Source organism: Burkholderia sp. MR1-5-21 (assembly GCF_053427715.1).
Genome location: NZ_JBSAXD010000020.1, coordinates 56,950 through 114,620, shown reverse-complemented (window position 1 = coordinate 114,620; position 57,671 = coordinate 56,950). Strand labels below are relative to the sequence as shown.

At 66.2% G+C, this 57,671-nt stretch carries 50 protein-coding genes (2 of these 50 only partly in view); 13 read left to right on the top strand and 37 right to left on the bottom strand.

All coding sequences use genetic code 11. From position 1 onward, the window contains the following. From ACV229_RS25395 to ACV229_RS25360, 8 genes are all read right to left on the bottom strand, one after another. Positions 1-263 carry the 5' portion of an amidohydrolase family protein gene (locus ACV229_RS25395; protein WP_448085861.1) on the bottom strand. 610 nt of this gene lie to the left of the window's left edge, so only the first 263 of its 873 coding nucleotides appear in the window; its start codon is at positions 261-263; its stop codon lies off the left edge, out of view. Between the two features lie 148 nt (positions 264-411). Next, a complete protein-coding gene (locus tag ACV229_RS25390) occupies positions 412-1,353 on the bottom strand; it encodes a substrate-binding domain-containing protein (RefSeq protein ID WP_448085860.1) in 942 nt (313 codons plus the stop codon). Positions 1,354-1,433: 80 nt separating this feature from the next. Continuing rightward, on the bottom strand, positions 1,434-2,471 hold the full coding sequence (locus ACV229_RS25385) for an ABC transporter permease (protein ID WP_448085859.1): 1,038 nt from the start codon (positions 2,469-2,471) through the stop codon (positions 1,434-1,436). Between the two features lie 19 nt (positions 2,472-2,490). Then, on the bottom strand, positions 2,491-4,065 hold the full coding sequence (locus ACV229_RS25380; protein ID WP_448085858.1) for a sugar ABC transporter ATP-binding protein: 1,575 nt from the start codon (positions 4,063-4,065) through the stop codon (positions 2,491-2,493). Between the two features lie 33 nt (positions 4,066-4,098). Beyond that, a complete protein-coding gene (locus tag ACV229_RS25375; protein ID WP_448085857.1) occupies positions 4,099-4,875 on the bottom strand; it encodes an SDR family oxidoreductase in 777 nt (258 codons plus the stop codon). 132 nt (positions 4,876-5,007) lie between these two features. Next, positions 5,008-6,285, bottom strand: coding sequence for an L-fuconate dehydratase (locus tag ACV229_RS25370; protein WP_448085856.1), 1,278 nt, complete (start codon positions 6,283-6,285; stop codon positions 5,008-5,010). A 23-nt stretch (positions 6,286-6,308) separates the two neighbouring features. Then, the gene (locus ACV229_RS25365; RefSeq protein WP_448085855.1) at positions 6,309-7,151 is read right to left on the bottom strand and encodes an ureidoglycolate lyase; all 843 of its coding nucleotides are present in this window, start codon (positions 7,149-7,151) and stop codon (positions 6,309-6,311) included. A gap of 52 nt (positions 7,152-7,203) precedes the next feature. Then, positions 7,204-7,968, bottom strand: coding sequence for an SDR family oxidoreductase (locus ACV229_RS25360; protein WP_448085854.1), 765 nt, complete (start codon positions 7,966-7,968; stop codon positions 7,204-7,206). Between the two features lie 618 nt (positions 7,969-8,586). On the opposite strand from ACV229_RS25360, the gene ACV229_RS25355 reads away from it, so the two are divergent. Further along, positions 8,587-8,877, top strand: a complete 291-nt coding sequence (locus ACV229_RS25355) for a DUF3331 domain-containing protein (protein ID WP_448085853.1) — start codon at positions 8,587-8,589, stop codon at positions 8,875-8,877. A gap of 499 nt (positions 8,878-9,376) precedes the next feature. Beyond that, positions 9,377-9,679: a DUF4148 domain-containing protein gene (locus tag ACV229_RS25350; protein ID WP_448085852.1), complete on the top strand. Its 303-nt coding sequence runs from the start codon at positions 9,377-9,379 to the stop codon at positions 9,677-9,679. Between the two features lie 220 nt (positions 9,680-9,899). On the opposite strand, the gene ACV229_RS25345 is transcribed toward ACV229_RS25350, so the two are convergent. The 6 genes from ACV229_RS25345 to ACV229_RS25320 form a co-directional block, all read right to left on the bottom strand. Beyond that, positions 9,900-10,829, bottom strand: a complete 930-nt coding sequence (locus ACV229_RS25345) for an alpha/beta hydrolase (RefSeq protein WP_448085851.1) — start codon at positions 10,827-10,829, stop codon at positions 9,900-9,902. 15 nt (positions 10,830-10,844) lie between these two features. Continuing rightward, positions 10,845-11,336, bottom strand: a complete 492-nt coding sequence (locus ACV229_RS25340; protein ID WP_448085850.1) for a thioesterase family protein — start codon at positions 11,334-11,336, stop codon at positions 10,845-10,847. A gap of 3 nt (positions 11,337-11,339) precedes the next feature. Beyond that, a complete protein-coding gene (locus ACV229_RS25335) occupies positions 11,340-12,305 on the bottom strand; it encodes an L-carnitine dehydrogenase (protein ID WP_448085849.1) in 966 nt (321 codons plus the stop codon). 75 nt (positions 12,306-12,380) lie between these two features. Beyond that, positions 12,381-13,310, bottom strand: coding sequence for a 3-keto-5-aminohexanoate cleavage protein (locus tag ACV229_RS25330; RefSeq protein WP_448085848.1), 930 nt, complete (start codon positions 13,308-13,310; stop codon positions 12,381-12,383). A gap of 76 nt (positions 13,311-13,386) precedes the next feature. Continuing rightward, the gene (locus tag ACV229_RS25325) at positions 13,387-14,340 is read right to left on the bottom strand and encodes a choline ABC transporter substrate-binding protein (RefSeq protein ID WP_448085847.1); all 954 of its coding nucleotides are present in this window, start codon (positions 14,338-14,340) and stop codon (positions 13,387-13,389) included. A 333-nt stretch (positions 14,341-14,673) separates the two neighbouring features. After that, on the bottom strand, positions 14,674-15,315 hold the full coding sequence (locus ACV229_RS25320; RefSeq protein ID WP_448085846.1) for an HD domain-containing protein: 642 nt from the start codon (positions 15,313-15,315) through the stop codon (positions 14,674-14,676). A gap of 210 nt (positions 15,316-15,525) precedes the next feature. Here ACV229_RS25320 and ACV229_RS25315 point away from each other — a divergent pair, with 210 nt between their 5' ends. The 7 genes from ACV229_RS25315 (at position 15,526) to ACV229_RS25285 (ending at position 24,228) form a co-directional block, all read left to right on the top strand. Next, the gene (locus ACV229_RS25315; RefSeq protein ID WP_448085845.1) at positions 15,526-16,497 is read left to right on the top strand and encodes a GlxA family transcriptional regulator; all 972 of its coding nucleotides are present in this window, start codon (positions 15,526-15,528) and stop codon (positions 16,495-16,497) included. Positions 16,498-16,579: 82 nt separating this feature from the next. After that, entirely contained in the window at positions 16,580-17,524 is a 945-nt protein-coding gene (locus ACV229_RS25310) for a GlxA family transcriptional regulator (RefSeq protein ID WP_448085844.1), read from the top strand. Positions 17,525-18,018: 494 nt separating this feature from the next. Further along, a complete protein-coding gene (locus ACV229_RS25305; RefSeq protein ID WP_448085843.1) occupies positions 18,019-19,731 on the top strand; it encodes a M36 family metallopeptidase in 1,713 nt (570 codons plus the stop codon). A gap of 79 nt (positions 19,732-19,810) precedes the next feature. Next, on the top strand, positions 19,811-21,064 hold the full coding sequence (locus ACV229_RS25300) for a M28 family metallopeptidase (RefSeq protein ID WP_448085842.1): 1,254 nt from the start codon (positions 19,811-19,813) through the stop codon (positions 21,062-21,064). Positions 21,065-21,249: 185 nt separating this feature from the next. After that, on the top strand, positions 21,250-21,609 hold the full coding sequence (locus ACV229_RS25295) for a YbjQ family protein (protein ID WP_448085841.1): 360 nt from the start codon (positions 21,250-21,252) through the stop codon (positions 21,607-21,609). Positions 21,610-22,577: 968 nt separating this feature from the next. Beyond that, positions 22,578-23,204 carry a DUF47 domain-containing protein gene (locus tag ACV229_RS25290; protein ID WP_448085840.1) on the top strand — a complete coding sequence of 209 codons (627 nt, stop codon included), beginning with the start codon at positions 22,578-22,580 and terminating at the stop codon, positions 23,202-23,204. Between the two features lie 13 nt (positions 23,205-23,217). Then, positions 23,218-24,228, top strand: a complete 1,011-nt coding sequence (locus ACV229_RS25285; protein ID WP_448085839.1) for an anion permease — start codon at positions 23,218-23,220, stop codon at positions 24,226-24,228. A 54-nt stretch (positions 24,229-24,282) separates the two neighbouring features. On the opposite strand, the gene ACV229_RS25280 is transcribed toward ACV229_RS25285, so the two are convergent. The 7 genes from ACV229_RS25280 to ACV229_RS25250 all read right to left on the bottom strand — a co-directional run bounded on the left by ACV229_RS25280 (position 24,283) and on the right by ACV229_RS25250 (position 32,215). Next, positions 24,283-24,483 carry a hypothetical protein gene (locus tag ACV229_RS25280; protein WP_448085838.1) on the bottom strand — a complete coding sequence of 67 codons (201 nt, stop codon included), beginning with the start codon at positions 24,481-24,483 and terminating at the stop codon, positions 24,283-24,285. 7 nt (positions 24,484-24,490) lie between these two features. After that, the gene (locus tag ACV229_RS25275; protein WP_448085837.1) at positions 24,491-26,020 is read right to left on the bottom strand and encodes an amidase; all 1,530 of its coding nucleotides are present in this window, start codon (positions 26,018-26,020) and stop codon (positions 24,491-24,493) included. Between the two features lie 99 nt (positions 26,021-26,119). Then, entirely contained in the window at positions 26,120-27,127 is a 1,008-nt protein-coding gene (locus ACV229_RS25270) for a LysR family transcriptional regulator (RefSeq protein WP_448085836.1), read from the bottom strand. After that, positions 27,096-28,331 carry an MFS transporter gene (locus tag ACV229_RS25265; protein ID WP_448085835.1) on the bottom strand — a complete coding sequence of 412 codons (1,236 nt, stop codon included), beginning with the start codon at positions 28,329-28,331 and terminating at the stop codon, positions 27,096-27,098. Before ACV229_RS25265 ends, ACV229_RS25270 begins: the two co-directional genes overlap by 32 nt. Before the next feature lie 242 nt (positions 28,332-28,573). Next, positions 28,574-29,401: an alpha/beta hydrolase gene (locus ACV229_RS25260; protein ID WP_448085834.1), complete on the bottom strand. Its 828-nt coding sequence runs from the start codon at positions 29,399-29,401 to the stop codon at positions 28,574-28,576. A gap of 127 nt (positions 29,402-29,528) precedes the next feature. Continuing rightward, positions 29,529-30,659 carry an NAD(P)-dependent alcohol dehydrogenase gene (locus tag ACV229_RS25255; RefSeq protein WP_448085833.1) on the bottom strand — a complete coding sequence of 377 codons (1,131 nt, stop codon included), beginning with the start codon at positions 30,657-30,659 and terminating at the stop codon, positions 29,529-29,531. An 86-nt stretch (positions 30,660-30,745) separates the two neighbouring features. Beyond that, positions 30,746-32,215 (bottom strand): aldehyde dehydrogenase family protein, encoded by a 1,470-nt coding sequence (locus ACV229_RS25250; protein WP_448085832.1) that lies wholly within the window; start codon positions 32,213-32,215, stop codon positions 30,746-30,748. Positions 32,216-32,362: 147 nt separating this feature from the next. On the opposite strand from ACV229_RS25250, the gene ACV229_RS25245 reads away from it, so the two are divergent. Next, a complete protein-coding gene (locus ACV229_RS25245) occupies positions 32,363-33,376 on the top strand; it encodes an AraC family transcriptional regulator (protein ID WP_448085831.1) in 1,014 nt (337 codons plus the stop codon). 94 nt (positions 33,377-33,470) lie between these two features. Here the strand turns inward: ACV229_RS25245 and ACV229_RS25240 are convergent, their stop codons facing one another. From ACV229_RS25240 to betC, 3 genes are all read right to left on the bottom strand, one after another. Then, positions 33,471-34,610 (bottom strand): porin, encoded by a 1,140-nt coding sequence (locus ACV229_RS25240; protein ID WP_448085830.1) that lies wholly within the window; start codon positions 34,608-34,610, stop codon positions 33,471-33,473. 254 nt (positions 34,611-34,864) lie between these two features. Further along, positions 34,865-35,824: a choline ABC transporter substrate-binding protein gene (gene choX / locus ACV229_RS25235; protein ID WP_448085829.1), complete on the bottom strand. Its 960-nt coding sequence runs from the start codon at positions 35,822-35,824 to the stop codon at positions 34,865-34,867. A 61-nt stretch (positions 35,825-35,885) separates the two neighbouring features. Continuing rightward, positions 35,886-37,421, bottom strand: coding sequence for a choline-sulfatase (betC, locus tag ACV229_RS25230; protein ID WP_448085828.1), 1,536 nt, complete (start codon positions 37,419-37,421; stop codon positions 35,886-35,888). 257 nt (positions 37,422-37,678) lie between these two features. Here betC and ACV229_RS25225 point away from each other — a divergent pair, with 257 nt between their 5' ends. Continuing rightward, positions 37,679-38,584: a choline sulfate utilization transcriptional regulator gene (locus ACV229_RS25225; RefSeq protein WP_448085827.1), complete on the top strand. Its 906-nt coding sequence runs from the start codon at positions 37,679-37,681 to the stop codon at positions 38,582-38,584. A gap of 378 nt (positions 38,585-38,962) precedes the next feature. Further along, on the top strand, positions 38,963-39,832 hold the full coding sequence (gene purU / locus ACV229_RS25220) for a formyltetrahydrofolate deformylase (RefSeq protein ID WP_448085826.1): 870 nt from the start codon (positions 38,963-38,965) through the stop codon (positions 39,830-39,832). Positions 39,833-39,981: 149 nt separating this feature from the next. On the opposite strand, the gene ACV229_RS25215 is transcribed toward purU, so the two are convergent. The 11 genes from ACV229_RS25215 to ACV229_RS25165 form a co-directional block, all read right to left on the bottom strand. Then, positions 39,982-41,637, bottom strand: coding sequence for an APC family permease (locus ACV229_RS25215; protein WP_448085825.1), 1,656 nt, complete (start codon positions 41,635-41,637; stop codon positions 39,982-39,984). A 168-nt stretch (positions 41,638-41,805) separates the two neighbouring features. Further along, complete coding sequence (locus tag ACV229_RS25210; RefSeq protein WP_448085824.1) at positions 41,806-42,669, bottom strand: glycine betaine ABC transporter substrate-binding protein; 864 nt, start codon at positions 42,667-42,669, stop codon at positions 41,806-41,808. A gap of 117 nt (positions 42,670-42,786) precedes the next feature. Next, positions 42,787-43,938, bottom strand: a complete 1,152-nt coding sequence (locus tag ACV229_RS25205) for an FAD-binding oxidoreductase (RefSeq protein WP_448085823.1) — start codon at positions 43,936-43,938, stop codon at positions 42,787-42,789. A gap of 189 nt (positions 43,939-44,127) precedes the next feature. Next, a complete protein-coding gene (locus tag ACV229_RS25200; protein ID WP_448085822.1) occupies positions 44,128-45,369 on the bottom strand; it encodes an aromatic ring-hydroxylating oxygenase subunit alpha in 1,242 nt (413 codons plus the stop codon). 52 nt (positions 45,370-45,421) lie between these two features. Then, positions 45,422-46,207, bottom strand: coding sequence for an electron transfer flavoprotein subunit beta/FixA family protein (locus ACV229_RS25195; RefSeq protein WP_448085821.1), 786 nt, complete (start codon positions 46,205-46,207; stop codon positions 45,422-45,424). Next, on the bottom strand, positions 46,204-47,373 hold the full coding sequence (locus tag ACV229_RS25190; protein ID WP_448085820.1) for an electron transfer flavoprotein subunit alpha/FixB family protein: 1,170 nt from the start codon (positions 47,371-47,373) through the stop codon (positions 46,204-46,206). The genes ACV229_RS25195 and ACV229_RS25190 overlap by 4 nt, the downstream gene beginning before the upstream one ends. Before the next feature lie 8 nt (positions 47,374-47,381). After that, entirely contained in the window at positions 47,382-49,307 is a 1,926-nt protein-coding gene (locus ACV229_RS25185; protein WP_448085819.1) for a (Fe-S)-binding protein, read from the bottom strand. A 4-nt stretch (positions 49,308-49,311) separates the two neighbouring features. Continuing rightward, positions 49,312-51,375 (bottom strand): oxidoreductase, encoded by a 2,064-nt coding sequence (locus ACV229_RS25180; protein ID WP_448085818.1) that lies wholly within the window; start codon positions 51,373-51,375, stop codon positions 49,312-49,314. 60 nt (positions 51,376-51,435) lie between these two features. Beyond that, positions 51,436-51,969 carry a DUF5943 domain-containing protein gene (locus ACV229_RS25175; RefSeq protein ID WP_448085817.1) on the bottom strand — a complete coding sequence of 178 codons (534 nt, stop codon included), beginning with the start codon at positions 51,967-51,969 and terminating at the stop codon, positions 51,436-51,438. Between the two features lie 136 nt (positions 51,970-52,105). After that, positions 52,106-53,077: a dipeptidase gene (locus ACV229_RS25170; RefSeq protein WP_448085816.1), complete on the bottom strand. Its 972-nt coding sequence runs from the start codon at positions 53,075-53,077 to the stop codon at positions 52,106-52,108. Positions 53,078-53,110: 33 nt separating this feature from the next. Beyond that, a complete protein-coding gene (locus tag ACV229_RS25165; protein ID WP_448085815.1) occupies positions 53,111-54,385 on the bottom strand; it encodes a serine hydroxymethyltransferase in 1,275 nt (424 codons plus the stop codon). A 449-nt stretch (positions 54,386-54,834) separates the two neighbouring features. On the opposite strand from ACV229_RS25165, the gene ACV229_RS25160 reads away from it, so the two are divergent. Next, positions 54,835-55,857: a GlxA family transcriptional regulator gene (locus ACV229_RS25160; RefSeq protein ID WP_448085814.1), complete on the top strand. Its 1,023-nt coding sequence runs from the start codon at positions 54,835-54,837 to the stop codon at positions 55,855-55,857. A gap of 251 nt (positions 55,858-56,108) precedes the next feature. Here ACV229_RS25160 and fdhA read toward each other — a convergent pair whose 3' ends face one another. Beyond that, the gene (gene fdhA, locus ACV229_RS25155) at positions 56,109-57,305 is read right to left on the bottom strand and encodes a formaldehyde dehydrogenase, glutathione-independent (RefSeq protein ID WP_448085813.1); all 1,197 of its coding nucleotides are present in this window, start codon (positions 57,303-57,305) and stop codon (positions 56,109-56,111) included. Positions 57,306-57,526: 221 nt separating this feature from the next. Next, positions 57,527-57,671, bottom strand: the end of a protein-coding gene (locus ACV229_RS25150) for an HlyD family secretion protein (RefSeq protein ID WP_448085812.1). Its footprint extends 1,064 nt past the window's final position; the window shows 145 of its 1,209 coding nt (coding positions 1,065-1,209); its start codon lies beyond the right edge, outside the window; its stop codon occupies positions 57,527-57,529.

Genomic DNA, 57,671 nt, shown 5'->3' with positions numbered 1-57,671 from the left:
GGCGAACCGAGATCCTCCCAGCCGACCACGCCGGCGATGCGCGCATCGTCGCGCGCGAGATCGAGCAGAAACCGCGTCTCCTCGCGTCCCGCGCGCGCCTGCACCGCAATCGACGCATGCAGCGCCTGCGCGCGCATCAGCGGCCACGATTCGTCCGGCAGGCGATCGCGCGCGAGCATGTCCATGCCCGCGCCGATCCACGGGTAATCGTCCGCGCGATAGCGCCAGAAGTGCTGGTGGGAATCGATGCGCGGTGCGCTCATGGTGTCCTCGTGTTCAGCGTCGCACGCCGGTCTCGTGTTCCGGCGTCAAGCGCGTCGCCTTGCCGTAGCGAACCGATCGTCGCAACCTGGGGCCGCGGCCACGGTCGCGACGCACCGACGCCGCATGCGGCACACATACACGCGACGCTCAATCGTACAGCGCCGCCGCAACCTTCGGATCGTCGATGTTGGTCTTGTCATACCAGTAAAAGCCCGTATCGATGATCTTCGGCAGTTTCTCACCCTTGATCGACTTCACGGCCGCCTCGACGGTCTTGTAACCGATTCCGACAGGATTCTGCGTAATCGCGCCGAGCATCAGCCCGCTGCGGATCGCATCCTTCTGCAGCTTGCCGGAGTCGTAGCCGACGATCACGACCTTGCGCTTCATCTCGCGCACGCCGTTGACGACGCCGATCGCCGACCCCTCGTTCGTGCCGAAGATGCCCTTCAGGTTCGGATAGGCCTGCAGGATCGACTTCGTCACCTCGGTCGACTTCAGCTGATCGCCTTCGCCGTACTGCACGGTCACCACCCTGACCTTCGGATGGGCGCTCTTCATCCGCTCGAGAAAGCCGTCGCGTCGATCGATCCCGGTGCGGCTCGTCTGGTCGTGCGCGACCACCGCGACCTCGCCGTCGCCGCCGATCGCGGCGGCCAGCTTGTCGGCGGCGAGCGCGGCGGCGGCCTTGTTGTCGGTCGCCGCGGTCGTCACCGGAATGTCGCTGTCGACGCCGGAGTCGAACGCGATCACCGGGATCTTCTCCGCCTGCGCCTTCTTCAGCAGCGGCAGCGCGGCCTTGCTGTCGAGCGCCGCGAAGCCGAGCGCGGCCGGCTTCTTCGCGATCGCGGCCGACAGCATGTCGATCTGCTTGTCGACCATCGCCTCGGTTTCCGGGCCTTCGAACGTGACCTTCACGTGGTAATCCTTCGCGGCCTGCATCGCGCCCGACTTCACGGCCTGCCAGAACTGGTGCTGGAAGCCCTTCGAAATCAGCGGGATGTAGGATTCCTGCGCGTACGCGGCGGCGGATGCGCCGAGCGCGAGCGACAGGCCGAGCGCGATGCCGAGCAACCTGTTCCTGATCACTTCGTGTCTCCTTGTTCTATCGACTGGGGTGAGTCGCGGCGCGCGGCCGCGAACGGACGGCATCCGTGCCGCGCGCCGCCTCAGCGGCGGCGCCGGCGCAGGATGTCCATGTAGACGGCCAGGATGATGATCACGCCCGTCACGACCGTCTGCCATTCCTGCGCGACCGACATGATGCGCAGGCCGTTGGTCAGCACGCTCATGATGAACGCGCCGATGATGGTGCCGAGGATGCTGCCCGCGCCGCCCGACAGCGACGTGCCGCCGATCACGACCGCGGCGATCGCATCCAGTTCGTAGCCCTGACCCAGCGCCGGTTGCGCGGAGTTCAGGCGCGACGCGATCAGCAGGCCGGCGATCCCGCACACGGCGCCGCTGAACGTGTACACCGCGATCTTCCACGCGTCGACGTTCACGCCCGACAGCCGCAGCGCTTCCTCATTGCTGCCGAGCGCGAACGTGTAGCGGCCGAAGATCGTCCGGTTCAGCACGATCGACGCGCCGATCGCGACGAGGAACAGGATCAGCACCGCATTCGGAATCGGCAGCGCCGGAATCACGTTGCCGATCAGCGAATCCTGCGCGATCGACGTGAAGCCCGGCGTATCGTTGAAATAGATCGGCCGCGTGCCGGAGATCACGAGCGACAGGCCCTTCAACAGCATCATCATGCCGAGCGTCGCGATGAACGGCGGCACCTTCATCTTCGCGATCACGATGCCCGACACGCAGCCGGACAGTGCGCCGAAGCCGAGCGCCGCGGCGATGCCGAGCGGCAGCGGCATCCCCCAGTTGGTCAGCACGACCCCGGCCATCACCGCGCAGAACGTCATCAGCGTGCCGACCGATAGGTCGATGCCCGACGTGATGATCACGTATGTGCACGCGACCGCCAGCACGCCGTTGACCGCGGTCGCCTGCAGGATCGTGACGAGGTTGTCGACCTCGAGGAAGTTCGGCGATGCGAAGCTGAAGAACACGATCAGCAGCAGCAGGCTCGCGAACGCGAGCAGCTTCTGCCGCGCGGCCGGATTGAAGAATCGCGCCCTGAAGCCGGTGGCGCCGGCCGGTGTGTCGCTGGAAGCCATGGGTGGAACGGGATGCGTATCGTTGGACATGATCGTGTCGGCGTCGGAATCAGCTTGCGGAGGACGAATCGCGCAGCGTGGCAAGGTGCATGATCTTTTCCTGCGTGGCGTCGGCCGCGCTCAGCTCGCCGGTGACGCGGCCTTCGCACATCACGAGGATCCGGTGGCTCATGCGCAGCACTTCCGGCAGCTCGGACGAGATCATCACGATCGCCTTGCCGTCGGCTGCGAGCGCGTCGAGCAGCTTGTAGATCTCGCTCTTCGCGCCGACGTCGATGCCGCGCGTCGGCTCGTCGAAGAACAGGATGTCGCAGTCGCGCAGCAGCCACTTCGCGATCACGATCTTCTGCTGGTTGCCGCCCGACAGCAGCCGCACGGGCTGCGCGAGCGACGGCGTGCGGATCGCGAGCTGCCGCACGTACCCGTGCGCGGTGTCGCGCATCGCGCGCGCATCGAGGAACGCGCCGCGGCGCACGAAACGGCGCATGCTCGACAGCGCGATGTTGTTCTGCACGTCCATGCCGACCGCGAGCCCGAAATGCTTGCGGTCTTCGGACAGGTAGCCGATGCCGTGCGCGACCGCGTCGGCCGGCGTGCGGATCGCGACCTTCGCGCCGTGCACGCGGATCTCGCCCGCATCGACCGGGTCGGCGCCGAAGATCGCCCGCGCGACCTCGGTGCGGCCGGCGCCCATCAGCCCCGCGAAACCGAGGATCTCGCCGCGCCGCAGCGTGAAGCCGACATCGCGGATCGTGCGGCCGCGCGTCAGGCCGCGCACCTCGAGCGCGATGTCGTTCGCCGACGTGTCGGGCGGCGCGCGATGCTGCGTGTCGAGCTGGCGGCCGACCATCATCGCGATGATCGACTCCATCGACGTGCCGGCCATCGGCACGGTCGCGACATACTTGCCGTCGCGCATCACCGTCACGCGGTCGGCGATCTGGCGCAGCTCGTCCATCTTGTGCGAGATGTAGACGATGCCGACGCCATGCGTGCGCAGGTCGCGGATGATGCGGAACAGCTCGGCGATCTCCGCGTCGTTCAGCGCGGCGGTCGGCTCGTCCATGATCAGCACGCGCGAATCGAACGACAGCGCCTTCGCGATCTCGACCATCTGCTGGCGCGCGACCGTCAGCCGGCCGACCGGCGTGCGCGGATCGAGCGCGAGCCGCATGCGCGCGAAGATCGTGGCCGCGTCGCGGTTCAGGCGCTCCTCGTCGATGAACACGCCGAGCCGGCCGCGCGGCTCGCGGCCGATGAAGATGTTCTGCGCGACGCTCAGGTGATTCATCAGGTTCAGCTCCTGATGGATGATGCCGATGCCGAGCGCCTGCGCGGCGCGCGGATCGGCGATGTCGACCGCGCGGCCGTCCAGCAGGATCTCGCCGCTGTCCTTCTGATAGACGCCCGCAACGATCTTCATCAGCGTCGACTTGCCGGCGCCGTTCTCGCCCATCAACGCATGCACTTCGCCCGGCAGCAGGTCGAAGCGGCAATCGTCGAGCGCCTGCACGCCCGGGAAGCGCTTGCTGACGCCGTGCAGCGCGAGCAGCGGCGCACGCCCGGCCGCCGCGCGGTGCGGGTCGGCCGGCGGAGACGGCTGCGGAATCGGGTCGGGTGGCATGAGCGGTCCTCGATCGGAGTGCGGTCGCGCGGGTCAGCCCAGCGCGCGGTCGAGATGCGTATACCCGCCGTCGACGAACACCCATTGCCCCGTCGTATGCGACGCGCGTTCGGACAGCAGGAACACCGCCGTGTCGGCAATCTCGTCGGCGGTCGTGAAGCGCCGGCCGAGCGGCACCTTGCCGGCGATCTCGGCCAGCTTCGCGTCGGGGTCGTCGAAACCCGCGATCCATTTGCGATAGAGCGGCGTCATCACTTCCGCGGGAATCACCGCGTTCACGCGCACGCCGTCGTCGCGCAGCGCCGCCGCCCATTCGCGCGTCAACGAGAGCTGCGCGCCCTTCGACGCGCAATAGCCGCTCGTGTTGCCCTGCCCGGTGACGGCCGTCTTCGACGACACGTTGACGATCGCGCCACGCGCCGCCTTCAGGTGCGGCACGCAGTAATGTGCCATCACGTAGTAATGGACCAGGTTGCGCTCGAGCGACGCGACGAATGCGTCCCGGCCCGCATCGAGGCCGACGCCGTCGTTGATCCCCGCGTTGTTGACGAGGCCGTCGAGCCGGCCGAACTGCGCGACGGTCTGCGCGACCGCGTCGCGGCACCGCGTGTCGTCCTGCAGTTCGACTTCGAAGAATGCCGCGTGCGGCTGCCGCTGCTGCAGGTCGCGCCAGAACGCGTCGTCCGGTGCATGGCGCGCGAACACCACCGGAATCGCGCCTTCGTCAGCCAGCCGCAGCGAGATCGCCGCGCCGATGCCGGACGCGCCGCCCGTCACGATCACGACCTTGTGTTGCAGGTGCAAATCCAAGTTGCGTCTCCGTCGTTCCTGATATGGCCGCATTCTGCGTCGCGGTGCTTACGGTTTCATTCGCTGCGTCCCGCTCGTTGCGCTCGGCCCTTCCGGCGCGCAGCGCAAGCCCGTTATTGGCGTGAACCTGCCCTAGCCGCGGAAGCGATACCGTTCGAGCGACTCCCGCTTCATCTCGATCGAGAAGCCGGGCGCCGTCGGCGGCATGTACGCCGCGCCGCGCACGACGCACGGCGTGACGAAATGCTCATGCAGGTGATCGACGTACTCGGTCACGCGCCCCTCCTTCGTGCCGGAGATGCACACGTAGTCGATCATCGACAGGTGCTGCACGTATTCGCACAGCCCGACGCCGCCGGCATGCGGGCAGACCGGCAGCCCGTATTTCGCGGCCATCAGCATCACGCCGAGAATCTCGTTGACGCCGCCGATCCGGCACGCATCGACCTGCACGACGTCGATCGCGCCGCGCGCGATGAACTGCTTGAACATCACGCGGTTCTGGCACATCTCGCCCGTCGCGACCTGCACCGGCGCGATCGCCTCGCGGATCTTGCGATGCCCTTCGATATCGTCGGGGCTCGTCGGCTCCTCGATGAACCACGGCCGCGCAAACGCCAGCTCGTGCACCCAGTCGATCGCCTCGTCCACTTCCCACACCTGGTTCGCGTCGATCATCAGCTTGCGCTCGGGGCCGATCACGTCGCGCGCGATCGTTACGCGGCGGATGTCGTCCTCGAGGTTCGCGCCGACCTTCAGCTTCACGTGATCGAACCCCGCGTCGACCGCTTCCTGGCACAGGCGCCGCAGCTTGTCGTCCGCATAGCCGAGCCAGCCCGCCGACGTCGTATAGCAAGGGTAGCCGTCGCGCTCCAGCGTCGCGATGCGTTCGGCCTTGCCGGGCGCCTGCCGCCGCAGGATCTCGAGCGCTTCGTCCTCGGTCAGGCAGTCGCGCAGGTAGCGGAAATCGATCGCGCGCACGAACGCCTCCGGCGACAGGTCCGCGACGAGCCGCCACAGCGGCTTGCGTTCGGCTTTCGCCGACAGGTCCCACACCGCGTTGACGACGGCGCCGGTCGCGAGATGGATCGCGCCCTTGTCCGGGCCGATCCAGCGCAACTGGCTGTCCGACGTCACGTGCCGCCAGAACCGGCCCATGTCCTCGCGGATCCAGTCGAGATCGAGGCCGACGACGAGATGGCGCAACGCATCGATCGCCGCGCAGCAGATCTCGTTGCCGCGTCCGATCGTGAACGTGAGCCCGTGGCCTTCGAGCCCGTCGCGGTCCGTTTCGAGAATCACGTAGGCCGCCGAATAATCGGGGTCCGGATTCATCGCGTCGGAGCCGTCGAGCTGGCGCGAGGTCGGAAAGCGCACGTCGAGGACGCGCATCGATCGAATGATAGGCATGACGAACCGTCCGATAAAGGAAATCAGCCCTGCACGGTACGCTGGCGCTGCTCGCCGAGCCCCGTGATGCCGAGCGACATCGCCTGGCCCGCGCGCAGATAGACAGGCGGCTTCTGCCCGAGGCCGACGCCGGGCGGCGTGCCGGTCGAGATCACGTCGCCCGGCTGCAGGCTCATGAAGCGGCTCAGGTAGCTGACGAGGAACGGCACGCGGAAGATCATCGTCGCGGTCGTGCCGTCCTGGTAGCGCCGGCCGTCGACGTCGAGCCACAGCCGCAGCGCATGCGGATCGGGCACCTCGTCGGCCGTCACGAGCCACGGCCCGAGCGGGCCGAACGTGTCGCAGCCCTTGCCCTTGTCCCACGTGCCGCCGCGCTCGAGCTGGTACTCGCGCTCCGACACGTCGTTGACGACGCAATAGCCGGCGACGTGCGACAGCGCATCGGCTTCGGCGATGTAGCGGCCGCCGGCGCCGATCACGACGCCGAGCTCGACTTCCCAGTCGGTCTTTTCGGCGCCGCGCGGAATCTCGACGTCGTCGTTCGGCCCGCAGATCGCGCTCGTCCATTTGCCGAACACGACCGGCTCCTTGGGCACTTCCATGCCGGATTCGGCCGCGTGATCGGAATAGTTGAGCCCGATGCAGATGAACTTGCCGACCCGGCCGACGCACGCGCCGAGCCGCGGCGTGCCGTCGACGAGCGGCAGGTCGGACGGCGCAATGCCCGACAGGCGCGCGAGCGACGCCGGGGTCAGCACGTCGCCGGCGATGTCGTCGACCACGCCGGACAGATCGCGGATGCCCCCGTGCGCATCGAGCAGGCCGGGCTTTTCGTGGTGCTTCGGGCCGTATCTCAGCAGTTTCATGTCGTTGGTCAAGAAGAAGACAACAGGTGGAGGACGTGGCGCGCGGTCGGTGTCAGTTCGACCAGCCGCCGTCGATCAGATGAATGGCGCCGGTCGTGAACGACGATTCGTCGGACGCCAGGTACAGCGCGAGTGCGGCCACTTCGTCCGCGGTGCCGATCCGCCCCATCGGCTGGCGGGCGACGAAGCCCTGCCGCACGATGTCGGTCGATACGCCGCGCACGCGCGCCTGCTCGGCGATCCGCGCCTCCAGCGACGGTGACTCGATCGTGCCCGGACAGATCGCGTTGCAGCGGATCCGGTGCTCGACGAAATCCGCGGCGACCGATTTCGTCAGGCCGATCACCGCGGCCTTGGTCGTGCCGTACACGAAGCGGTTCGGCACGCCCTTCACGCTCGACGCGGCGGACGCCATGTTGACGATCGACGCGCCGCCCGCGGCGATCATCGCGGGCAGCAGCGCGCGGATCAGCCGGACCATCGACGTCACGTTCAGGTCCCACGAGAACGTCCACGCGTCGTCGTCGCAGTCGAGGATCGTGCCGTGATGCACGTAGCCGGCGCAGTTGAACAACACGTCGAACGCGGCTTCGGTGGCGGCCAGTTCCGTCACGTCGTGCGCGCGGGTCACGTCGAGGTGCCGCGTCATCAGCCGGCCGCCCGCGTCCCCGGCATCGGCCGCGAGCTTCGCGAGCGTCGCGTCGTTGATATCCGTCGCGAGCACGTCGGCGCCTTCGCGCGCGAAACGCAATGCGGTGGCGCGGCCGATGCCCTGTCCGGCCGCCGTGACGAGCGCGCGCTTGCCCTGCAGTCTCATGGGTTCCACTCCTGTCCGATTGGCACAAAGGACCAAAGGTCCAACCAATCATAGGAAGTGATTTTCGACTTGTCACGGAAATGGGATTCAGTGTTTTCCCGAGCATGGAAATCGGGAATCGGAGGGCGTCAGGGGGGAATCGCAGGGCGTCGGAGGACGGCGCCGGGCCCGCCCAGCATGCCTTTGGACGAATCTGACAAGACATTGGGCGAATCTGACAGGAAAGTCATCTTCGCGTCAGCGTCCCAACGGTCCGCGCCCGCCATCATGACCTGCATGGCCCGCCGATGGTGACACCACACCCGCCCGCCTCCGATCCCGGCGGGCACTCCGTCCTGTGCGGCGTCCCCGTGCCCTGGCGAGAGGGCATGACGGCGCGGCCTGTTTTGCCGCCCCGGACGCGTCCCGTCCGGGGCGTTTTTGTCTACGGTTTTCGACGAAAGTAAGCCTGGATTGTTTCTGAATCGGCAAAAGGTAATTTGAGCCAGACAGGATGTTTTTTCCGGTCACAGACGCTTACATTTAGCGGACCACTCATGGAAACCGCTACGGAATCGCGATCGGGCAGTGAGATCCACTGCCCGGGCCGGTTCCGCACGAGCTTTAGGAAACGGCAAAATGAAGGCCTCCAAATCCCTGCCTGCGCTCGATGCCGCCGACGTCCACGTCGAAATCCTCGAACGTTCCGATACGCTGCTCGTCATCCGCTGGGTCGAACCCGGCCGCTGTCACTACGGCGAGCAGCGCTGGCGCCGCCGCTTCGCGCAGCGCACCGGCACCTGCGCGCTGTCGCGCCAGGTCATCCAGCGCGGCGACGAAGTGTTTCGCCCCGCCGAACGCCCGGCGCCGGCGAACGCGGCCGCGATGATCTCCGCAGCCGAAGTGCTCGGCCTGTCGGGCGGCAAGTAATACCGATCTATCGTCAGAGCCTGTTCCCGGCATGACAGGTGCTGGAAGCGCCCGTCTATAGCCGTCGCTTGTCTGCCTCTCGCGCAGCACGGCTACGCGGCGACCAGCCTGCAATTCGCCGGTCCGGGGATGGATCGCGCGACTGCACGCGCCGCACGCGACGCCGGTCGCGCGGCGTTGCTGCGGGAGGCTTCGGAAGCCGCGACGGGCGTGCGTTATCTCAGTTCGGGCGTTGCAGCGGATCGCGTGGCGGCCGGACCGTATGGCGGCGGTGCCGCCGCGCCGGACACCCGTTGATCGCTCGCTCCTTCTTCACGCTTATTGCGCAGCGCGAAACGAAAGCACATTGAAAGATTGATTCAGCGCCGCATTTTTACCGCTCAGGAAACAATCTTTAATCAAAGTTGGCGTTTACCCTGAAGACCCCGGTGACTAAGATTTCATCAATCGCTTAAGACATGGTGTCGAGAGCGAACTCAATAAAACACCGGAGGTCATCATGAAATCGCTCGTTTATGCAGTCGTTGCCGCTACCGCCCTGTCCGCTTCGTTCGGCGCATTCGCGCAAAGCACCGTGACCCGCGCGCAAGTGCGCAACGAGCTGGTCCAGCTCGAGAAGGCCGGCTACAAGCCGGGCGTGTCGAGCCCGTACTACCCGGAAGACATCCAGGCTGCGCAAGCGCGCGTGCATGGTGACGACAACAGCGGCTACGGCGCGCAAGCCGCGCCGGTCGTCCGTGCAGGCAGCCCGGCTGCCGAGACGAAGTCGAACCCGCGCGACTCGATCTTCTTCGGTCAGTAAGCGTCACGCGCCCGTTGCGGGCGTCGCGCATCGCGCATCCAGTATCCGGACGAGCCCCGCTGTCGGGCTCGTCTTTTTTTGTGAACAGGAAACCTCCGCCGCACCGAAAGGGACGGCTTCGCCCGGGCGCCTCGCGTCCGGGCGCTTTTTCGCTGGGTGCAGCGAATTCACCGACGTCACCGGTTCGTGTGTGCGACCGCCCGCCGTTACGCGCGGCGGATCACGCGCGCGGCGCGACGAGGAACGCCGCGATCTCGCGATGCATCCGCGCCGCCTGCGGACTCGTGTCGAGCGCACGCCAACAGCCGTGCACGAGCCCTTCCCCAAGCCAGAAACGCGCGATGCCGCCCGCCTCGCGAATCCGCTCGACGTAGACCCGTGCATCGTCCCGCAGCGGATCGTGCTGCGCGCCGATCGCGAGCACCGGGGGCAAGCCGTCGAAACGCGCGGCGTCGAGCGGCATCGTTCCACTCGGCGGCGGTCGATCCCCCCAATACAAAGCGCGATAGCGATGGACATCGTCGAGGGTCAGCATCGGCGCGTGCGCTTCGGTGTCACGCGCCGGCCGCTGCGGCTCGCTGCCGAGCATCGGATAGACGAGCGCGATGCCGTCGATCCCGTTCTCGCCCGTGTCGCGCAGCGTCGTCGCGACGGCCGCCGCGAGCATGCCGCCCGCGCTGTCTCCCGCGAGCGTCAACGGTCGCGTGCACGGCCCGAACGGCAAATGCGCCACCAGCGCCGCGCAAGTGACGGTCAGGCAATCGTCGAGCGCAGCCGGCGCCGGATGCTCAGGCGCAAGCCGGTAATCGACCGCGATCACCTCCAGCCCGGCATCGGCCGCGAGGCGCGCCGCGATCAGCGCATGACTGTCGAGCGACCCGACGACGAATCCGCCGCCATGAAAAAACAGCACGGTGCCGCGCGGCGCACCGTGCGCGGGCCGGTAGCGGCGCAGCGGAATGACGCGGCCGTCCGGCGCGCAATACGCGCGGTCTTCCTGCACGATTCCCGGCGGCAGCGACGCCGGCGTCCACGCGGCCGCAAAACGCTCGTACACGCGGCGCTGCTCGTCCGGCGAACGCGTCGCCGCATCCGCCGGATACCATGCGTCGACTGCCGCGACGAACGCCGCGATTTCCGCTTCGAGCATCGTTCGCGTCCGGCGTCAGCGGCGTGACGGCGGCAGGCCGATCACGCGCCCCGCATAGGCGGGTGGCGGGCTCTCGCGCTGCAACGCGTGCAGCGCCGCGACCTGCTCCGCGACATCGGCATCGAACGGCGCCGATTTCGCGCCGTCGCGCGTGTCGACATGCAGCATCATCTGCTCGCTCGCGGACACCGGCTCGTCGAGCCCGTCCGCGAACAGCTCCAGATACAGGTGCAGCCGCTTCGCGTCGTGCGCGAGCACGCGCGCGTCGACCCGCACGCGCCGCCCCTCCTTGATCTCGTGCAGGTAGTTGATATGCGTCTCGAGCGTGTAGACCGAGCGTCCCCGCGACTTGCGCGCCGCGTCGTCGAGACCGATGCGGTCCAGCAGCGCATCGGTCGCGAAGCTGAAGATCAGCAGGTAGAACGCATCGCGCAGGTGCCCGTTGTAGTCGACCCATTCGGGCCGCACGACGTCGCGGTATATCGTCAGCGGGGTATCGCCCGTCATCGTTCAGTCCTCGAATCGCATGCCATGCCGCGCCTTCACCGCGGCGATCGCGCGCAGCACCTCGGTAATGCACTCGTCGCGATAACGCTCGAGTTCCTTGATGCTGCGCGTGCCCTGCTGCTCGGTCGTGCCGTCGACGACGCGGTCGATCAATGCGTCGGTCAGTTGCGGCGCGACGAGCTTCGTCCACGGCAGCTCGAGCGCCGGGCCGAATTGCTGCATGAAGTGTCGCATGCCCGCATCGCCGCCGGCGAGCGTGTAGGTCAGGAACGTGCCCATGAACGACCAGCGGATGCCCGCGCCGAAGCGGATCGCGTCGTCGATCTCGCCCGTCGTCGCGACGCCTTCGTTGACGAGGTGCAGCGCCTCGCGCCACAGCGCCTCGAGCAGCCGGTCCGCGATGAAGCCCGGCACTTCCTTGCGCACGTGCAGCGGCCGCATGCCGAGACGGCGATAGATCTGCATCGCCGCTTCCACAGCTTCGGGCGCGGTGCGCGCGCCGCCGAGCACCTCGACGAGCGGCAGCAGGTACACGGGATTGAACGGATGGCCGACCACGCAGCGCTCCGGATGCGTCGCGCGCGCATAGAAATCGGTCGGCAGCAGCCCCGACGTCGACGACGCGATGATCGCGTCCGGCTTCGCCGCGCGGCTGATCTGCTCGTGCAGTTCCAGCTTCAGCGCCTCGCGCTCGGGCGCGCTTTCCTGGATGAAGTCCGCGCCGGCGACGCATTCGTCGATCGTCGCGACGAAGCGCAGGCGCGCGGGATCGGCGCCCGGCGCGAGGCCGACGCGCTCCAGCGCGGGCCACGCATTCGCGACATTCGCGCGCAGTTGCTTCTCCGCGCCGGGCGCGGGATCCCATACCACCACGTCGAGACCGTGCGCGAGCGCGCGGGCAACCCAACCGCTGCCGATCACGCCGGTGCCGATTGCGGCGAACGTCTTGATGTCGGTAATCACAGCCATGACAAACGCATCCTTCAAATCGAGTGAAATCGGGCGACGGCCGCATCCGTGCAGCCGCCGTGCTGCATTCGGACCTCAGGCAAATTCGGCGATCGCGCGGCGTTCGAGCGGACGCTCGCCGCGCGCCGGCAGGCCGAGCTTGCGACGCCCTTCGGCCGGCGTCAGCACGCGGCCGCCGAGACGCTCGACGAGTTCGCGCGCACGCTCGACGAGCGAGCCGTTCGACGCGGGCACGCCGCGATCGAGCCACAGGTTGTCCTCGAGACCGACGCGCACGTGACCGCCGAGCAGCATCGCCTGCGCGACCATCGGCATCTGCATCCGGCCGATGCCGAAACCGGCCCAGTGCGCGCCCGGCGGCAGGTTGTCGACCATCGCCTTCATCGTGCCGGTGTCGGCCGGCGCGCCCCACGGAATGCCGAGGCAAAGCTGGAACAGCGGCGGATCGTCGAGCAGGCCTTCCTTCAGCAGCTGCTTCGCGAACCACAGATGCCCGGTGTCGAAAATCTCCAGCTCCGGCTTCACGCCGAGTTCCTGGATGCGCTTCGCGCCGGCGCGCAGTTGCGCGGGCGTCGACACGTAGATGTAGTCGCCGTCGCCGAAATTCAGCGTGCCGCAGTCGAGCGTGCAGATTTCCGGCAGCAGCTCCTCGACGTGCACGAGGCGCGTCAGGCCGCCGACGAGGTCGGTGCCCTTGCCGAAGCGCATCGGGTCCTCGCCGGGGCCGATCTCGAGATCGCCGCCCATGCCGGCCGTCAGGTTGATGATCACGTCGACGTCGGCCGAGCGGATCCGGTCGACCACTTCGCGGTACAGGTTCGGATCGCGGCTGCCGCGCCCCGTCTGCGGATCGCGCACATGGCAGTGCGCGACCGTCGCGCCTGCCTTGGCCGCCTCGATCGCGGCGGCCGCGATCTCCTTCGGCGTGACCGGAATCGCCGGGTGCTTGCCGACCGTATCGCCCGCGCCGGTCACGGCGCACGTCACGATGACTTCGTGGTTCATGCTGATTGCCTCGTTGGGTTCTGGTTGCTTCGTGGATCGTCAGGACACCGGAGCATGGTGTCCGTCTCTGTCTCCGTCACAGGCCGAGATAGGCCTTCACCGCCGGCAGGCCGTCCTTGCCGTCGAACGTCTTCACGCCCGCGAGCCACGGATCGAGCACCTGCGGGTTTTTCTTCAGGTAGGCCTTCGCGGCCTCGGACGGCTTCGTCTTGTTCATCACCGACTGCATCAGCTGGTTCTCGAGCTGCGTCGTGAAGCGCAGGTTCGTGACGAGCTTGCCCGCGTTCGGGCAGCGCGCGATGAAGTCGGGCGCGGTGAGCGTGTACACGCGCGCTTCGCCGTAGTTCGGCCCGAACGACGCATCGCCGCCCGACAGGTAGTTCATGCTGATCTGGATGTTCATCGGATGGGGCTCCCAGCCGAGAAATACGACCCACTTCTTGTCGCGGATCGCGCGATCGACGGTGACGAGCATGCCCGCCTCGCTCGATTCGACGAGCTTGAAGCCGCCGAGCCCGTACTGGTTCGTGTCGATCATCTTCTGGATCGTCGCGTTCGCGCTGCTGCCCGGCTCGATCCCGTAGATCTTGCCGTCGAGTTCCGCGCGGTGCTTCGCGATGTCTTCAAAAGTCTTCAGGCCCGCCTGGTATTCATAGCTCGGCACCGCGAGCGTCGCCTTCGCGCCGGACAGGTTCGGCGTCTCGACGACGTTGATCGACTTGCTGTCGAGGAACGGCTGGAGCTGCTTCTGCTGCACCGGCCACCAGTAGCCGAGCGACACGTCGAGCTGCTTGCTCTTGAGCCCCGCGAACGAGATCGGCACCGACGAAATCGTCGTGGTCGGCTTGTAGCCGAGCGCCTCGAACACCGTCGACGCCATCGCGGTGGTCGACGTGATGTCGGTCCACCCAATGTCGGCGAAGCGCACGTTGCGGCAGCTCTCGGGATCCTGCCCGGCGAGCGACGCGGTCGACCACGCACACGCCGCCAGCCACACCGCGCCGAGCGCGGCAAACTTTCTCGACTTCATGGTTCCTCCCGGTTCGATGGAGCGAGCAGGTGGTTGGCGGGATGCGTCCCGGCCTGCATCGTGGCATCAAAAGTAACGAGCCATATTCGCGGCAAAGCGACCGCCCGCGACCTGTTCTTGACCAGGTGCGACTATGCGTAAAAACCACTAGGTCTTGTAGATTCCTTGCTGGACGGGGCTCGGCGGGTTATTGGCGATTATTCTGGCTTGTCTCGTTGCGCCGAGGAAATCGGGGTACCGTTGCAGTCAGGCCCGAGCCGCCAGCCTTCGGCTCGTGCGAACGGCGCGCGGTTCATGGCCGCCAGCCCGAACCGCGCCCCGAGCAACGCAAACTCATCCGCCCCAGGCAGAAGACCGGATCACACTGCAGAAATTCGTCGCATGAAAATGCGGATCCTTGTCGGCCAGCACGTCTGCCTTGACGTTGCCGAACGTCGTCGCCGGCTTGTGCCTGATCCCATCGTAGAACGCCTGGATGATGTCCTCCTTGAAGTGCGGCGTACGCGGATGTGCGTGAACGACGGCCTCCCGCTCGACGTCGCTGTATTCCGCATACGTGAGCCCCAGCACATCCATTTCGACACCGGCCGTCACGAGCGCGATGACGGGATGCATGTGCTGCGGGATTCCGGGCGTCGTGTGCAGTGCAATCGCGGTCCACACGACGTCGATGTCCTGCGGGGCAATGCCCTTGCCCTTGAGGAAATCTCGCGCGGCATTGGCGCCGTCCACCTCGAAGCGCTCGCAGTCGCTGCTGTGTTCGTGCGTCAGCCCCATGTCGTGAAACATGCACCCGCAGTACAGCAGCTCGGGATCGTACTTGAGCCCGCGACGCTGGCCCGCCAGCGCGGCGAAGTAGTAGACGCGGCTCGAGTGATGGAACAGCAAAGGCGACGCCGTATCGCGGACCAGCTCGGTAATCTCGCGAGACATCTGGCTATCGGGAATGGTGATGCCGCCAACGTTCATAGTCATGATCGACCTCCATGGAAAACACCTTCGATTCTCCGGATTCGATAGTTGTCTTCAATAGACGCATCACGACAAATCCTGCCATTTTGCGTGACGGACGGCCACGGCGCCGTGATGACAACGCACGCGTTGCGACTCGGATCGCGTTCCGAAATCACGGGGCGTCTATACTGCTACGCGTCGCGCTCGACGCAACACCAATCCGTTCCGGTCATGCCGAAAGTCGTGGGTATCTTCGCCGTGCCAGGCGTTCAACTGCTCGATGTCTCCGCGCCGCTCGATGTCTTCGCGCAAGCGAACGCCGAGCTCGGCAAGGCGTTCTATACGTTGCGGATCATCGCCAGCGAACCGGGCCCGATCCGCAGTTCTTCCGGTGCGCAGTTGCTGCCCGACCGGGTCATTCCCGATATCCCCGAGCGCATCGACACACTGCTTGTCGCCGGCGCGCCGAGCGCCGGTCATGTCGTGCTTCGCACCGACGTGCTGGCATGGCTGCGATCGGCGGCCGTACAGAGCAAGCGGTACGGTTCGATCTGCACCGGCGCGTTCATACTGGCCGCCACCGGCCTGCTGAAAGGGCGTCGCCTGACCACCCACTGGGCCGCGGCCGAGGCGCTGGCCGAGGCCTATCCATCGCTGTCGGTCGACGAAGACGCGCTATACGTGCGAGATGGCAAGCTGCGCACGGGCGCCGGCGTGACGGCTGGCCTGGATCTGGCATTGGCCCTGGTGGAGGAAGATCTCGGCCTCGACATCGCACGGCGCGTCGCGGCGCAACTGGTCATGTTCTTCAAGCGCCCCGGCGGGCAGCTCCAGTTCAGCCGCAAGGGCGAGGCACGCCCGGTCGGGCGCTCCGTCCTGCAGGAGGTGCAGCGATGGATCGCCGCGAATCCGGCGCTTGACCACTCGATCGCGGAAATGGCGAAGCACGCCGGCATGAGCCCTCGGCACTTCGCCCGGCTGTTCCGCGCGGAAGTCGGCATGACGCCGGCAGCATGGGTCGAGACAACCCGCATAGCCACGGCCCGCAAACTGCTCGAAAATGGGCACGATACGCCGAAGCAGGTCGCCGCAAAATGCGGCTTCGCCAATGTCGACACGCTGAGGCGCACGTTTTCGAAGCATGTCGGGATCACGCCTGCCGAATATCGCAAGCGCCAGGCGTTTGCGCCGGAGCAGCCCTGATACGACACCACGGAAGCCACACAAAGCCTCGCAACCGCTCCGATCGCAAGCCACACACGCATCTGATCCAGTCCCGCCCCCCATGCCCGAGGATTTCCATTTCCTGCTGCTGCCCGGCTTCTCCGCGCTCGGCTTCATGTCCGCGCTCGAACCGCTGCGCGTCGCGAACCGCTTTCGCACCGAGCTTTACCGCTGGCACGTGCTCAGCGCGGACGGCGCGCCGGTGCCCGCGAGCAACGGCATCCCGCTCGCCGCGGAAGCCGCGTATGCGGACGTCGAGCACGTCGGCACGGTGTTCGTCGTCGCCGGATTCGATCCGCTCGACTGCTACACGCGCGGGCTCGCCGACTGGCTACGCAAGCAGCACCGGCACGGCGCGACGCTCGGCGGGATCGATACCGGCAGCTTCGTGCTGGCCGAAGCCGGGTTGTTCGGTCCGTCGGACACGCTCACGCTGCACTGGGAAGCGCTCGCCGCATTCCGCGAGCGCTATCCGGACCTGAAGGCGACGCAAGAACTGTTCGAGATCGGCGAGCGACGCATCACGTGCGCGGGCGGCACCGCGTCGATCGACATGATGCTCGACCTGATCGGCCGGCGGCACGGCGCGGACCTCGCGGCCGCGATCTCGGAACAGTTCGTCGTCAGCCGGATCCGCCAGCGCTCGGACAGCCAGCGGCTCGAGATCGCCGCGCGCTACGGCGTGCACAACCGCAAGCTGATCCAGGTGATCGGCACGATGCAGCGGCACATGGAGAATCCGCTCGGGCCCGACGCGCTCGCGGACGAAGTCGCGATCACGCGGCGCCAGCTCGAACGGCTGTTCAGCGCGATGCTGAACGACACGCCGACACGCTTCTACCTGAACCTGCGACTCGACCGCGCGCGCGAACTGCTGCAGCAGACCGACATGACGATCACCGCGATCTGCGTCGCGTGCGGCTTCGAATCGCCGTCGCATTTCTCGCGGACCTATCGCACCCGCTTCGGCATCAGCCCGCGCAGCGATCGCCGTGTGCTGCGCTGACACGCACGCGCAAATCACCAACTTTGCACACAAAGCAACGGAGCATTACGCAATCCGGCGACGTTTCCGGCCGTTCGCTGAACAATCCTGACAATTGATCGACAGTGCGAAGCCTCATTCGAAAATAAATCGCAATGCAGATGAAAATGTTCTGTAACATATCTCGAAATCAAAAGGGCAGCCCAAGGAGATGAGAGCCTTGGCCCGGCACGATTCGGGCACGCAGAGGCATGCGGGCTGCCTGCTCATTCACCGATCCGAGGGGTATGACATGACGATGCTCGATTCGCCGTCGCTGCACCTGCCCGCCGTCCGCTTCCCCGCCTCTCCGCCCTCCTGTTTCCTTTCGACCTGACATTTAGTTTTCCTTAGTCAGTCGCCACCCCGCAACGCTGCCTCGTCGCACCGGCTTTCGCGAGTCGGGGCGCGGGCTGTGTCGTGCCTGCGCCCCGAGACGGCGCGGGCTTTTCCAACCGTTGAAACGAGGATCACGTATGCAGACATCACGCAAAGCATTGCCGATCGCATTGAGCATTGCGCTGGGGTTCGGCTTCGCCGGTACCGCCGGCGCCGACGCAAAGGTCTCGAATCCGCAGGCGTCGAGCCTGCGCGACAGCCTGACGCGCGGCGTCGCGCCACCTGCCGCGAAGTCGGATTCGGCGGCCGGGCAGTTCCGTGCCGATGGTGTCGCCGTTACGCTGTACAACCCGGCGTATCGCGCGAAGAAGGCGGCCGCCACGCCCGCGGCGACGGCCCGCGACTTCGTCGCGTCGCAAGCCGCGCAGCTCGGGCTCGACGCAGCCGCGCTCGCGAGTCTCGTCGTGACCTCGGAACGCAAGGACGCCGACTTCACCGTCGTGCGCCTCCAGCAGCAGGCGGCCGAGCTGCCCGTGTACGGCAGCGATATCGCGGTGACGGTCGCGAAGGACGGCCGCATCCTTTACGTCGCGAGCAATGCGGTCAACGGCGTCGTCGCCCGGTCCGCCAAATCGCAGGCGGTCGACCGGCAGCAGGCGTTCGACCGCGCGCGCGCCTATCTCGGCGTGGGCGGCTTCACGAACGTCGATGCGCAGCTCGTCGCGTTCGTCGATACGACCGGCACGCATACCGCGTGGAAAGTGCGCGGCCGGCCGCAGGATGGCCCGAAAGGCGACTGGGAGCTGCTGATCGACGCGAGCAGCGGCGAAGTGCTGCGCGCCGAGGACAAGGCGTTCTACGCGACCGACGGCACCGGCTTCGTGTTCCGGCCGGATCCGCTGTCGCCGACCCAAAGCAGCTACGGCACCGCCGGCTACAAGGACAACAACGACGCCGACTCTGCGCAACTGACCGCCGCGCGCGTGCGCGTGACGCTGAAGGACCTTGCGCAATCGGGCTCGACCTACGCGCTTGCCGGCCCGTACGCGGTCTGCGTCGATTTCGACGCGCCGCGCGACAACGCGTGCCCGGTGCAAGCGACGCCGAACTTCGAGTTCACGCGCGGCAACCTCTATTTCGAGGCGGTCAACGCGTACTACCACATCGACACGTTCCTGCGCTACGTGAACCAGACGCTCGGCGTCAAGGCGATGCCATACCAGTATTCGGGTGGCGTGCAGTACGACCCGCACGGCGAATCCGGCGACGACAACTCGTCGTACTCGTCGAGCAGCGGCAAGCTGACGTTCGGCCAGGGCGGCGTCGACGATGCCGAGGACGCTGACGTCGTGATCCACGAACTCGGCCACGGCATTCACGACTGGGTGACCAACGGCGGCCTGTCGCAGCAGGAAGGCCTGTCGGAAGGCACGGGCGACTACCTCGCGGCCGCGTACAGCCGCGACTTCAACCAGTGGAGTCCGTCCGACGCGCAGTACAACTGGGTCTACAACTGGGACGGCCACAACGAGTTCTGGGGCGGCCGCGTCACTAACTGGAACGTCGGCCGCACCTACGCGCAGGCGCGCGGCGCCGAGATCCACACGGCCGGCCAGTACTGGGCGTCGTGCAACCTCGTCGCACGCGACGCGATCGGCGCGCAGGCGATGGACAAGGCGTTCCTGAAGGGCCTGTCGATGACCAACAGCACGACGAACCAGAAGGCCGCCGCGCAGGCCGTGCTCTCCGCGGCGGCCGCGCTCGGCTACAGCAGCGCGCAGCTCACCGCGATCGGCAACGCGTACAACAAGAGCTGCACATACGGCGTGACCGTGCCGCAGAAATCCTGATGCCACTGCAGGCGGGGCGAAGCGCAAGACCTGCCAGGCGCCCTCTTTCCTCGACATCGCTACCCTGATGAGATCGAACATGCCTACCCTGAAACGCAGACACCTGAGCGCCGCGCTATGCGGCACCCTGTTCGCCGCCGCCGCGCATGCGGCGCCCGTATGGATCACGCTCGGCGATCCGGCCTTCCGGCAGCTTCAGCGCATCGACGCCGGTGCGACTTCGCGGTACAGCGCGACCGTCGCGGCAGGCAAGACCGCAGATGGCGCCGACCGCCACGACACCGTCCATGTCGTGCAGGTCGACGACGCGCTACTCGGCGAGCTTGCGCAGACCGTGCATCGACACCGAGGCCACGGCCCGGGCTACATCGTGCACGACTCGTACGACGAAGCGCGCCAGGCACTGCAACCGCTGCCGCCATCGCTCGCGAAGCAGGCTGCCGCGCCCGCGTACAAGGTCGCGAACGCACCCCAGATCAGGAACTGGATCCAGCAGCTGCAGGCCAGCAACATCGTCGGCACGATCACGTCGTTGTCGGGCTTCACGAACCGCTACTACACGACGTCGCACGGCGTCGCCGCATCCGACTGGCTCGCGCTGCAGTGGAAGCAGCTTGCGGGTTCGCGCACCGACATCCGTGTCGAACAGTTCACGCATGCCGGCTGGCCGCAGAAATCGGTGATCCTGACGATCCGGGGCAGCGATCCTTCGGCGGGAACGGTCGTGCTCGGCGGCCACATCGATTCGACTGTCGGCCGCACGTCGGAGAACACCCGCGCGCCCGGCGCGGATGACGACGCATCCGGCATCGCGAGCCTGACCGAAGCGCTGCGCGTGCTGCTGGCAAACGGCTACCGGCCGAAACGGACGATCCAGTTCGTCGGCTACTCGGCCGAGGAAGCCGGCCTGCTCGGGTCGAAGGCGATCGCGAAGCAGTTCCGCGCGCAGAACGCGAACGTGGTCGGCGTGCTGCAGCTCGACATGACGAACTACAAGGGCGACACGAAAGACATCTACCTGATCACCGACTACACGAACGCCGCGCAGAACACCTACCTGACGAATCTGGCAAAAACCTACCTGCCTGAGCTCGCGGTCGGCACGTCGCAGTGCGGATATGCGTGCTCGGATCACGCATCGTGGAATGCGCAGGGCTATCCGGCGTCGTTCCCGTTCGAAGCCGACCAGAACGACAGTCCGTATATCCATACCGTGAACGACACGCTGGAGAACTCGGATCGCCAGGCCAGTCACGCGCTGAAGTTCGGCAAGCTGGCGCTGGCGTATGCGGTCGATCTCGGCGGAGACGGCGCCGCAATCGCGAAGCCGTGACGGACTCGGATTGAGTCACGTCTCGCGATGATGGAAGAACGGGCGCGGCTGGCTGCCTGCGCCCGTTCGGGCGGCGTGCGTACCGTGCGCGGCATCGCGGCACCGTATCGCCGTCAGTGATCGGGCTTCCGTTCCCGTCCGGATAGAATCGTCATTCGACCACTACGGCAAAACGCTAACCCATCATGACCGACCTCTCCCGCTCCCTCGGCGATCTTTCGCACGATCGCGTCACCACTGCGTTCGACCTGCCCGGCCATACGACCGTCCGCTCGCTCGGCGTCGCGCAGGGCATTGTGGTTCGATCGCGCTCGATCGTCGGCTCGTTCGGCGCGTCGCTGCAAACGCTGTTCGGCGGCAACATCACGCTTTATACGTCGCTGTGCGAGAAGGCCCGCCAGCAGGCGTTCGACAAGATGCTTGCCGATGCGCGCAAGCTGGGCGCGAACGCGGTCGTTGCGATGCGCTACGACTCGACCGAGATTGGTTCGGGCGTCACCGAAGTGATCTGCTACGGCACGGCCGTCGTCGTCGGACCGGCGTGACGTGCAATGCGCGCGTCGCGTTCCAGCGCATCGCGTTCGACGCTGACGCGTGTAGCGTTGAGCGCGACGCCCATCCTGCCGATCGGGCTGCGCATGCTTGTCTCGAAATTATTTCGGCGCACTGATGGAATCCCGTCGCGCGTTCCGATCGGCGCGATCGCCCCCTGGGAATGCCGGTGACGGCAATGCGCGCACCCGCCCGAGCGAAACACCGGAAAACGCCACGCGAAACGATCGCGAAGTTTTTGATTGACGTGCCTCGCGGTTCCCTCTTACCATTGCGCTCGTTTCAATTCATGGAGGCTTCTGTGCCTGCCGATGCGAGTTGTAGTTGGTCCTGCACCAACCTGACTGCCGCCTGAGGAAGCTTCGCAGAGCCTTGTCTTCTGCCGCATCCCGGGATAGCAGGATGCGGTGTCTTTCCGGATCGGACGTCCCGTCGATCCGAAATTCCCGTACTCGACATTTCAGTTGCCGCTCGATCGCTCGGGTGGCGCCCGTGCGTGAACCGCGTCACGCGCGCGTGTCCGGCCGCATGCCTGCGCATGCGCGGCCCCGGCGCGCGTGCGTGCCGCTCAGATCGACAGGAGTTCGAAATGGACGACGACAGTAGCCGATTACCGTTCGCCGGGGCGCGTTCGCGTGCCATGCCGGCGAACGCCCGACTCCCAGCCTTTCACCAGCCGATCGCGCCCGACGCGGCGCGGCGGGAAGCGCTCGTCCATCGTTGACGTCGTGGCGCTCCCGACGTGCGACGCCCGGCGCCAGGAGCACCCATGACACGACTCGATACTTCCGGAGATCCGCGCACCCGGCGCGGGCTTGTCCACGACCGCCGCGACGGCGCGCGCCCCCGTCGTGGCCACACACGTCACCTGCCGCGATACGCCGCGATCCCGTTGCGCGCTTCGCGATCACGCTGCGCGGCCGAATTCGAATAACCCCACCCAGTTTTCCCCGGAGAAACCATGCTTGGCCGATTCCTTCCCGTCGAGACCCGCTTTTTCGACATCTTCGATACGCACGCGCAGCACATCGTCTCGGCAGCGTGCGAGCTTCAGACGCTCATCGACCATCTCGTCGATGCCGACACGCACATGGCCAACGTCCAGACGGCCGAACGGACCGGCGACAAGCTCGCACACGAAGCGATCGAACTGCTGCACAAGACCTTCATCACGCCGATCGACCGGGATGAAATCCACAAGTTGATCACGACGATGGACGACATCCTCGACCTGATGGAGGATGTCGCGACCACCGTCGTGGTCTACGACCTGAAGTCCGTCACGGCGGAAGCCAGCGAGCTCGCGGAGATCGTCACGCAGTCGGCGCTGCAGACGCAGATCGCGGTCAACAAGCTTGCCGACATGAAGCAGTCGGCGGTAATCCTCAAGGCCTGCGAGGAAATCGATGCGCTGGAAACCCGCGCCGACCGGGTGCTGCGCGCCGCAATATCGAAACTCTTTCGCCAGGATATCGACGTGAAGACGCTGATCAAGCTGAAGGGCGTCTATGACCTGCTCGAACGCATCACCGACAAATTCGAGGATGTCGCGAACATCGTCGAAGGCATCGTGCTGGAAAACGCCTGAGCGAAACAAGAAGATGCATTCGATACAACTCGCCCTCTGGATGATCGCGACGCTGGTGCTCGTCGCGCTCGTATTCGACTTCATGAACGGCTTCCACGACGCGGCGAACTCGATCGCCACGGTCGTGTCCACCGGCGTGCTGAAGCCGCAGCAGGCGGTGGCGTTTGCCGCCGCGTTCAACGTCATCGCGTATTTCGTCTTTCACCTGAAGGTCGCGCAGACCGTCGGCAAAGGCACGATCGACCCCGAGATCGTCGATCACTATGTCGTGTTCGGCGCGCTGATCGGCGCGATCGGCTGGAACGTGATCACCTGGTACTACGGGATTCCGTCGAGCTCGTCGCATGCGCTGATCGGCGGCCTCGTCGGCGCGGCGCTCGCGAAATCGGGCTGGGGCTCGCTCAACATCGACGGGCTGATGAAGACGATCGCGTTCATCGTCATCTCGCCGCTGCTCGGCTTCATCCTCGGTTCGCTGCTCATGCTCGGCGTGTCGTGGCTGTATTTCCGCGCCCCACCGAGCAAGGTCGACCGCCGGTTCCGCCGTCTGCAGCTGCTGTCGGCCGGGCTGTACAGCCTCGGTCACGGCGGCAACGACGCACAGAAGACGATCGGCATCATCTGGATGCTGCTGATCGCGACGGGCTATGCGTCGGCGACCGCCGATGCGCCGCCGTCGTGGGTGATCGGCGCGTGCTACCTGTCGATGGGACTCGGCACGCTGTTCGGCGGCTGGCGGATCGTGCGCACGATGGGCCAGAAGATCACGAAGCTGAAGCCGGTCGGCGGGTTCTGCGCCGAAACGGGCGGTGCGATGACGCTGTTCATCGCATCGTTCCTCGGCATCCCGGTGTCGACGACGCACACGATCACCGGCGCGATCGTCGGCGTCGGCGCGACGCAGAAGCTGTCGGCCGTGCGCTGGGGCGTGGCCGGCAACATCGTCTGGGCGTGGGTGCTGACGCTGCCGGCGTCCGCGCTGTTCGCGGCGGGTGGATGGTGGCTCGGCCACCGGATTTTCTGACGCCGGCGACGAACGCTAAAAAAGGTTCTTCGCAGATTTGCGTGGAGGCCACATTCAGGGAGCCACTGATCGTTGCAGGCGCTCGCTCGCATCGGCGATATGCGCTGCATCGAACGCAATATTGCGGCTGGCATCGGCCAGCGGCGCGTCGGCCGGGTTGAACCACTCGACAGGCTGACGCGCCATCAGAGGACACAGAAGCGGGTAGTCACGAAGCCACACGTCGAGCGGCTTGCCGCAAATGGAATCGATCATGTTCGAGTCACACCGCGGAAGCGGAAGCATTGGGAGTCGACACGGCATCGAGCACGGGCGGATGCGTCACGATGGACTTCAGGTCCACATCCGATGTGCGCAGCCTGGCGGTATCGGGAATCGGTCTGCGCATTTCATCAGACGACTCAAAAAGCGTTTCGAACGCGCGCGCCGCATCGAGCAGCGCGAGATCGCCGCGGAACGCACCGATCATCTGCAAGCCGAACGGCATGCCGCGATGATCGACGCCGCATGGCAGTGACAACGCCGGATTCGTTGCAAGCGTCACAACATACGTCAGCGACAGCCAGCGATAGTAGTTTTCCAACGCGACACCATTGACCGATTTCAGATACGGCTGCGTCCACGGGAACGGCGAAACGGGCGTCGTCGGCGAGAGAATCACGTCGTAGCGGTCGAACAGCGTCTGGAAGCGGCGAAACAAACGCGTCTGGTCGGCGTGGGCACGCACGCAATCCGCGAGCCCCAGGCCGATGCCCATCTCGTAGTTCGCGCGCGGATTCGGCCCGAGCAAATCGGGATTGGTCTCATAGGCCCTTTGCAGGCCCGCGACGAAGGCTTCGGCGCGCAATACGTCGAAGCAGCGATGCGCGCCATCGAACGCCACTTCGATCGGATCGCAAACGGCCACCTCGCGGCGCAGAACGTCGATCTTGCGACGGAACACGGCGCGAATGTCGTCATCGACTTCGCAGACGCCGAAATCCTCCGTGTAGCCGATGCGCAGTGTCGACAGTTCCGTGGGCGCACGGCCGTCCATCGTCGGACTCATCGCGAACGGATAGCCGAGCGGATCGCTGCCCGACTGTCCGACGGTCGCCGCAAGTTGCAGCCACGTGTCTTCGACGTTGCGGCCCATCGGCCCCACCACCGCAATCGGCGTCCAGCCGAGCGGCTTTCGATCGCTCGGCACGAGTCCCGGCGAGGTGCGCAATCCGACCACGCCACACTTCGCCGCGGGAATGCGCAGCGAGCCGCCGGTATCTGAACCGCTGGCAAGCGGCACCATGTCGAGCGCGAGCGCCGCAGCCGAGCCGCCCGACGAGCCGCCCGCGTTCAGGCGCGGATCGAACGGATTGCCCGTCGCGCCCCACACGGGATTGAAGCTGTTCGCGCCTGCGCCCATTTCCGGCACATTGGTTTTGCCGACGACGATTGCGCCCGCCGCGCGTAGCCGACGCACCAGCGTGTTGTCCTGCGCGGGCACGTTCGCGCGATAGATCGGCGAGCCATACGTGGTCAGAATGCCTTCGGTCTCTTCGAGATCCTTGATGCCGATCGGCAAGCCATGCAACGCACCGACGGCCTCGCCGCGTGCGAGCGCGGCATCGGCAGCGCGGGCTTCGATGCGCGCGCGTTCGAAGCTCGTCGCCGTGATGGCGTTGACATACGGATTGAGCGCTTCGATTCGCGCGATGCAGGCTTCGAGCAATTCTACGGCGGAGATTTCGCGCGCCTGCAATAGCGCACGCAGCGCGACGGCACTATAACGGACGAGTTCACGACGGTCGTTCATCGGGCGATCCCTTACGCTGAAATACGAGAGTGCGCTCAATGTAGACGACGGGAAAAGCGGCCGCTAGTGATGATAATCGAAACGTGAATTCACTTTTTATCAACGTGCGCGCGGCAAAATTTCGTGGCTCATACGTTCGATAAACGACTGCAGAAGTGGCGGCAACGCACGCCGCGCCAGCGTCTGGATTTCAACGGTGCGCTCGCTTGTCGTGAGTTCCGGCACGGGCAACGCGACGAGTTCGCCGGACGCGAGACGCGGGCGCACGAAAAGTTCGCCACTGAACGTGACGGCGTCGCTTACGAGTGTGAAACCGAGGAGCGTTTCGAGTGCCGCACTGCTGAGCACGCTCTTGCACGCGACGCCTTCACGGCTACAGTAGATATCGATCAACTTGTGCAGCGTCGAATGAACACCAGGCAAGGCGAGCGGATACGCCAGCAACTCGCGAAACGAAACCTGCGCAGACTTCGCGAGCGGATGAGACGATGCGACAATCGCGAACACCGGCGAAGGCGCGGAAAACGCGACCTGAATGTCCTTCTCCGGCCCGAAGCTGAACGTGAGGCCGATATCGCATTTGGCTTCTCGCACCCGCTGCGTGACGCCGGCGGCCGTATCGACGACGACTTCGAACGATGCGGGTGCAACCGTGCGACGGAAGTCCGCCATCGCACGCGGCAGGAAGGTCGCCGCGAATCCTTCCGTGCAGGCGATGCGAAACGTGCGTTCGGCTTCGCCGCGAAGCGCGTCGATTTCCAGCGAAATCTGTTCGGCGTCGAGCTGCGAGCGACGCGCATACGCGGCGAGCATTTCACCCGCTTTGCTCGGCACCATGCCGCGCGATTGCCGCACGAAAAGCGGCGTGCCGAGTTCGCTTTCGAGCCGCGCGATCTGGCGACTGACGGCGGATGGCACGACGTTCAGCCGGTTGGCGGCGTCAGCGATGGAACCGGTGTTGACGACTTCGAGGAAGTAACGGACGGCAGCTTCCTGAAGAATTCGGGCGCTCATGATGGGTCTGCGGGAGGACGCGGAATGGCCCATCATAGCGCCTGTTCGTACGATGACGCGATCAAGCCTCCCCGGCAGCGCCCAGGTGCGCATGGGCTTCGGGCGACAGACGGATCGACAGACTGGTGACGAGTGCGAACGCTGTGGCCACGATCAGGAAGTCGAACGCGGCGTTGTAGTTGCCCGTCACCGACACCAGCAGGCCGATGATTGCGGGCGCGACGAATCCCGCGACCTGTCCGCCGAAGTTGACCATGCCGGCCCCCGTGCCGACGAGTTTTTGCGGCAGGAATTTTGCCGGTAGCGCAAAGACGCCTGCGAAGACGAACGACTTGAAGAAGTAGACGATCGCCTGATAGGCAATGACGCCCGCCACCGTTTCGGCTGTGTACATCTCGTAGAGGAAGAAGCCGGAGATCGCGCAGCATGCGGCCATCAGCCACTTCTCGCGGCCATCGAACCAACGCGCGAGAATCCAGCCACCGAGCGCCGTCGAGATGCTCGCCGCCACGAACGGCAGCGGCGTGAGCATACCGACTGCCTTGAGATCGAGATGTCTCTCGGTCAGCAGATACGCGGGCATCCACGCATCAAGTCCTTTGTTGACGATGCCCATGCCGAACCAGGTCAACAGGATCTTCCACATGAGCGGCATCTTGAGGAGCGCGCGCGTTGCCGCGCCGTCGATGCGCGCGGTCCGGCCAGTCGAATCGCGCTTCTGGTGCGTGTCCTTCACTGCGAACAGATAAACGAGCGCGAACACGAGACCGGCGCAACCGGCAACAACAAACGCATGACGCCAGCCGAGATACAGGATGAGGGGCGCGATGGCGAGCGGTGCGATGAAGCTGCCGACATAGTTCGACGACATCAGTAGCGCCGACATCTTCGGGCGATCCGCCCGCGCGTACGATTCAGCCACGCCTTTCATTGCGGCGGCGGGATAGCCGCCTTCGCCCAGACCGAAGATGAAGCGGATCGCGATCAGCGAAGCAAGCGACCATGCGAGACCGGTCATCAATGTGAATACGGACCAGAACGCGATCGATACGACGATGACCTTTTTGCTGCCCCAACGATCCGCGATCCATCCGCCGGGAATCTGCATCGCGGCATAGCCGAAATAGAACGTGCTCATGACAACGCCGAGTGCGGCTGCACCGACGTGGAACTCCTTGGCGATGGCGACGAACGACAGCGCAATCGCCGAGCGATCAATATAGGAGACGCAAAAACCGAGGTAGAGTAGCGCGAATACCGCGAGGCTAGCGCGCCTGCTTTTATTGGGGTCGATCATGCTGAGCATCTGCCAACAGAGAGAAGACCGGGTCCGCTTCAGCCGTGCCGAGCAGTCCCACCGCGACTAGTCGAGCTGATCGTAAGTAGCTACAAATGGGTCGACAAGTGACATATTCAGATCCCTCCGTTCGCGAAAACGCACCTGAGAAGTGGGCGGCGGGTGGTACGCGCCGCTGTGCGAGAACGCGCGCCGGCAACCGGAGCAACGGTTGCCGGCGATGCAGAACGCAGTGCGCCCCTTCAACGCCCGGTAAGCGTCGACAGCGCCTGCGACAGCCTGCCGTCGGGATGCGCCAGATCATCGAGCACCGAAAAGTGCGTGCAATCCGGCACGTGGACCAGATCGACCCGCTCGCCAGCCGCGACGCATGCGGCTGCGTACGCGTCCGAGTGGCGCACGAGTTCCGGCAATTCCGCGCCGCCGACTGCCACGACGGTCGGCACGCCCTTGCCGACATGCCGCAGCGGGCTATACGCGTCGATTTCCTGCGCGGATAGCTTCAGCTTCTCGTCGAGCCACGACAGCGCGATCGGCTCCAGATCGACAAGCGCGCTGATTGGCAGCGCGGCCGTCACGGCCCGATGCGCGCGGTACATCGCCGTCAGGTGCCCGCCCGCCGAATGCCCGCTCAGCACGAGTGGTCTGCCCGCGACACCGAGGCCATCACGGTCGGCCGCCAGATGGTCGAGCAGCCGGCCGATCTCGCCGACGATCCGCGTCATCGACGCGTCGGGCGCCAGCGTGTACTCGGCCAGCGCGACGTTGAAACCCTGCGCAAGCGGCCCGCTTGCGATGAAAGCGAAATCCTCCTTCGCGCAGTTCTGCCAATAGCCGCCGTGGATGAACACGAAGGTCGGCGCGTCGGGTTTGCCGCATGAGATCCAGTCGTAGCGTTCGCGGGGACGGTCGCCGTAGCGGAGATCGCGTTGTGCCGACGCCGCCGCATAAAGTGCCGCGCTACGGGCCTGAAAATCGGCCAGCACGGCCGGAAAATCCGGAACGGCCTTGGTGTTGTCGTAAGCGGCGTCGAGTGTTGCGCGGTCCATGCCGCGATAGAGCGTGGTCATGCTGATGGTCCCGTGAAAGTCGTCGTTTCGTTGTTGGCCAGAATGGCGGCAGCACGGCCGGCCGCGATGTCGGCGACATGCGACTGTCTCGTACCATCGCGGCGCCCATACGGCCGCCCGGCCGGTGTCAGGGGTGGTCGTCGATCAGCAGGATCGGCTTCAGCGTCGTGCCGGCTTCGCTGTCCGCCGCCGCCCGGTTGATGTCCGCGAACGGGTAGAACTTCACCAGCTTGTCGAACGCGAAGCGGCCTTGCAAATGCAGCTCCACCAGTTCGGGAATGAACCTGCGAGGCACGCTGTCTCCTTCGCAGATCCCTTGAATGCGCTTGCCCGCGATCATCAGGTCGTTGAGGTCGAATGCCGCCTTCGTGCCTTGCCGCGATGCGCCGACGACGCCGAGCACGCCCAGCGGTGCGAGTGCCGACACGCCGTGCGCGAGCATCTCCGGCCGACCGGTCGTTTCGAGCGCGAACGCGACGCCACCGCCGGTGATGGCGCGAACGGCCTCGAACCAATCGGCCTCGCGGCTGTCGAGCGCATGCGTCGCGCCGATCTCGCGCGCGAGCGCCAGCCGGCCCGGCACGATGTCGACTGCGATGATGGTCGCGGCGCCCGAGAGCCGGGCCGCGAGCACCGCGGACATGCCGACCGCCCCCGCGCCGAGCACGAGAAAGCGGCTGCCCGGCGTCACTTTCAGCGAATGGATGACCGCACCGGCGCCCGTCTGTATCCCGCAGCCGAGCGGCCCCAGCAACCGCAGCGGCGCGTGCCTGGGCACCTTGATCGCGCTGCGTTCGCGGGTCAGCGCAAAGGTCGCGAACGACGATTGGGAAAAGAAATGATCGTGGATCGGCGTCCCGTCGGGCGTCGTGATCGCGCATTGCCCGCCGTGCCCGCTGCCGCCGAAATTCTGCGAATAGAAGTCCGTGCAGTACGACGTATGGCCTGCGTCGCAGGTCGGGCAATGCCCGCAATGACCGTAGGTCAGCACGACGTGATCGCCGGGCGCCAGCGACCTGACCTGCGGCCCGACGGCTTCGACGACGCCGGCGCCTTCGTGTCCCAGCACCGCAGGCAGCGGCACCGGGTAGTACTGGTCGCGGATGATCAGGTCGGTATGGCACATGCCGGTAGCGACGATGCGCACCTGCACCTCGTCGTCCACCGGCGCGCGCAGCCGGGCCGGCTCCAGCACAAACGGCGCCCCCTTTGAGTGGGTGACGGCGGCGACGATGTCGCGAAACTCGGTCTGATTCATCGATTGTCTCCGGGTCGAATTGCACTGTCCTGCAGCAGTTGAGTTGACGCAGATGCGCTGACGCAGTTAGCGGATCGCGCGAGTCGTCACGCGACGAACCAAGGATCGCCGACGCGATTGCGGATCGTCACGGATTTCAGGTGCGAATACAGATTGAGCGTTTCATGGCAATGCTCGACGCCGATGCCGCTCTCCTTGATGCCGCCGAACGGCACGCCGCTCGCGAGATTGAAATACTGGTTGATCCAGACCGACCCCGCTTCGAGCGCATCGGCCGTCCGCATCGCATTGTCGAGATTCGACGTATAAATTCCCGCGGCGAGCCCGTACGGAACGTCGTTCGCTTCCTTCAGCATCCGGTCGACATCGCTCCAGCGGATGATGCTCAGCACCGGCCCGAAGATCTCTTCCTGCGCGACACGCATGCTGTTGCGCGCCTCCAGCAAGGTCGGCGGGATGAAGTATCCGGCGTCGCAGCCGGGCACCTTCACGCGCTCGCCGCCGAACAGCACCTTCGCGCCCTCGGCCTTGCCGATGCGGATGTAGTCGAGCACACGCTCGCCCTGCTTCGCGGACACGAGACAGCTCAGGTGCACCGTTTCGTCCAGCGGATCGCCGACCTTCATCCTCGCGGCTGCCGACGTCAGCTTGTCGACGAACGGTGCATGGATGTCGTCGTGCACGAAAAGACGCGTGCCGGCGAGACACGACTGCCCGTTGCAGTACATCGCCGCGAACAGCGCGTTGTCGACCACCGCATCGAGATTCTCCACGTCCGGAAACACGATGTTGGGGCTCTTGCCGCCGAGTTCGAGCGACACCGGCACCAGCCGGTCCGCGCCCGCGCGGCCGATGATGCGGCCGACCTCCGGGCTGCCCGTGAAGGCAAGCTTCGCCACGCCCGGATGCGACGTCAGCGCGGCGCCGACCTCGTCGCCAAACCCCGGCACCACGTTGATGACACCGGGCGGGAAAATGCCGCCGGCGATTTCCGCGAACGCGAGCGTCGACAGCGACGCGTTCTCGTCCGGCTTCAGCACGACCGTGTTGCCGGCCGCTACGGCCGGCGCCACTTTCAGCGCGACCATCAGCGCCGGCACGTTCCACGGAATGATCTGGCCGACCACGCCGACCGGTTCGCGCTTCACGATCAGATAACCGTCGGGGATCGGCCGCCCGTAGCCTTCATGCGTCAGGATCGCACCCGCGAAGTAGCGATACTGGGCGATGGCTTTTTCGTGGTCGAGACGCGTCTCGGCGATGCGCCGGCCGATATCCATCGCGTCGATCGTCGCGAGGCGCGGCAGTGCCTGTTCCAGCGCATCGGCGAGCCGGTTCAGCAGCGCGGCCCGCGTCTCGTGGCTCGTCGCCTTCCACGCGGGCAGCGCCCGTTGCGCGGCCTCGACGGCCGCGGCGACGTCGGCCGCGCCGCATCGTGCGATGTCCGCTAGATGCTCGCCCGTCGCCGGGTTGACCGCGGCGAAGGTCGCGCCGCCCGGCCGCGCGAACCGGCCGTTGATGTACGCCGTATAATTTCCGTCAATTGAAAGCTTCATGGCTGCGCACGCTCCGTTCAACGTTCATCACGGCTCCATGATTGCCGGAGCGCACGCGAGCGGCTATCGATTCCGTGCCATCGGCATCTGAAACGCGCCATTCTTTGCAGCCGCAGCCCCGTGCCGTTTCCACCAGGATGGACAAACGTGAACCCGCTGCTCTCCCGATCCGGCATGCCGCCGCTGCCCTTCCCGCCGCTGCTGTCCGGTCACGACATCCCCCGCAGTGCGATGCTGTTCGAGTCCGACGACCTGGATCATGCGTGCACGGAAATCGGCAAGATCTACCGTCCGTATCGTTTCACCGCGGCGCGCCGCCGCCGCACGACGCCGGCGACCATGTTCAACCTGGACGGCGACAGTGTCGCGCTCTCATGGTTTGCGTACGGAACGGAGATCTCCATTCGGCCAGAAATCTTCGGCAACTTCGTGCTCGTGCTCACCACGCTGGCCGGGCACTCGGACATCCGCAGCGGCACGCTCGCGCACGCGGGCGGGCCCGGTTCGACGGTGCTCATCGCGTCAGACGAGCGATCGCAATTCCGCTACAGCGAGGACAACGTGCAGATGGGGGTGCGTATCGACGCGCAGCGTATTGCGGAAGTCTGGCACCGCATGTCCGGGCGCGAACCACCGTCCGCGCTGCCATCGTGTTCGCTGATCGAATCGCAGCGCCGCGACCTCTGGCTCGCGTCGGTGCAGACGCTGCGGCAGTTGCTGCATCCCGACACGCCGCCCGCGTTGAAGGCGATGCAGTTGCCGCTGGCGGAAGAAATGCTGATCGTCAGTCTGATCGGCGAGCAGCTGGCCGACAGGATGCCCGCGGTCGGCAGCGTCGCGCCGGCCTGCGTGAAGCGCGCGATCGCATTCATCGACGAACATGCCGATCGGCCGCTGACGCTGTCCGACATTGCGGCCGCCGCGCATTGCAGCGGGCGCACGCTGCAGCGCGCGTTTCAACAGTGGCGCGACGTCGGCACGATGCGCTATCTGAAGGAAGTCCGTCTGCAACGCGCGAGAGCGGCGCTGCTGGCGCCGGACGAAACCGCTTCGATCACGGAGATCGCGACGCGCTGGGGCTTCGGCCATCTCGGCCAGTTCGCCGCGGACTATCGGAGCACGTTCGGCGAGCGGCCGTCGGATACACGCGCACGACGCTGAGTACGCGACGCTCGCCGCAAAAAAAAAGCGCGAACCGGAGTTCGCGCCCAAGAGAGACCTCGCTGAAGACTGAGTACCGCGTCGCCCTGATCGCTCAGAACGAATGCCGCATGCCGATCCGCACGTCGGCCTGGGTTTGCGTCGTCGACGGCGTGAAGCTGTAGCCGATCACCGCATCGACGCCTTGCGACGCACGCAGGTAATCGCCCGAGATGTACACGTCGGTGCGCTTCGACAGCAGGTAATGCACCCCCGCCGTGCCCTGGTTCCAGTGATGGCCTTCGAAGCGCGTGTGCTGGTAGCCCGCGATCAGGCTCAACGCCGGCGTGAACTGGTACGAGCCGCCGCCTTCGTACACCTGCATGTGCGACGACTGGCCGAAGCCCTTGATCGTCGTGTACGAGAAGTTGCCGTCCAGCGTCAGCTTGCCGATCGCGTAGCTCGCGCCGATGCCGAACGTGCCCTGGCTGTCGACGTTCATCGGCGTGTTCGCGAACAGGTCGGTACGCGCGCCGGTCGCCGGATCGACGGTGACCGTCTGCTGGCCGAGGAACGTGTGCGTACCGAGCATCGCGTACGGATCGAACGCGTAGATGCCGTTCGGGTTGTTCAGGCGCGTGTATGCGGCGCCGACCGAGAAGTCGCCCTTCGTGAAGCTCGCGCCCGCGCTCCACGCGCTGTTGCGGTGGAAGTCGCCGGCGACGTTGCCGAACGAATACATCGCGCCGACCTTGAAGCCGTTGTAGTCGTTCGACATGAACTTCACCGAGTTCGGCAGGCGGTCGCCGTTGAAGCGGTCGAAGTCGCCCTGGTGGATCGCGTAGCCGCTCCCCCACGCCGAGATGTTGTAGATCGACACGAGCTCGTTGGTGATGTCGAGCTGGTTGCCGAACGACAGCGTGCCCCAATCGTTCTGCAGGCCGACATAGGCCTGCCGCCCGAATTCGGCGCCGCCGAAGCCGAGCTGGCCGGTGCCGAGGTGGAAGCCGCTCTCGAGCGTGAACACCGCCTTCAGGCCGCCGCCGAGATCCTCGGTGCCCTTGAGCCCGAAGCGATTGCCGTAGGAGACGCCGTCGTCGAACTTGACCACGTGCGAGCCACCCGTGTTGTTCACGTACGTGATGCCCGCGTCCAGAATGCCGTACAGCGTCACGCTGCTCTGCGCATGGCTGACCGCGGGAATGCACGCCGCGCATGCAAGCGCGGCTGCCACGGCAACGTTCGATTTCTTCATTGTCGACCACCCTCCCTGACCATTCGATGGAAATAACCCCAAACCGCGTTCGCGACACTGCTTGTCGCTTGATTCGAATTCAGTACGTCTGACGGCTTCGCCGTTTCGCTTTTCGCAATAACGAAGCCATTGGCGAAAGGTACAAACCCATATTTCGGGTCACCCGTCTGAAGGCGACATCAAATGGTCTGGTTACGACCGGTCGGGAAAACACGGATGGCCGGCGATCTCGCCGCGCCGCCCGTCAGCGGCTGTCAACGCCCGTCCAGCGCCGCGCGCACGGCCGGCAGCCCGGGCGCGCCGGCGGCCGTCGTCACGCCGTCCAGCCAGCCCGCGACGAGCGACGGATCGGCCTTCAGCGCCTGCTGAGCGGCGAGCGGGGCCGGCGTCTTGTGGTCGAGCATGTCGGCGATCATCCGGTTCTCGATGTCGACCGTGAACGTCATCTGCCGGAACAGGCGCGCGAGGTTCGCGCACTGGTCGGCAAAGCCCGCGCGGACGACCGTGTTGACCGTCGCGCCGCCGTAGTTCGGGCCGAAGTACGTGTCGCCGCCCGCGAGATAGGTCAGGTGGAATTTCGTGTTCATCAGGTGCGGCTCCCACGCCAGAAACACGATCCAGCGCTTGTCGCGCACCGCGCGCTCGACCTGCGTCAGCATCCCCGTCTCGCTCGACTCGACCAGCGCCCAGTTCGCCGGGCCCAGCGCGTGGTCGGCCAGCATCCGCTTGATGTTCTGGTTCGCCGGCGCGCCGGGCTCGATCCCGTAGACCTTGCCGTCGAAGCGGCTCGCGTAGCGTTCGAGATCGGCGAACGTGCGCACGCCCGCGGCGGCCACGTAGTCGGGCACCGCGAGCGTGAACTTCGCGCCGGTCAGGTTTGCATGCAGCACGTCGATCGCGCGCGCGTCGACGAACGGCTTCACGAGCGGCCCCTGCGCGGGCATCCAGTTGCCGAGGAACACGTCGACCTGCCCTTTCTTCAGCCCCTGGTAGGTGATCGGCACCGACAGGTTCGATACGTCCTGCCGGTAGCCGAGCGCCTTCAGCACGACGCCCGCCATCGCGTTCGTCGCGTCGATGTCGGTCCAGCCGGGCCCGGCCATCCGCACGTCGCGGCAGGCCTGCGGCTCGGCCGCGCGGGCCGCCGGGATGCAGAGTGCGGCGGCGCATGCCGCGCCGGCTATCGTTCGTACTGCGTTGCCATATCGCTTCATCGTGCGCTCCGTTGTCAGTGTTCGGGTCAATGTTCGGCTCAGTGATTGGAATCCGCGCCGCTCAGCGCGCGACGCGCGGGAAGCGCGCCATCGCCTCGAGCGCGTCGAGTTCGAGGTGGTTGCGCATGTAGCGCTGCGTGGCGTCGACGAACGGCTGCCAGTCCCACGCATGAATCCGGCCCTGCGTCGTCGCCGCGAAGTGGAAGCGCCGCCGGCGCTGGCTCGCGAGCACCTGACGATGCAGCTCGGGCAGGTTCCAGCGCCGCGCCGCTTCCGCGCGGAACGCCGCGAGCACGTCCGCCGCGTGCGGCGCGCCGGCGAGGTTGTCGAGCTCGCGCGGGTCGTCCTTCAGGTGGTAGAGCTGGTCCGGATCGGCCGGGCAATGCACGTATTTCCAGTCGCCGCGCCGGATCATCACGATCGGCGCGATCGCGCCCTCGGCCAGGTATTCGCCGAGCGCGACATCGTGCGCGGGCGCACCGCGCAGGTGCGGCACGAGGCTCGCGCCATCGACCGGGTCCGGCCAGCCGCCGTCCGGCCTGCCGCCCGCAAGCTCGACGAGCGTCGGCAGCAGGTCGACGTGCGACACGGGCCCCGCCACGCGGGCCGCGCCGAAACGGTTCGGCGCATGGACGATCAGCGGCACGCGGCAGCCGCCTTCGAAAAACGTCATCTTGTACCAGAGCCCGCGCTCGCCGAGCATGTCGCCGTGGTCCGACGTGACGATCACGATCGTGTCGTCCGCGAATCCGCATTGCTCGAGCGCCGCCAGCACGTTGCCGAACTGCGTGTCGACGTAGGACGTCGCGCCGTAGTACGCGTGGCGCGCGTTGCGAATCTGCGCGTCGGTCGGCGGGGTGCGGTCGTTTTCGCAGACGGCGCGCAGCCGCTGCGAATGCGGATCGCTGTCGGCCGGCCCGAGCCGCACGGCCGGCATGTCGATCTCGTCGTCACGGTACAGGTCCCAGTAGTCGCGCGTGATCGCATACGGGTCGTGCGGATGCGTGAGCGACACGACCATGCAGAACGGCCGCGCATCCTGCCCCGCGGCCCGCTCGCGCGCGAGATCGAACAGTTTCTGGCGCGCGGCGAACGCGACTTCGTCGTCGAAGTCGAGCTGGTTGGTCCGCACGCACGGCCCCGCGTCCAGCACGGAGCTCATGTTGTGATACCAGCTCGGACGCTCCTCCGGGTTCGCCCAGTCGGGTACCCAGCCGAAATCGGCCGGATAGATGTCGGTCGTCAGCCGCTCCTCGAAGCCGTGCAACTGGTCGGGGCCGCAGAAATGCATCTTGCCGGACAGCACGGTCCGGTAGCCGGCCGCGCGCAGGTAGTGCGCGAACGTCAGCGTTTGCGCGGGCAATTCGGCGGCGTTATCGTAGGCGCCGATCGCGGACGGCAGCTTGCCCGTCAGCAACGAGAAGCGCGACGGCGCGCACAGCGGGCTTGCGCAGTACGCGGCGTCGAACACGACGCCTTGCGTGGCGAGCCGGTCGAGCGTCGGCGTGCGCGCGACGCGGTTGCCGTAGGCCGGCAGCGCGAACGGCGTCAGCTGGTCGGCCATCAGGATCAGGAGATTGGGTGTCGGGTTAGTCATCGCCAATTCGGAGAAGAAGTCGGTTCATGCCGGGCGCGTGCACGCCGCCTCGGCAACGGTTCGTCTGCAACGACGGAGACGGCCGGCGGAAACCGCGCGGGACACGGCCATCCGTCGCTAGAATGGCCGGAAGCCCTGTGCGCGATGTCGCCGCCTTGCCGCCGCGGTGGCGCATGCTGCGCCGCCCGACTTCACTATTGACCGCCGAAACCCGCCCGGGAAGGCGTCCGGCCCTTATGGGCCCATTAGGGATGCTTATGTCGAAACCCGACCCGTTGCCGTCGATGCAGGCGCTGCGCGCGTTCGAATCGGCCGCGCGCCTCGCGAGCTTTACCGCCGCCGCGCGCGAGCTCGGCTCGACACAGCCGGCCGTCAGCCAGCAGGTCTTCCAGCTCGAGGCCGAGCTCGGCGTGCCGCTGTTCGAACGCAGCCCGCGCGGCGTCACGCTGACCGACGACGGCAAATGCCTGTACGAAGCTGTCCGGTCGAGCCTCGACACGCTGCGCACCGCGACCGCGAACCTGCGCGCGCGGCGCGAGCACGGCACGCTCACGCTCGTCACCGACTTCGGCTTCGCGACCTACTGGCTGATGCCGCGCCTGGCCGGCCTGAAGCGCGTGATGCCGAACGTCGACGTGCGGGTCGTCACGTCGCAGGATTTCGACGCGCAGCGCGACCACGCCGATATCGCGATCCTGTTCGGCGACGGCCACTGGCCGTCGTGCACCGCGGCGCGGCTGTTTCCGGAGACGGTCACGCCGGTCTGCTCGCCCGCATTCCGCGCCGCGCATCCGCAGGTCGCGCAGCCCGACGACCTGCTGGCCCTTCCGCTGCTGCACGTGCAGCCGACCCGGCCCGAGCGCTGGCTGTCGTGGCGCGGCTGGTTCGACGCGCATGGCCTCGACGCGCCGGCGGCCGCGCACGGCGTGACCTTCAACAGCTATGCGCTCGTGATCCACGCGGCGCTGATCGGCGAAGGCGTCGCGCTCGGCTGGACACCGCTCGTCGACGAACTCGTCGCGTCGGGGCAGCTCGTGAAGCTTGTCGATGCGCCGGTCGTCACGTCGCGCGGGTATTTCCTCGTCCGGCCGCCGTCGCGGCCGGAACCGAGCGCAGCGCCCGTGTTCCGCCGGTGGCTGCTCGACGCTTGTGCGGGCGGCTGAGCGGGGGCCGCTCGGACGCGTGCGCGGGCGGCTGAGCCGGGACCGCTCGGACGTGTGCGCGGGCAGGCGAGCTGGGACCGCTCCGGCCGGCAACATCGCGTGCGCGCCGTCGATGATCCGACGAAAGGCGCGTGCTCCCGCGCACACGAAGCCATGCGCCCGTTGCCGGCGCACAGCGTGGCCGAGCGCCGCCCACCCCGTCCTCCGCCCACCGGCGCACACTGACGCGCCGATACCAGCCACATGGCGGGCCGGTTCTATCCGCTCCGAATCTGGACTGATTTACTTGGGCATCGCGCGTTGTGGCGTGCGGCGAGCCGCCGTGCCCACCCTGCCCGCAAGATGCGGCAACGTGCTTACCGAGACCAGAGGAGCCCCATGAGCGACGTTCAACGCCCCGATCAATTCGTCCTGACGCTGTCGTGCCCGAGCGCGGCCGGCCAGGTCGCCGCCGTCGTCGGCTTTCTCGACCGCCACCGCTGTTACGTCGATGCGCTGAACGTGTTCGACGACGACCTCAGCGGCCGCTTCTTCGTGCGCTGCGTGTTCCATCCGACCGACGAGACGCTGCATATCGACGCGCTGCGCCGCGAATTCGCGCCGATCGCGGCCGGCTTCGACATGCAGTGTGCGATCCACGACGTCAATGCGCGGCCGAAGGTGATGATCATGGTGTCGAAGCTCGAGCACTGCCTCGCGGACCTGCTGTTCCGCTGGCGGATGGGCGAGCTGAAGATGGACATCGTCGGCATCGTGTCGAACCACCCCGATTTCGAGCCGCTCGCCGTGCAGCACGGGCTGCCGTTCCGCCATTTCCCGATCACCGCGGACACGAAGGCGCAGCAGGAAGCGCAATGGCTCGACCTGTTCGAGTCGAGCGGCGCGGAACTCGTGATCCTCGCGCGCTACATGCAGGTATTGTCCGAGGAAACGAGCGCGAAGCTCGCGAACCGCGCGATCAACATCCATCACTCGTTCCTGCCGGGCTTCAAGGGCGCGAAGCCGTATCACCAGGCGCACACGCGCGGCGTGAAGCTGATCGGCGCGACCGCGCACTTCGTCACTGACGATCTCGACGAAGGCCCGATCATCGAGCAGGTCGTCGAGCGCGTCGATCACTCGTATCGGCCGGAGCAGCTGCTCGCGGTCGGCCGCGACGTCGAATGCATCACGCTCGCGCGCGCGGTGAAGGCGTTCATCGAGCGGCGGGTGTTTCTGAACGGGGATCGGACGGTCGTGTTTCCGTAAGCGGGCACACGCAACAACGACGAAGGCCCGACCGGTGCAAGCCGGTCGGGCCTTTCTTCTGCAGCCCGCTGTCGCCAGAAGCGATGTGTGCGCCGGACCCGTGTGCGGTTTCCGTGTCCGGCGCGTGAATCGCTTCGTGCGCGTCGCGCTTACTTTACCCAGGCAAAGTAATACGACAGCCAGATCGTCAGCGCAGCCCCGACCAACGCCGCATACGGCGCCAGATTGAGCCACATGCCGCGCTTCGGCACCTCGAGCTCCATGTCGCGCTGCATCTGCGCCGGGAAGCGCCCGCGATCCTGCCAGTAATGCCGATACAGGAACACCGGCACGATCAGCAGCATCGCGATCAGCCCGTTGCGCAGCGTGCCCTCGCCCTGCAGGTTCGCGCCCGCGCCGACATACACGAGGTTCGCGTAGCCGCACAGCGAGCCCGCGACGAGCAGCCACGTCGGGCAACGGAACGGGCGATCCCAGTTGCCGCGGTCCATCCGGTGAATCCAGCCTGACTGCAAATTCAGGAATACGAACAGCATGTAGCAAACGTTCGAGATCGACAGGACCGTCATGTAGTCCGACATCATCAGCAACACGAGGTTGAAGCCGAGGTCGGTCCACATCGCGCGCGTCGGCGAGCCATGCTCGTTCACGTGCGACAGGTACTTCGGCAGCCAGCCGTCGACCGACGCCTGGTACAGCGTGCGCGACGAGCCCATCATCGACGTCATCACGATCAGCAGGATCGACAGCATCAGCATCACGACGACCGCGTTCGCGACCCACGCGCCGCCGCCGACGATCTTCGCCATCGCGGCTGCCACGCCGGTGCCGTCGCCGATCGCCGGATCGAGCATCGCCTGCGTGCCGAGCGCGCCCTGGAACGCCATCGGCACGAGCGTCATCACGACGAGGCACAACGCGCCCGACCAGAAGATCGCCTTTGCGGTGTCGCGGCGCGGATCGCGGAATTCGCGCGTATAGCAGACGGCCGTCTCGAAGCCGTACGACGCCCAGCCCGCCATGAACATCGCGCCGAGCGCCATCACGACGCCCTGCCCGTTCCACGAGCCGAACGTCGCGGTCGTCAGGTTGCCGTGCGCGTCATGCCCGAGCGGCAGCAACGGCAGCAGGTTCGACATCGGCACGTCGCCGGTGACGAACGGCACGATGCCGACGATCAGCAGCGGCGTGAGCGACGCGATGCCGAGAATCCGCTGCGTGCGCGCGGCCTTCGATGCGCCGCTGTGCTGCAGCTTGAACGTGATGAGGAGCAGGATCGTCGCGATGATGAACGTCGCGTTGATTCGCAGGGACAGACCCGGCTTGATGAAGCCGAGGTCCGCAATCTTGAGCTGCCAGTGCAGCACCGCCGCATCGGCGGGAAAGAGGCTCGTGAGCGCATAGCTCGCAGCGAGACCGCATCCGAGCGCAAGCATCGGCGACCACGCGAGCCAGTTGCACCACACGGATACCGGGGCTATCAGTTTGCTGTAACGGACCCAGCCGATCGCGCCATACACCGACGCGCCGCCCGATTTATGGGGAAACAGCCCTGAGATTTCCGCATAAGTCGCGCTTTGGATCAGCCCCATCGTGATCGCGGCGATCCAGATCGCCCACGCGGGCTGGCCGATCGTCGCGCATACGCCGCCGATCGTGAACAGCACGCCTGCCGGCACGCCGCTCGTTACCCAGAATGCGTCCTTCCAAGTGAGGCCACGATGCAGCGTGTGGCCCGTCGAATCATGTGAGATGGTTGCCTCAACATCACTGGTGCCATTCGCACGCAGTCCTGCCTGACTCATCCAAATCCTCCTGTGATGACTCCGCACAAGAGGCGCAGTGTAACAACTTTTACGCTATCTTGCACAATCATCAAAAAAATTCCGGGATATGGCGGCATCCTTGCCAAATTGGTTCGGAATCCTGCCGACCATTCCCGGACTGCTTGTTTTAGGGATTCTTGTGACGACCTACTGCACGCCGTCCGTCCACTCAGTCACGCGGTCCGCATGGGCCGCGATCCACGCGTCGGCGGCGGCTTCCGGCTTCGAGCCGTTCTGGATCGCCAGCATCACGCTGTCGATTTCACCCGGCTTCCACTGGAATTTCTTCAGGAATGCAGCCACCGGTTTCGCCTTCGTCTCGAGCGCCGGATTCGCGACGCTGTCGACGTGCTCCGCCCCGCCGAAGACCTTCTTCGGATCCTCGAGGAAGCGCAGCTTCCACTTCGCGAACATCCAGTGCGGCGCCCAGCCCGTCACGATCACGGGTTTGTTCGCATTGACCGAGCGCGCGAGTTCGGCCGTCATCGCGCTGCCCGAACTCGGCATCAGCGAGTAGCTGAGGCCGTAGTTCTTGATCGCCTCGTCGGTCTTGCGCATCACGCCGGCGCCCGCGTCGATACCGACGATGCGGCCGCCGAAGTCGTTCTTCTCCGCGTTCAGGTCGTCGATGCTCTTCGCCTTCACGTACGCGGGCACGATCAGGCCGATCTTCGCGTCGTTGAAGTTCGCGCCGAGATCGACCACCTTGGTCTTGTACTGGTCCCAGTACGAACCGTGCGTGACCGGCAGCCATGCGGACAGCGTCGCGTCGAGGTCGCCGCGCGCGACGCCCTGCCACATCACGCCGGCCGCGACCGGCACGAGCTGCACCTGATAGCCGAGCTTCTTCTCGATGATGCGCGCTGCGACGTTCGTCGTCGCGACGCTATCGTCCCAGCCTTCGACGTAGCCGATCTTCAGTGTCGGTTTCGTATCAGCGAGCGCCGATGCGCTCAATGCCACCATCGCCGACAACGCGCCGGTCCACAACAGTTTTCCGAACAGCTTCATGGTCGATCTCCAATGAATCGGGCGCGAATGCCCCCTATGCCTCTCTAGGTTCTTCAACCACAATTCCACGGTATCGTTGTTTTCCGACGCGTGTTTGTCCTGCCACGACGCCGGCAGCTACTTGTCGATCACGAGATCCGTCAGCGGCTTGCTGCAGCAAAGCAGCACCATCCCCTGGTCGATCTCGCGCTGGCGGATCCCGCCGTTGTGCTTCATTTCGACCTGACCCGACACGAGCTTCACCTTGCAGGTGCCGCACATGCCCTGCGTGCACGACGCCGGCAGCCGCACGCCCGACTGGCGCGCCGCATCGAGCACGTGCTGCGCCGATCCGCAGACGATCTCGCGGTTGCTCTTCGCGAAGCTGACCGTGAACTGCGCCGCCGCGTCACCGTCCGCGCCATCCGCGGCCGGCGCGAGATCGGCGAGCAGTTCGTCGCTCGCGGTCTGCGCGAGCGTCTCGAACGAGAAGCTTTCCTCGTGATACTGCTTGCGGTCGAACCCGGCTTCGTCGAGCAGGTCGCGCACGGCCTTCATGTACGGCGCCGGGCCGCACGTGAAGATCTCGCGCTCCATGAAGTCCGGCGCGATCAGCTTCAGCAGCGACAGCGACAGGAAACCCGTGACGCCCGGCCAGTTGGTGCGTGCGCCGACGCGCTCGACGACGAACGACGTGCGGAAGTTCGTGTGGTTCGACGCGATCAGGTCGAGTTCGCGCGCGAAGATGATGTCGTCCGGCGTGCGCGCGCTGTGCACGAACACGATGTCGCGATCCTCGGCGAGATCGTGGTGCGCGCGGCTCATCGACATCAGCGGCGTGATGCCGGAGCCGGCGGACAGGAACAGGTACTTGCGCGCCGGATGCCGCGCGCAGGTGAACTCGCCCGCCGGGCCGAGCACGCGGATCGACGCGCCCGGCTGCAGGTTGTCGTGCAGCCAGTTCGACACCTTGCCGCCCGGCACGCGCTTGACCGTGATCGAGATCGTGTGCGGACGCGCGGGCGACGACGAGATCGTGTAGCACCGGTTGATCGTCTCGCCGTCGATGTCGAGCTCGAGCGTGATGAACTGCCCCGGCTCGAACGAGAACGCGCGGCCCTGCGGCGAACGGAAGAAGAAGCTCTTCACGTCGTGCGTTTCCTGCCGCACCTGGCAGCACACCAGCGTCTCCTCGACGTCGCTCGTCCAGCGCTCGGGAAGCGCGTTCCAGAACGCCGGGCGCGTCACCCGGCTGTCGGCCGGCTCGAAATTCGCCGCATCTCGCATCATGTCAGCCTCCGCAGGGCCGCCCCAAGGGCGTAGCAGGGAATTCGCAGAGCATCGCTCTGCGCCTGCGTAGCCGGCCGGCTTTGCAAAGCCGGCCGTGGGCGGCTGACCGCCCCCTTGGGGGGCAGGGAACGGAGTGAGCGTGGGGGTCGTTTCATCAATTGCTCCGCTTGTTCGCTGCTACGCTTTACGCTATTCGCCGATCTTCTCGGCGAGCCGGCCGATGTACCAGGCCGAGAACTTTTCGACGAGACCTTCGGTGTACGGCGAATACGGGCCCGGCTCGTACGCGCTGCTGGTCGCGCCGCGCTGCGAGAACTCGACGAGCGCGCGATCCTGGTCGTTGGTCGCGTTCCACACGGCCGTGAGGTTCTTCACGTCGTAGTCGACGCCTTCCTTCGCATCCTTGTGCACGAGCCACTTGGTGCGCACGAGCGTCTTGCCGGCCGACAGCGGGATCACCGAGAACGTCACGATGTGGTCGCTCATGAAGTGGTGCCACGAGTTCGGCTGCGTCCAGAACGACAGCCCGCCGAGATCGGCCTGGCGGAATTCGCCGAGCAGCTTCTTCGACGCGACCTTCGCATCGAGCGTCTGCGATTCGCCGCTGCGGTCGAGCGGCAGGCGCTGCGTGCGGAAGCCCGTCACGTCGAGCAGCTTCTCGATCTCGACCGACGGCAAGCCCATCTCGGCCCATTCCTTCCCTCGCCGGATGCAGGTCTCCGCAAACGCGTCCATGCCCTCGGCGTTGGCATCGGAACGCTGGTAGCCGAAGCCGTATTCGTACAGCGAGATCGTCAGCTCCGGATGGTTCGCGACGCAGTGATAGCACTCGCGATTGTTCTCCATCGTCAGCTTCCAGTTGCCTTCCTCGATGATGTCGATCTGCGCGGCGATCTTCGTGTTCGGCAGGTCGTGCGGCAGCAGGTACGGCTCCATCGCCGCGCGCAGGTTGGCGAAGTCGACGGGCGGCTCGTCCGCGAGGCAAATGAAGATCAGGCCCGCGAGGTTCTCGACGTGCACCGATTTCAGGCTGTGCTTGCAGCGGTCGAACTTCTCGCCCATGTGCTCGGCGAACATCAGCTGGCCGGTCAGGTTGTAGGTCCAGCTGTGGTACGGGCACACGATGTTGCCGACCGAGCCTTTATCTTCGTTGCACAGCCGCGCGCCGCGATGGCGGCACACGTTGTGGAACGCGCGAATCTGCATGTCGTCGTCGCGCACGATCAGGATCGAGTCGTTCCCCAGTTCCACCGTCACGTAGTCGCCCGGTTCGGGAACGTCAGGTTCGACCGCCACCTGGATCCAGTGCTGGCGGAAGATCGCCTCCATGTCGAGCGCGAAGATTTCGTCGCTCGTGTAGAACGGCGCTTCCAGGCTGTAACCGTCCTGGCGCCGCTCGATCAATGCACGAATGTCTGCCGATACTTTCATCGTTTGCTCCGGATTCCTTGCATCCCAGTGTGGTTGCCGACAGGCATCAAAATCAGTAGTCGATGAGCTGATGCTCGCGCAAATACGCGAGGATCACTTGTGCTTTTTCGACCGAACTCCCTTCATTTACGACGTTGCCGCCGCGGCTTTCGGTGGTCGTCGCCGACAGCATCCGGGCATGCCCGGAGCGCTTCTCGGCGGCGGCCAGCTTCACCGGCTTGCGCTCGATCGCGCCGACCGTCCACGCGAGCGCATCGGCGTCCTGGCCCGGCGACACGCGCACCGGGCGCACCGTGCCGGCCTTCAGCCGCGCATACGCATAGCGCGGCTGCGCGTTCGCGAGCGGATGCACGGCGACGACCGCCGGCAGCGCCGCGTCGACGCGCCTGCGCAAGCCTTTCGGCAAAAATTGCCGGACCGCCGCGCGGCCCGCGTCGATCGTCACGTCGACGGCCGAGCCGACGAGCGGATAGCCGAGCGCCGCAGCGACCTGATACGGGAGCATCCCGGTGTCGTACGCGCCCTCGGCGCGCGTGCCGGTCAGCACGAGGTCGTAGCCTTCGACGCGCGCGGCGAGTGCACGCGCGGCATCGTCGCCGTCGCGGCAGGTCAGCACCTCGACCTCGCGCGCGCCGAGCGCCAGGTATTCGGCGAGCGCCGGCGTGATCGGGTCGCCCGCGTGGATCACGTCGAGCTGCGAGTGATGGCGTTCGGCCAGCGTGCGGCCGAGCTCGAGCGCGGCCGCGTCGTTGCGGCTGTAGCGCGGCACGCCGCTGACCGGATGCCGGCCGACCGACACCAGCACCGCGATGCGCTTCAACAATCGGGGGGCGTTCATGCTGCGACTCCTTCCGGTTCACGCTTGCCGACCGCAGCCGGCGACGCGCCGCGCGCGACACGCGCGGCCTGCACCTGTTCGATCAGCGCGGCGATCGTGCCCTGCGCGTCGCCGACCACCGTCAGGTTCGCGCGCTTCGCGATCGGCGCGCTGCCGTCGAGGTTCACCGCGATCACGTGGCGGCAGTCCTTGATGCCCTGCAAGTGCTGCACCGCGCCCGAAATCCCGAACGCGATGTAGACGCTCGCCTCGACCGTCTTGCCGGTCGCGCCGACCTGCTTGTCGCGCGTGAAGTGACCGTTGTCGACCGCGACACGGCTCGCGCCGATCGCCGCGCCAAACGCGCCGGCGAGCCGCTCGAACGCGCCGATGTCGGTCACGCCGTTGCCGGCCGACACGATGAAATCGGCTTCCTCGAGCGCGACCTGCGCGGCGTCGAGTTCCTCGAGGCCGAAATCGCGATACGGCGCTCCGGCGTCGCTGGCCGGGCGGATGAACTCGCCGGCCAGGCGCTCGCCCGCGCCGACGAACGGCAGCTTCGCGTCGACCGCATTCGGTGCGAGCAGGATCACGTCCGGCAGTGCGCGGGTCGCAAACGCGCGTTTCGCGTGGGCATACGCACCGACGTGCCGCGCATCGAGCTCGACCACGTGGGTCGCGACGCTCGCGCCGGCCGCCGCCGCGTAGCGCCGGCCGAGATCGCCGTCGCCGGTCGCGTTGTCGGGCACGAACACATGCTTCGGCGCGAGCGCCGCGACGCATGCCTGCAACGCTTGCAATTCGCTTTCGGGCGCGAACGCGCGGCGGTCGAAGCCCGTCAGTTCAATCAGCTTGTCGACGCCGAGCTCGGCCGCGTCGTCCTTCAGTTCGCCGAACACCAGCAGTGCGACTTCCGTCTGCGCATCAGCGAGCAGCGCAGCGGCGGCAATCGCCTGCCGCGCATGGTCGTCGAGCGAACCGCGCTCGCTGTGCGCCGCGACGAGCAGCACGTGCTTCGGGTCCTGCACCGCGCGGCGCGGCTTCGCAGCCGCACTGCCATGCGCATGCGCGGCCCAGTGCGCGGCGCTGGCATCCGCGCTGCCTTCCTCGCCGAGCGTGATGCGCTTCAGGCCTGCCGCCGTGATGATGAACGGCCGGCGCGGATCGATTCGTTTGATCGTATTCATCGATTCACTCACTCCAGCGAGGCGGCAACGAGTTCGGCCACATCGAGCACGTCGGGACGCGGGCCCACGACGCCTTCGAGCATCGCCGTGCAGTTCGGGCACCCGACCGCGACAACTTCGGCATTGACCGCGCGCGCGTCAGCGATGCGGATGTCCGGAATGCGCTGCTTGCCGGGGATGTCGGTCAGCGGCGCGCCGCCGCCACCGCCGCAGCAGCGGCCGCGCATGCCGTTGCGCTCCATCTCGACGACCTGGATGCCGATCGTCTTCAGCAGCTTGCGCGGCGATTCCGTCTCGCCGTTGTAGCGGCCGAGGTAGCACGGATCGTGATACGTGGTGCGCTTCTCGCGCAGCGCGTCGACGGCCTTCAGCGCGATCTTGCCGCTGTCGGCCAGTTCGGCCAGGTACGTCGTGTGATGCTTGACCGTCACGCGCAGGCCGAGCGCGCGGTATTCGTTGCGCAGGCTGTGCATCACGTGCGGATCGGCGGTGACGATCTGCTTGTACGACAGCGTCGACAGCGTGCCGATCAGGCGCTTCGCGAGCTGCTGGAACGTCGCCTCGTCGCCGAGACGGCGCGCGACGTCGCCCGTATCCGTTTCGCCACCGCCGAGCATCGCGTAGTCGACGCCGGCCTTGTTCAGCACCTTGACGAGCGCGCGCAGCGTGCGCTGGTAGCGCATGTCGAACGCGCCTTCGCCCGCGACGAACAGCACGTCGACCGGCCGGCCCGGCTGTGCGACCGGCGCATTCAGGTCCACCGACCAGTCGTAGCGGGCGGCCGTTTCGTAGCCGCCCATCGTGCCCGTCTCGCGCAGGTTCGCGAGCACTTCCGCGCCCTTGCCGGGCACCGTGCCGTGCACGAGCGTCCGGTTGCGGCGCATGTCGACGATCGCGTCGACGTGCTCGATCAGCATCGGGCACTCCTGCACGCAGGCGCGGCAGGTCGTGCACGACCACAGCGTCTGCTCCTCGATCAGCCCCGACACGATCGGGCCGTTCGGCTCGCCGCGATGCTGGCCGACCGCGATGCCGGGCGTCGGGCTGCCCGCGTACGCGGCGTCGCTGCCGCCCGCCATCCCGACGACGAGATCCTGGATCAGCTTCTTCGGGTTCAGCGGCTGGCCCGATGCGAACGCGGGGCACGCGGCTTCGCACTTGCCGCACTGCACGCACGCATCGAAGCTCAGCAGCTGGTTCCAGCGGAACTCGACCGGCTTCGCGACACCGTATTCCTGCTGCTCGATGTCGGGCAGCTTCAGTGCGGTCGGCGGCGTCGCCGTGCCGTTGCCGGTGAACGCTTCACGCGTCGCCGCGAAACGCTCCTGGCGCGGATGGAACGCGAGATGCAGCAGGCCCGCGATCGCATGCTTCATCGGGCCGCCCTTCGCGGCGCCGAACGTCATCGCGAACGCGCCGATGCCGATCAGCACCGCGCAGAGCACCGCGAACGCACCGGACATCGCGCCGGCCGGCACCAGCATGTACAGCACGAGGCCGAGCGCGAACGAGCCGAGCAGCCACGGCAGCGTATTCCACGGGCCGCGCGACAGCCGTGCCGGCACGTTCCTCGCGGCGCGGCGGCGCCACACGAACACCGCGCCGACCAGCATTGCGAGCGCCGCGAGGAAGATCAGCTTGTCGAGCCACGGCGAGTAGATCGCGAGGCCGTAATTGACGAACACCAGCGCGAGCGCGGCGATCGCGCCGCCCGCGGTCGCGACGTGCGTCTTCGCGATGTACGGGTCACGCGCGACCACGTGGTGCAGGTCGACGAAGTAGCGCTTCGGAATCGCGAACAGGTTCGCGACGCCGAACGCGCCGGGCGCGGTGGCCCGCCCGAGCCGCCAGTAGGACGCGCGCTTCGCGACCGCGAACGCGAGTCCGGCCACCGACAGCCACAGCAGTGCGGTAATGAGGAAGGACGGATTCATGGCGTCAGAAATCCTTCACGAGACGCAGCGAGTCGTAGATCGCGCCGTGGACGTTGTGCATCGAGATGCAGTCGCCGACACGGAACAGCAGGAAACGGCCGTTGCCGAGTTCTTCCGACAGGCACGGCTGCGGCTCGGCCGCAAACAGCGTGTGCGGATCGATCTGGCCGCGGTTCAGCGATTCCGGCTTGAGCTTCCAGTACAGCTCGTCGTTCGGCGACGAACCGTTCTCGATCACCACCTGGTCGACGGCGCGCTCTTCCAGTTCCTCCGTGTACTCGTTGCGCAGCACCGCGATCATCTTGCCGTCTTCTTCATAGACGCGATCGAGCATCGTGTTCGGCGTAGGGATCACGCCAAACGCGTACAGGCGGCGATAGAAGATCGGGAAGGTCGTGCCGCCGCAATCGTCGGCCACCTTCACGTCGGGCGTGACGACCTCGACCTTCGAGCCGCGGCTCGCCATGAAGTCGGCCACGCCCGCGCCAGCATGAGTGCTCACGCCGTCGAACAGCAGCACGTTCTGCTTCGGCTCGACCTTGCCGGTCAGGATGTCCCACGAGCTGACGGCCAGGCCCTCGGCCACGCCCCAGCCCGGCACCTGCCAGGTGAAGCTCGAGCCGCCCGTCGCGAGCACGACGATGTCCGGCTTCTCGGCCATGATCATCTTCTCGTCGGCGGCCACGCCGAGGCGGCGGTCGACGCCCAGGCGCTTGGTTTCCATGTCGAACCAGCGGATGATCCCCGACATCTGTTCGCGCTGCGGCGCCTTCGCGGCGATCATCACCTGCCCGCCCACTTCCGCGTTCTTCTCGAACAGCACGACGTCGTGGCCGCGCAGCTTCGCGACGCGTGCCGCCTCGAGGCCTGCCGGGCCGGCGCCCACCACCACCACCTTGCGCTTCGGGCCGCGCGACTTCTCGATGATGTGCGGCATCGTCGCTTCGCGCGAGGTGGCCGCGTTCTGGATGCAGAGCACGTCGAGGCCGTTGTACTGACGGTCGATGCAGTAGTTCGCACCGACACACTGCTTGATTTCATCCTCGCGGCCGTCGCGGATCTTGATCACCATGTGCGGATCGGCGATCTGCGCACGCGTCATGCCGACCAGGTCGATCATGCCGGTGGCGAGCAGGCGCTCGGCCTGGCCCGCATCGCGGATGCTCTGCGCGTGCATCACGGGAATCTTCACCACCGACTTGATGCCGGCCGCGAGGTGCACGAACGGCTCCGGCGGCAGCGCCATCGGCGGCATGCAGTTCGCGATCGTGTTGTGCGTATCCCCGCCGGAACCGACCACGCTCAGGTAGTCGATCAGGCCCGTCTCCGACATCGCCTGCGCGATTTCCTTCAGCGCCTCGTGATCGAGGCCGTCCTCGTGGAATTCGTCGCCGCACATGCGCAGGCCGACGCAGAAATCCTTGCCGACCGCCTCGCGCACCGCGGTCAGCACTTCGATACCGAAGCGCAGGCGGTTCTCGAGGCTGCCGCCCCATTCGTCGGTGCGATGGTTCGAACGCTTGCTCCAGAACTGGTCGATCAGGTGCTGGTGGGCCGCCGAGATTTCGATGCCGTCCATGCCGGCGGCCTTCACGCGCTTCGCGGCCGCCGCAAAATCGCCGATGATCCGGCGGATTTCCTCGATCTCGATGATCTTCGCGTTGCCGCGGTGCACCGGTTCGCGCACGCCCGACGGCGACATCAGGTGCGGCCAGTGCTCGCCGTGGAACGACGAACGCCGGCCCATGTGCGTCGCCTGGATCATGATCTTCGCGCCGTGCTTGTGCATCGTGTCGGCCAGGCGCGTGAGCGGATCGATGATCTTGTCGTTCGACAGGTTTACCGATTTCCACCAGCCCTGCGGACTATCGATCGACACGGGGCTCGAGCCGCCGCAGATCGCGAGGCCGACGCCACCCTTCGCCTTCTCTTCGTAATAGCGGATGTAGCGGTCGCCCGGCAGGCCGCCCGGCTCGGCATACACCTCCGCGTGCGCGGTGCTGACGATCCGGTTGCGCAGCGTCAGCTGGTTCAGCTGCATGGGTTTGAACAGGTGGGGATAACGCATCGCAGGCGACCTCTGGCGTTCGTGTGTCTCGTGTTGCGGGTGTTGTTCTGTATCAGTGCATCAGTGCGCGATCGGCGACACTTCGAAGACGCAGTGGTCGTGGCCCTCGGCCGCGCACTGCACTTCCTTCGATTGCGAGCGCGGCGCGCTCTTACCTTCCGGCGTCGTGTCGTTCACCCAGTCCATCGCGCCGGCGAACCAGCCGGCAAACATGTAGCAGAGCTTGCCTTCCTTGCCGGGCTGCTGGAGTACGAACGACGAGTGGCGCAGCTCGATCTTCGCGCGCGCAGTCGCCTGGTCGGCCTCGACGATCGAGAACAGGCCCCAGCCGCGCTGCGACAGGCGCTTCAGGTAGTGCTCGAACACGGCCATGCCGGTCAGGCCGTGCTGCTTCGCTTCCTTGTCGCACCAGTGATACGCGGACTTGTAGCCGGCCTTGTAGAGGATCTCGGCATACGCTTCGACGCCGAGCGCTTCCTCGACGGCGACATGGTTGTTCGTGAAGAAGTGGCGCGGCACGTACAGCATCGGCAGCGCGTCGGTAGTCCAGACGCCGGTATCGGGATCGACGTTGATCGGCAGTTGCGGTTGCATCGTGGTGACTCCGTGAGGAAAAAAGGCCGCGCGCCGCCGGTTCGCAGGCGCGGCATCGTCCGCGCGCCCACGCGGCTTGCGCGGGCACGTCCCGATTTCTTGTGACGTGTGAATCCTTGGCGTTAAGGGCTGCCGCTTATGCGCCCCAGACGTCCTTGAAGACGCGCACCCAGTTCTCGCCCATGATCTTGCGGATCCGCGACTCCTTCCAGCCGGCGCGTTCCATCGCCGCGGTCAGGTTCGGGAATTCGCCGATCGTGCGGATGCCGTCCGGGTTGATCACCTTGCCGAAGTTCGTCAGCTGGCGATAGCGGCCCTTGTCGTGCGTGAGCATGTCGAAGAATTCCTTCGCGTAATCCTGCGTGAAGTCCGTGCCGATGCCGACCGCGTCTTCGCCGATCAGGTTCACGACGTAATCGATCGCCTCGATGTAGTCGTCGATCGTCGCTTCGATCCCGCGCTTCAGGAACGGCGCGAACATCGTCACGCCGACGAAGCCGCCTGCATCGGCGATTTCCTTCAGTTGCGCGTCGCTCTTGTTGCGCGGATGCTCCTTCAGGCCGGACGGCAGGCAGTGCGAGTAGCACACCGGCTTCTTCGAGAACGCGATCGCTTCCGACGACGTATTGCCGCCCACATGCGACAGGTCGACCATGATCCCGACGCGGTTCATCTCGGTGATCACTTCGCGGCCGAAGTCCGACAGCCCGCCGTCGCGCTCGTAGCAGCCGGTGCCGACGAGGTTTTGCGTGTTGTAGCAGAGCTGCACGACGCGCACGCCCATGTCGGCGAACGCCTCGATGTAGCCGATGTTGTCCTCGAACGCATGCGCGTTCTGGAAGCCGAGGATCACGCCGGTCTTGTCTTCCTTCTTCGCGCGGAAGATGTCGTCCGTCGTGCGCACCAGCGTCAGCAGCTCGCTGTTGTCGCGGATCTTCTTCTTCATCACGCCGATGTTGTCGACGGTCTTCGTGAAGTTCTCCCACACCGACACCGTGCAGTTCGCGGCGGTGATGCCGCCCTTGCGCATGTCTTCGAACACCGGCTTCTCGAACTTCGAGATGTTCAGCCCGTCGATAATGATGCTGTCTTGATGCAACGTGCTCATATCTGCCTCTCGTTCCAGTCTTGTCGGTGTCGATCAGTAAATCGGGAAGCGCTCGCAGAGCGCGAAGATTTCGCGGCGCACGCGCTGCTCGGTCGCATGGTCGCCTTCCGGGTTCGCGCGCAGCGCGTCGAACACCTCGAGGATCAGGCGGCCGATCTCGCGGAATTCCGCGACGCCGAAGCCGCGCGTCGTGCCGGCCGGCGTACCGAGGCGGATGCCCGACGTGACGGTCGGCTTCTCGGTGTCGAACGGAATGCCGTTCTTGTTGCAGGTGATGCCCGCACGCTCGAGCGCCTGCTCGACCGGCGCGCCCTTCAGGCCCTTCGGCCGCAGGTCGACGAGCAGCAGGTGGTTGTCGGTGCCGCCCGTGACAAGATCGACGCCGCCGGCCTTCAGCACTTCGCCGAGCGCCTGCGCGTTCGCGAGCACGTTGTCGATGTAGGTCTTGAAGTCCGCATGCAGCACTTCGCCGAACGCGACCGCCTTGCCGGCGATCACGTGCATCAGCGGACCGCCCTGCAGGCCCGGGAACACGGCCGAGTTGATCTTCTTCGCGATCTCCTCGTCGTTGGTCAGCACGAAGCCGCCGCGCGGGCCGCGCAGCGTCTTGTGCGTGGTCGACGTGACGACGTGCGCGTGCTCGACCGGGTTCGCGTGGCGGCCCGCGGCGATCACGCCCGCGATGTGCGCCATGTCGACCATCAGCTTCGCGCCGACGCTGTCGGCGATCGCGCGGAAGCGCGCGAAGTCGAGCTGGCGCGGGTACGCCGAGAAGCCGGCGATGATCAGGTTCGGCTTGTGCTGCTGCGCGAGTTCCTCGACCTGATCGTAGTCGATCAGCATCGTGTCGCGGTTCACGCCGTACTGCACCGCGTTGAACCACTTGCCCGACAGCGCCGGCTTCGCGCCGTGCGTCAGGTGGCCGCCCGCGTCGAGCGACATGCCGAGCACCGTGTCGCCCGGCTTCGCGAGCGCGAGCATCACCGAGCCATTCGCCTGCGCGCCCGAGTGCGGCTGCACGTTCGCGTAGCCGGCGTTGAAGATCTGCTTCACGCGGTCGATCGCGAGCGCCTCGACTTCATCCGCGAATTCGCAGCCGCCGTAATAGCGCTTGCCCGGATACCCTTCCGCGTACTTGTTGGTCAGCACCGAGCCCTGCGCTTCGAGCACCGCGCGCGACACGATGTTTTCCGACGCGATCAGTTCGACCTGCGACTGCTGCCGCTCGAGTTCCTTCAGGATGGCGCTGCGGACCGGCGCGTCGCGCTCGGCAAGGGGCTGCGAGAAGAAAGGCTGGGAGTTCGACATAGAGCATCCGTGACGAAGAATAAGGGGCGGCAATCAATGCTTGAGGCCCGCCACGACTGGGTTTCCGGCATGTCCAGCACATGGCTGCCGACGGCTCTATTCTTGTCGTTCGGATTTTCGGTCGATTGATGAATTTAGACGCGTTCTTTGCCTTTTCCGCCATGCGCGTCCGTTTTATACAAGTGACCGGTCGTGCTTTTTCGGATGACCAAGGAAACGCGCGGCGCGTGTTCACCTATGAACAGGCACTCCGGCGGTGCCGCCGCCGCCCGGCGGGGGTGCAGCCCGTCACGGATACGGTGCAGTGCAGCATCGCTTTTGAGCCTGATCAACGAATGCATCTAGGGTTTAGCCGTATGGCACGCTTGTTGCGCTCGCTCCCACAATACCGCAGCCCGATCCGTGCCTCGGGCCAATAGCTATTAGTAGAGATTCAAGGAACGCTCCCCATGTCGCCCGACCGCACAGCGTCGCTGTCCCACTTCGCGTTCATGCCGTTGCCCAACTTCACGATGATCGCGTTCACGAATGCGATCGAAGTGCTTCGGATGGCGAACTACCTGAGCGGCCAGCCGCTCTACCGCTGGTCGGTGATCAGCCCGGACGGCGGCCCGGTCACGGCGAGCAACGGTCTGACGGTCGACACGGGCCCGGCCGAATGCGCGGGGCAGCCGGACATCGTGTTCGTGTGCGGCGGCGTCGACGTGCAGCGCGCGACGACGGCCGAACACCTGTCGACGCTGCGCCGCTTCGCGCGCGGGGGCATCCCGCTCGGCAGCCTGTGCACGGGCACCTACGCGCTCGCGAAATCGGGCCTGCTCGCAGGCTATGCATGCGCGATCCACTGGGAGAACATGTCCGCGCTGAAGGAAGAGTTTCCCGACACGCGCTTCCTGAAGGAACTGTTCGTGATCGATCGCGACCGCATCACGTGCACGGGCGGTGTCGCGCCGCTCGACATGATGCTGAACCTGATCGCCGCGCGCGTCGGCACCGCGCGCGTCACGCAGATCGCCGAGCAATTCATCGTCGAACACGTGCGCGACACGAGCGCGCAGCAGCGGATGCCGCTCGTCGCGCGGCTCGGTTCCGCGAACAAGTCGCTGTTCGAAGTGATCTCGCTGATGGAGAACAACATCGAGGAGCCGCTGTCGCGCGAGGAGCTTGCGCGGCTTGCGAACATGTCGCAGCGGCAACTGCAGCGGCTGTTCCGCGAGCATCTCGGGATGACGCCGACGCACTACTACCTGACGCTGCGCCTGCGCCGCGCGCGCGAGCTGCTGCTGCAGACCGACATGTCGATCATGCACATCACGATGGCGTGCGGGTTCCAGTCCGCGTGCCACTTCAGCAAGAGCTATCGCGATGCGTTCGGCGTCGCGCCGACGCGCGAGCGCCGCAAGCAGGTCGCGCCGCTGGCGCAAGGGCCGGGCGGCGGAGCGTTTCCGACGCATGCGATGATGCATGCGTGACATGTAGCGGCCGGACCGGCCGTTGCGTCGATCGAACGCCACGTGCGGCACGGCAATCGTCCGTGCCGTTTTTGTTTGTGTGTCTTTGCCTGCGATATCGGATGGCCGTCAGGTGCGTCATCGCACGCATTGCAAGCGTGCATCACCTGCGCCGTGACCAGTTGAGCGGGTCGATTCGGGTTGCGTACCCTCCAACACAAACGGGCGGCCCGTCGCCGGACCGCCCGCTCGTTCCCCCCACTACCCGTGCATCACGCCGCCAGCATCCCGTGCGGATCGATGACGAATTTGCGCGGCGCGCCGCCGTCGAACTTCTTGTAGCCTTCCGGCGCCTGATCGAGCGAGATCACCGTCACATTGACGATATCTGCAATCGGCAGGCGACCGTGCAGGATCGCCTGCATCAGGTTGCGGTTGTACTTCAGCACCGGCGTCTGGCCCGTGAAGAACGAATGCGACTTCGCCCAGCCGAGGCCGAAGCGGATGCTCAGGCTGCCGTGCTGCGCGGCCTTGTCTTTCGCACCCGGATCGTCCGTCACGTACAGGCCCGGAATGCCGATCGCCCCCGCCGGCCGCGTGATTTCCATCAGCGAGTTCAGCACCGTCGCGGGCGCCTCTTCGGAGTGGCCCGACGAGCCGTGGCCGTGCGCTTCGAAGCCGACGCAGTCGACCGCGCAGTCGATCTCCGGCGTGCCGAGGATCTCGGCAATCTGCTCGCCGAGCGTCGCGTCCTTCGACAGGTCGACCGTCTCGAAGCCCATCGCCTTCGCGTGCGCGAGACGCTCCGCATTCATGTCGCCGACGATCGTGACCGCCGCGCCGAGCAGGCGCGCGGATGCGGCCGCCGCCATCCCGACCGGGCCAGCGCCCGCGATGTACACCGTCGAGCCGGGCTTCACGCCCGCGCTGACCGCGCCGTGATAGCCGGTCGGCAGGATGTCGGACAAGCACGTCAGATCGCGGATCTTCGCGAGCGCCTGGTCACGGTCGGGGAACTTCAGCAGGTTGAAATCCGCGTACGGCACCAGTACGTACTCGGCCTGCCCGCCGATCCAGCCGCCCATGTCGACATAGCCGTACGCGCCACCTGCGCGCGACGGGTTCACGTTCAGGCACACGCCCGTCTGCTGCTCCTTGCACATCGGGCAGCGGCCGCACGCGACGTTGAACGGCACCGACACGACATCGCCGATCTTCAGCGTCTCGACATCGCGGCCGACCTCGATCACCTCGCCGGTGATCTCGTGACCGAGCACCAGACCGACGGGCGCCGTCGTGCGACCGCGCACCATGTGCTGGTCGGAGCCGCAGATGTTCGTGCTGACGACCTTCAGGATCACGCCGTGGCCGATCGCGCGGCCGCTCGGATCGACCATCTTCGGATAGTCGATCTTCTGCACCTCGACCTGGCCCGGCCCAAGATATACGACACCTCGATTGCTGCTCATCGTATTGTCTCCATGTCTCGTTGGATTGCACCGCCGGCCGCCGGCGGACGCGGCGCGCAAGCAGCATGCCGTTCGAGAGTAGTCCGGGACGCGGGGGGGCCGATGTCTCAAACACGACATGCGTTTGAATCGTGCCGACATCGGCGGCCGGAAGACATGAAACGGGCATTGCGCCCGCTTCGTTCGTGCAGCGAGCGCGCGCCGTTTCGGCCCGCAGACGATCACTCGCCCTGGTTCTCGCGGATGACGGCCGCAGCCGCCGCGTCCGCGTCGCTCGCGATACCGTCATGCACGTGCGTGCTCTGCGCCGGCGCCGGCGTCGGCGCCTCGCTGTCCAGCACATGCCCGCCGCGGTCATGCGTATCG

Coding starts and splice junctions, on each gene's coding strand:
- ACV229_RS25385 (WP_448085859.1), bottom strand. CDS start 2,471: ATGTCCAACGATACGCATCCCGTTCCACCCATGGCTTCCAGCGACACA.
- ACV229_RS25380 (WP_448085858.1), bottom strand. CDS start 4,065: ATGCCACCCGACCCGATTCCGCAGCCGTCTCCGCCGGCCGACCCGCAC.
- ACV229_RS25370 (WP_448085856.1), bottom strand. CDS start 6,285: ATGCCTATCATTCGATCGATGCGCGTCCTCGACGTGCGCTTTCCGACC.
- ACV229_RS25365 (WP_448085855.1), bottom strand. CDS start 7,151: ATGAAACTGCTGAGATACGGCCCGAAGCACCACGAAAAGCCCGGCCTG.
- ACV229_RS25360 (WP_448085854.1), bottom strand. CDS start 7,968: ATGAGACTGCAGGGCAAGCGCGCGCTCGTCACGGCGGCCGGACAGGGC.
- ACV229_RS25355 (WP_448085853.1), top strand. CDS start 8,587: ATGAAGGCCTCCAAATCCCTGCCTGCGCTCGATGCCGCCGACGTCCAC.
- ACV229_RS25350 (WP_448085852.1), top strand. CDS start 9,377: ATGAAATCGCTCGTTTATGCAGTCGTTGCCGCTACCGCCCTGTCCGCT.
- ACV229_RS25345 (WP_448085851.1), bottom strand. CDS start 10,829: ATGCTCGAAGCGGAAATCGCGGCGTTCGTCGCGGCAGTCGACGCATGG.
- ACV229_RS25340 (WP_448085850.1), bottom strand. CDS start 11,336: ATGACGGGCGATACCCCGCTGACGATATACCGCGACGTCGTGCGGCCC.
- ACV229_RS25335 (WP_448085849.1), bottom strand. CDS start 12,305: ATGGCTGTGATTACCGACATCAAGACGTTCGCCGCAATCGGCACCGGC.
- ACV229_RS25330 (WP_448085848.1), bottom strand. CDS start 13,310: ATGAACCACGAAGTCATCGTGACGTGCGCCGTGACCGGCGCGGGCGAT.
- ACV229_RS25325 (WP_448085847.1), bottom strand. CDS start 14,340: ATGAAGTCGAGAAAGTTTGCCGCGCTCGGCGCGGTGTGGCTGGCGGCG.
- ACV229_RS25320 (WP_448085846.1), bottom strand. CDS start 15,315: ATGACTATGAACGTTGGCGGCATCACCATTCCCGATAGCCAGATGTCT.
- ACV229_RS25315 (WP_448085845.1), top strand. CDS start 15,526: ATGCCGAAAGTCGTGGGTATCTTCGCCGTGCCAGGCGTTCAACTGCTC.
- ACV229_RS25310 (WP_448085844.1), top strand. CDS start 16,580: ATGCCCGAGGATTTCCATTTCCTGCTGCTGCCCGGCTTCTCCGCGCTC.
- ACV229_RS25305 (WP_448085843.1), top strand. CDS start 18,019: ATGCAGACATCACGCAAAGCATTGCCGATCGCATTGAGCATTGCGCTG.
- ACV229_RS25300 (WP_448085842.1), top strand. CDS start 19,811: ATGCCTACCCTGAAACGCAGACACCTGAGCGCCGCGCTATGCGGCACC.
- ACV229_RS25295 (WP_448085841.1), top strand. CDS start 21,250: ATGACCGACCTCTCCCGCTCCCTCGGCGATCTTTCGCACGATCGCGTC.
- ACV229_RS25290 (WP_448085840.1), top strand. CDS start 22,578: ATGCTTGGCCGATTCCTTCCCGTCGAGACCCGCTTTTTCGACATCTTC.
- ACV229_RS25285 (WP_448085839.1), top strand. CDS start 23,218: ATGCATTCGATACAACTCGCCCTCTGGATGATCGCGACGCTGGTGCTC.
- ACV229_RS25280 (WP_448085838.1), bottom strand. CDS start 24,483: ATGATCGATTCCATTTGCGGCAAGCCGCTCGACGTGTGGCTTCGTGAC.
- ACV229_RS25275 (WP_448085837.1), bottom strand. CDS start 26,020: ATGAACGACCGTCGTGAACTCGTCCGTTATAGTGCCGTCGCGCTGCGT.
- ACV229_RS25270 (WP_448085836.1), bottom strand. CDS start 27,127: ATGCGCACCTGGGCGCTGCCGGGGAGGCTTGATCGCGTCATCGTACGA.
- ACV229_RS25265 (WP_448085835.1), bottom strand. CDS start 28,331: ATGATCGACCCCAATAAAAGCAGGCGCGCTAGCCTCGCGGTATTCGCG.
- ACV229_RS25260 (WP_448085834.1), bottom strand. CDS start 29,401: ATGACCACGCTCTATCGCGGCATGGACCGCGCAACACTCGACGCCGCT.
- ACV229_RS25255 (WP_448085833.1), bottom strand. CDS start 30,659: ATGAATCAGACCGAGTTTCGCGACATCGTCGCCGCCGTCACCCACTCA.
- ACV229_RS25250 (WP_448085832.1), bottom strand. CDS start 32,215: ATGAAGCTTTCAATTGACGGAAATTATACGGCGTACATCAACGGCCGG.
- ACV229_RS25240 (WP_448085830.1), bottom strand. CDS start 34,610: ATGAAGAAATCGAACGTTGCCGTGGCAGCCGCGCTTGCATGCGCGGCG.
- choX (WP_448085829.1), bottom strand. CDS start 35,824: ATGAAGCGATATGGCAACGCAGTACGAACGATAGCCGGCGCGGCATGC.
- betC (WP_448085828.1), bottom strand. CDS start 37,421: ATGACTAACCCGACACCCAATCTCCTGATCCTGATGGCCGACCAGCTG.
- ACV229_RS25225 (WP_448085827.1), top strand. CDS start 37,679: ATGTCGAAACCCGACCCGTTGCCGTCGATGCAGGCGCTGCGCGCGTTC.
- purU (WP_448085826.1), top strand. CDS start 38,963: ATGAGCGACGTTCAACGCCCCGATCAATTCGTCCTGACGCTGTCGTGC.
- ACV229_RS25215 (WP_448085825.1), bottom strand. CDS start 41,637: ATGAGTCAGGCAGGACTGCGTGCGAATGGCACCAGTGATGTTGAGGCA.
- ACV229_RS25210 (WP_448085824.1), bottom strand. CDS start 42,669: ATGAAGCTGTTCGGAAAACTGTTGTGGACCGGCGCGTTGTCGGCGATG.
- ACV229_RS25205 (WP_448085823.1), bottom strand. CDS start 43,938: ATGATGCGAGATGCGGCGAATTTCGAGCCGGCCGACAGCCGGGTGACG.
- ACV229_RS25200 (WP_448085822.1), bottom strand. CDS start 45,369: ATGAAAGTATCGGCAGACATTCGTGCATTGATCGAGCGGCGCCAGGAC.
- ACV229_RS25195 (WP_448085821.1), bottom strand. CDS start 46,207: ATGAACGCCCCCCGATTGTTGAAGCGCATCGCGGTGCTGGTGTCGGTC.
- ACV229_RS25190 (WP_448085820.1), bottom strand. CDS start 47,373: ATGAATACGATCAAACGAATCGATCCGCGCCGGCCGTTCATCATCACG.
- ACV229_RS25185 (WP_448085819.1), bottom strand. CDS start 49,307: ATGAATCCGTCCTTCCTCATTACCGCACTGCTGTGGCTGTCGGTGGCC.
- ACV229_RS25180 (WP_448085818.1), bottom strand. CDS start 51,375: ATGCGTTATCCCCACCTGTTCAAACCCATGCAGCTGAACCAGCTGACG.
- ACV229_RS25175 (WP_448085817.1), bottom strand. CDS start 51,969: ATGCAACCGCAACTGCCGATCAACGTCGATCCCGATACCGGCGTCTGG.
- ACV229_RS25170 (WP_448085816.1), bottom strand. CDS start 53,077: ATGAGCACGTTGCATCAAGACAGCATCATTATCGACGGGCTGAACATC.
- ACV229_RS25165 (WP_448085815.1), bottom strand. CDS start 54,385: ATGTCGAACTCCCAGCCTTTCTTCTCGCAGCCCCTTGCCGAGCGCGAC.
- ACV229_RS25160 (WP_448085814.1), top strand. CDS start 54,835: ATGTCGCCCGACCGCACAGCGTCGCTGTCCCACTTCGCGTTCATGCCG.
- fdhA (WP_448085813.1), bottom strand. CDS start 57,305: ATGAGCAGCAATCGAGGTGTCGTATATCTTGGGCCGGGCCAGGTCGAG.